The sequence below is a fragment of the Streptomyces sp. L-9-10 genome (assembly GCF_004151105.1).
In the GTDB taxonomy this organism is placed as follows: domain Bacteria; phylum Actinomycetota; class Actinomycetes; order Streptomycetales; family Streptomycetaceae; genus Streptomyces.
In genome coordinates, this window is sequence record NZ_PHRF01000172.1 from 1 (window position 1) to 57,671 (window position 57,671).

General features: G+C 70.1%; 44 protein-coding genes, 1 pseudogene and 1 riboswitch (1 of these 46 running past the window's edge). Of the genes and pseudogenes, 20 read left to right on the forward strand and 25 right to left on the reverse strand.

Annotated elements, in window-relative coordinates; genetic code table 11:
* Window positions 1-189: 189 nt before the first annotated feature.
* From CU044_RS37175 to CU044_RS37195, 5 genes and pseudogenes are all read right to left on the reverse strand, one after another.
* Window positions 190-738, reverse strand: a pseudogene (locus CU044_RS37175) (DUF6099 family protein); the annotation flags it as partial.
* Window positions 739-883: 145 nt separating this feature from the next.
* Window positions 884-1,234: a nucleotide pyrophosphohydrolase gene (locus CU044_RS37180; protein WP_129773399.1), complete on the reverse strand. Its 351-nt coding sequence runs from the start codon at window positions 1,232-1,234 to the stop codon at window positions 884-886.
* Window positions 1,231-2,376, reverse strand: coding sequence for an ATP-binding protein (locus CU044_RS37185; protein ID WP_129773401.1), 1,146 nt, complete (start codon window positions 2,374-2,376; stop codon window positions 1,231-1,233). The genes CU044_RS37180 and CU044_RS37185 overlap by 4 nt, the downstream gene beginning before the upstream one ends.
* Before the next feature lie 55 nt (window positions 2,377-2,431).
* Window positions 2,432-2,836: a cell division protein SepF gene (locus tag CU044_RS37190; RefSeq protein WP_129773403.1), complete on the reverse strand. Its 405-nt coding sequence runs from the start codon at window positions 2,834-2,836 to the stop codon at window positions 2,432-2,434.
* A gap of 326 nt (window positions 2,837-3,162) precedes the next feature.
* Window positions 3,163-5,256, reverse strand: coding sequence for a glycogen debranching N-terminal domain-containing protein (locus tag CU044_RS37195; protein ID WP_129773405.1), 2,094 nt, complete (start codon window positions 5,254-5,256; stop codon window positions 3,163-3,165).
* 155 nt (window positions 5,257-5,411) lie between these two features.
* On the opposite strand from CU044_RS37195, the gene CU044_RS37200 reads away from it, so the two are divergent.
* The 7 genes from CU044_RS37200 (at window position 5,412) to CU044_RS37230 (ending at window position 12,492) form a co-directional block, all read left to right on the forward strand.
* Window positions 5,412-6,458 carry a LacI family DNA-binding transcriptional regulator gene (locus tag CU044_RS37200; protein WP_129773407.1) on the forward strand — a complete coding sequence of 349 codons (1,047 nt, stop codon included), beginning with the start codon at window positions 5,412-5,414 and terminating at the stop codon, window positions 6,456-6,458.
* 106 nt (window positions 6,459-6,564) lie between these two features.
* Window positions 6,565-7,812 carry an extracellular solute-binding protein gene (locus tag CU044_RS37205; protein ID WP_129773409.1) on the forward strand — a complete coding sequence of 416 codons (1,248 nt, stop codon included), beginning with the start codon at window positions 6,565-6,567 and terminating at the stop codon, window positions 7,810-7,812.
* A gap of 80 nt (window positions 7,813-7,892) precedes the next feature.
* Complete coding sequence (locus CU044_RS37210; protein ID WP_240046066.1) at window positions 7,893-8,981, forward strand: sugar ABC transporter permease; 1,089 nt, start codon at window positions 7,893-7,895, stop codon at window positions 8,979-8,981.
* Window positions 8,978-9,919: a carbohydrate ABC transporter permease gene (locus tag CU044_RS37215; protein ID WP_240046067.1), complete on the forward strand. Its 942-nt coding sequence runs from the start codon at window positions 8,978-8,980 to the stop codon at window positions 9,917-9,919. Before CU044_RS37210 ends, CU044_RS37215 begins: the two co-directional genes overlap by 4 nt.
* A 207-nt stretch (window positions 9,920-10,126) precedes the next feature.
* A complete protein-coding gene (locus tag CU044_RS37220; RefSeq protein ID WP_129773413.1) occupies window positions 10,127-10,738 on the forward strand; it encodes a ferritin-like domain-containing protein in 612 nt (203 codons plus the stop codon).
* On the forward strand, window positions 10,735-11,448 hold the full coding sequence (locus CU044_RS37225; protein WP_129773415.1) for a ferritin-like domain-containing protein: 714 nt from the start codon (window positions 10,735-10,737) through the stop codon (window positions 11,446-11,448). Before CU044_RS37220 ends, CU044_RS37225 begins: the two co-directional genes overlap by 4 nt.
* Before the next feature lie 189 nt (window positions 11,449-11,637).
* Window positions 11,638-12,492 carry an endo alpha-1,4 polygalactosaminidase gene (locus tag CU044_RS37230; protein ID WP_129773417.1) on the forward strand — a complete coding sequence of 285 codons (855 nt, stop codon included), beginning with the start codon at window positions 11,638-11,640 and terminating at the stop codon, window positions 12,490-12,492.
* Window positions 12,493-12,538: 46 nt separating this feature from the next.
* Here the strand turns inward: CU044_RS37230 and CU044_RS37235 are convergent, their stop codons facing one another.
* The 4 genes from CU044_RS37235 to CU044_RS37250 form a co-directional block, all read right to left on the reverse strand.
* The gene (locus CU044_RS37235) at window positions 12,539-13,675 is read right to left on the reverse strand and encodes a DUF5954 family protein (protein WP_129773419.1); all 1,137 of its coding nucleotides are present in this window, start codon (window positions 13,673-13,675) and stop codon (window positions 12,539-12,541) included.
* Window positions 13,676-13,810: 135 nt separating this feature from the next.
* Window positions 13,811-14,251: a hypothetical protein gene (locus tag CU044_RS38950; protein ID WP_165372057.1), complete on the reverse strand. Its 441-nt coding sequence runs from the start codon at window positions 14,249-14,251 to the stop codon at window positions 13,811-13,813.
* 161 nt (window positions 14,252-14,412) lie between these two features.
* Window positions 14,413-15,105, reverse strand: coding sequence for an HAD family phosphatase (locus tag CU044_RS37245; protein WP_129773421.1), 693 nt, complete (start codon window positions 15,103-15,105; stop codon window positions 14,413-14,415).
* A 227-nt stretch (window positions 15,106-15,332) separates the two neighbouring features.
* Window positions 15,333-16,253 (reverse strand): ScbA/BarX family gamma-butyrolactone biosynthesis protein, encoded by a 921-nt coding sequence (locus CU044_RS37250; RefSeq protein ID WP_129773423.1) that lies wholly within the window; start codon window positions 16,251-16,253, stop codon window positions 15,333-15,335.
* A 128-nt stretch (window positions 16,254-16,381) separates the two neighbouring features.
* Between CU044_RS37250 and CU044_RS37255 the strand changes: the two genes are divergently transcribed.
* A complete protein-coding gene (locus CU044_RS37255; protein WP_275670258.1) occupies window positions 16,382-17,086 on the forward strand; it encodes a ScbR family autoregulator-binding transcription factor in 705 nt (234 codons plus the stop codon).
* A gap of 82 nt (window positions 17,087-17,168) precedes the next feature.
* Here the strand turns inward: CU044_RS37255 and CU044_RS37260 are convergent, their stop codons facing one another.
* Window positions 17,169-17,816 carry a hypothetical protein gene (locus tag CU044_RS37260; protein ID WP_129773427.1) on the reverse strand — a complete coding sequence of 216 codons (648 nt, stop codon included), beginning with the start codon at window positions 17,814-17,816 and terminating at the stop codon, window positions 17,169-17,171.
* A 229-nt stretch (window positions 17,817-18,045) separates the two neighbouring features.
* Between CU044_RS37260 and CU044_RS37265 the strand changes: the two genes are divergently transcribed.
* Complete coding sequence (locus tag CU044_RS37265) at window positions 18,046-18,846, forward strand: SAM-dependent methyltransferase (RefSeq protein WP_129773428.1); 801 nt, start codon at window positions 18,046-18,048, stop codon at window positions 18,844-18,846.
* A 309-nt stretch (window positions 18,847-19,155) separates the two neighbouring features.
* Complete coding sequence (locus CU044_RS37270; protein ID WP_240046084.1) at window positions 19,156-20,463, forward strand: amino acid permease; 1,308 nt, start codon at window positions 19,156-19,158, stop codon at window positions 20,461-20,463.
* A gap of 79 nt (window positions 20,464-20,542) precedes the next feature.
* Here the strand turns inward: CU044_RS37270 and CU044_RS37275 are convergent, their stop codons facing one another.
* Window positions 20,543-21,373, reverse strand: coding sequence for a transglycosylase SLT domain-containing protein (locus CU044_RS37275; RefSeq protein ID WP_129773432.1), 831 nt, complete (start codon window positions 21,371-21,373; stop codon window positions 20,543-20,545).
* Window positions 21,374-21,377: 4 nt separating this feature from the next.
* A riboswitch (cyclic di-AMP (ydaO/yuaA leader) is annotated at window positions 21,378-21,566 on the reverse strand.
* A gap of 667 nt (window positions 21,567-22,233) precedes the next feature.
* On the reverse strand, window positions 22,234-23,010 hold the full coding sequence (locus CU044_RS37280; RefSeq protein ID WP_129773434.1) for a helix-turn-helix transcriptional regulator: 777 nt from the start codon (window positions 23,008-23,010) through the stop codon (window positions 22,234-22,236).
* 55 nt (window positions 23,011-23,065) lie between these two features.
* Between CU044_RS37280 and CU044_RS37285 the strand changes: the two genes are divergently transcribed.
* On the forward strand, window positions 23,066-24,340 hold the full coding sequence (locus CU044_RS37285; protein ID WP_240046069.1) for an MFS transporter: 1,275 nt from the start codon (window positions 23,066-23,068) through the stop codon (window positions 24,338-24,340).
* Window positions 24,341-24,427: 87 nt separating this feature from the next.
* On the opposite strand, the gene CU044_RS37290 is transcribed toward CU044_RS37285, so the two are convergent.
* A complete protein-coding gene (locus tag CU044_RS37290) occupies window positions 24,428-25,000 on the reverse strand; it encodes a TetR-like C-terminal domain-containing protein (RefSeq protein WP_129773436.1) in 573 nt (190 codons plus the stop codon).
* Between the two features lie 92 nt (window positions 25,001-25,092).
* Between CU044_RS37290 and CU044_RS37295 the strand changes: the two genes are divergently transcribed.
* Both CU044_RS37295 and CU044_RS37300 read left to right on the forward strand, forming a co-directional pair.
* Window positions 25,093-26,352: an MFS transporter gene (locus CU044_RS37295; RefSeq protein WP_240046070.1), complete on the forward strand. Its 1,260-nt coding sequence runs from the start codon at window positions 25,093-25,095 to the stop codon at window positions 26,350-26,352.
* 109 nt (window positions 26,353-26,461) lie between these two features.
* The gene (locus CU044_RS37300; RefSeq protein ID WP_129773438.1) at window positions 26,462-27,262 is read left to right on the forward strand and encodes an alpha/beta hydrolase; all 801 of its coding nucleotides are present in this window, start codon (window positions 26,462-26,464) and stop codon (window positions 27,260-27,262) included.
* A gap of 76 nt (window positions 27,263-27,338) precedes the next feature.
* Here CU044_RS37300 and CU044_RS37305 read toward each other — a convergent pair whose 3' ends face one another.
* From CU044_RS37305 to CU044_RS37320, 4 genes are read right to left on the reverse strand one after another with little or no spacing between them, the layout of a single operon-like run.
* Window positions 27,339-28,262: an NAD(P)-dependent oxidoreductase gene (locus CU044_RS37305; RefSeq protein WP_129773440.1), complete on the reverse strand. Its 924-nt coding sequence runs from the start codon at window positions 28,260-28,262 to the stop codon at window positions 27,339-27,341.
* Window positions 28,259-29,167, reverse strand: coding sequence for a carbohydrate ABC transporter permease (locus CU044_RS37310; protein ID WP_129773442.1), 909 nt, complete (start codon window positions 29,165-29,167; stop codon window positions 28,259-28,261). Before CU044_RS37310 ends, CU044_RS37305 begins: the two co-directional genes overlap by 4 nt.
* Window positions 29,164-30,183 carry a sugar ABC transporter permease gene (locus CU044_RS37315; protein ID WP_129773444.1) on the reverse strand — a complete coding sequence of 340 codons (1,020 nt, stop codon included), beginning with the start codon at window positions 30,181-30,183 and terminating at the stop codon, window positions 29,164-29,166. Before CU044_RS37315 ends, CU044_RS37310 begins: the two co-directional genes overlap by 4 nt.
* Window positions 30,180-31,505, reverse strand: coding sequence for an extracellular solute-binding protein (locus tag CU044_RS37320; protein ID WP_240046071.1), 1,326 nt, complete (start codon window positions 31,503-31,505; stop codon window positions 30,180-30,182). Before CU044_RS37320 ends, CU044_RS37315 begins: the two co-directional genes overlap by 4 nt.
* Window positions 31,506-31,696: 191 nt before the next feature.
* Between CU044_RS37320 and CU044_RS37325 the strand changes: the two genes are divergently transcribed.
* Window positions 31,697-33,076 carry an enolase C-terminal domain-like protein gene (locus tag CU044_RS37325; RefSeq protein ID WP_129773446.1) on the forward strand — a complete coding sequence of 460 codons (1,380 nt, stop codon included), beginning with the start codon at window positions 31,697-31,699 and terminating at the stop codon, window positions 33,074-33,076.
* Window positions 33,077-33,192: 116 nt separating this feature from the next.
* Here the strand turns inward: CU044_RS37325 and CU044_RS37330 are convergent, their stop codons facing one another.
* Together CU044_RS37330 and CU044_RS37335 are read right to left on the reverse strand one after the other, a co-directional pair.
* Window positions 33,193-34,404: an ROK family transcriptional regulator gene (locus tag CU044_RS37330; protein WP_129773448.1), complete on the reverse strand. Its 1,212-nt coding sequence runs from the start codon at window positions 34,402-34,404 to the stop codon at window positions 33,193-33,195.
* A 124-nt stretch (window positions 34,405-34,528) separates the two neighbouring features.
* Complete coding sequence (locus CU044_RS37335; RefSeq protein ID WP_129773450.1) at window positions 34,529-36,118, reverse strand: beta-xylosidase; 1,590 nt, start codon at window positions 36,116-36,118, stop codon at window positions 34,529-34,531.
* Between the two features lie 176 nt (window positions 36,119-36,294).
* Between CU044_RS37335 and CU044_RS37340 the strand changes: the two genes are divergently transcribed.
* Entirely contained in the window at window positions 36,295-36,786 is a 492-nt protein-coding gene (locus CU044_RS37340) for an SRPBCC domain-containing protein (RefSeq protein WP_129773452.1), read from the forward strand.
* 24 nt (window positions 36,787-36,810) lie between these two features.
* On the opposite strand, the gene CU044_RS37345 is transcribed toward CU044_RS37340, so the two are convergent.
* The 4 genes from CU044_RS37345 to CU044_RS37360 are packed head-to-tail and all read right to left on the reverse strand — an operon-like array spanning window position 36,811 to window position 45,881.
* Window positions 36,811-39,582, reverse strand: a complete 2,772-nt coding sequence (locus CU044_RS37345) for a DUF3962 domain-containing protein (protein WP_129773454.1) — start codon at window positions 39,580-39,582, stop codon at window positions 36,811-36,813.
* 10 nt (window positions 39,583-39,592) lie between these two features.
* Window positions 39,593-43,120 (reverse strand): hypothetical protein, encoded by a 3,528-nt coding sequence (locus CU044_RS37350; RefSeq protein ID WP_129773456.1) that lies wholly within the window; start codon window positions 43,118-43,120, stop codon window positions 39,593-39,595.
* Between the two features lie 2 nt (window positions 43,121-43,122).
* Entirely contained in the window at window positions 43,123-44,313 is a 1,191-nt protein-coding gene (locus tag CU044_RS37355; RefSeq protein ID WP_129773458.1) for a hypothetical protein, read from the reverse strand.
* A complete protein-coding gene (locus CU044_RS37360; RefSeq protein WP_129773460.1) occupies window positions 44,310-45,881 on the reverse strand; it encodes a PD-(D/E)XK nuclease family protein in 1,572 nt (523 codons plus the stop codon). The genes CU044_RS37355 and CU044_RS37360 overlap by 4 nt, the downstream gene beginning before the upstream one ends.
* Window positions 45,882-45,976: 95 nt before the next feature.
* Between CU044_RS37360 and CU044_RS37365 the strand changes: the two genes are divergently transcribed.
* Complete coding sequence (locus CU044_RS37365) at window positions 45,977-46,879, forward strand: serine/threonine-protein kinase (RefSeq protein WP_165372058.1); 903 nt, start codon at window positions 45,977-45,979, stop codon at window positions 46,877-46,879.
* A 25-nt stretch (window positions 46,880-46,904) separates the two neighbouring features.
* Here the strand turns inward: CU044_RS37365 and CU044_RS37370 are convergent, their stop codons facing one another.
* The gene (locus tag CU044_RS37370) at window positions 46,905-49,646 is read right to left on the reverse strand and encodes a tetratricopeptide repeat protein (protein ID WP_129773463.1); all 2,742 of its coding nucleotides are present in this window, start codon (window positions 49,644-49,646) and stop codon (window positions 46,905-46,907) included.
* 244 nt (window positions 49,647-49,890) lie between these two features.
* Between CU044_RS37370 and CU044_RS38955 the strand changes: the two genes are divergently transcribed.
* From CU044_RS38955 to CU044_RS37385, 4 genes are all read left to right on the forward strand, one after another.
* Entirely contained in the window at window positions 49,891-50,049 is a 159-nt protein-coding gene (locus CU044_RS38955; protein ID WP_165372059.1) for a hypothetical protein, read from the forward strand.
* Between the two features lie 308 nt (window positions 50,050-50,357).
* Entirely contained in the window at window positions 50,358-51,125 is a 768-nt protein-coding gene (locus CU044_RS37375; RefSeq protein ID WP_129773465.1) for a hypothetical protein, read from the forward strand.
* Window positions 51,126-51,160: 35 nt separating this feature from the next.
* Complete coding sequence (locus tag CU044_RS37380) at window positions 51,161-51,391, forward strand: helix-turn-helix domain-containing protein (RefSeq protein WP_129773672.1); 231 nt, start codon at window positions 51,161-51,163, stop codon at window positions 51,389-51,391.
* Between the two features lie 393 nt (window positions 51,392-51,784).
* A complete protein-coding gene (locus CU044_RS37385; protein WP_129773467.1) occupies window positions 51,785-54,352 on the forward strand; it encodes a DUF262 domain-containing protein in 2,568 nt (855 codons plus the stop codon).
* Between the two features lie 221 nt (window positions 54,353-54,573).
* On the opposite strand, the gene CU044_RS37390 is transcribed toward CU044_RS37385, so the two are convergent.
* Window positions 54,574-57,671: the 3' end of an ATP-binding protein gene (locus tag CU044_RS37390; RefSeq protein WP_129773469.1), read on the reverse strand. It continues 3,238 nt past the right edge of the window; 3,098 of the gene's 6,336 nt are visible here — the last part of the coding sequence; its start codon lies off the right edge, out of view — the gene reads right to left on this strand; its stop codon occupies window positions 54,574-54,576.

Here is a 57,671-nt window from a genome sequence, read left to right on the forward strand (position 1 = left end):
ATTCGAAGATCCATGCCCTCCATCCTGCACCTTCGGGCAGGGCTCCCCTCTGCCGTCCCCGCCGATCCTGCTCTCCCGATCCCGCTCCTTCTCCCTCTCCCGGCCCCGCTCCCGCTCCCTCTGCCGCTGCCACTCCAGCCCGAGCTGCCGCTCCTCGCGCTGGCGCGCCCACTCCCGCTCCCGCGCGCGGTCCCGCGCCACGAGCAGGCGCAGCATCACGCCCACGCGGTCGTTGGACTCGTCGGCCGCGTCGATCGCGTCGATGCACTGCCAGTACAGCCCCTCCTCGTCCGTGGCACACGCCACCGCCACCAGCGCGATCCCGACCTCCCCCAGCAGTGCGCCGAGTCCGGTCAGGGCCGCCCGGATGTCGGCCACCCCGGAGAGCTGTCCGGCCCGTATCCGGCCGATGCGCGGCCCCGGACGGTCCGGGAAGCCGTCCGGCGGCCAGTCGACCGGCCCGTACGGTCCCTCCGATCCGTACGGCCCGAACGATCCCTCCGGCCCGTCCAGCCCGTTCGGTGCGTCCGGTACGTCCGGGAATCCGCAGTCGCGCCCGCCCCCCTCGGCCAGCTCCCGCGCCTCGCTCTTCAGCTCCTTCGGTCCGTTCAGCGCCAACTGGACGCCGATCGCCCGGGCGAGGCTCTGCGCCTGCCACGCCTCGGCGAGGACATCCCATTCGTCCGTGCTCCCGGCCAGGGCATGCCGGCTCACTCCGATGAGCCGTTCCGCATCCATCCGCAGCCCCCGTTCGTACGACAATCCTGCCCACGCAACTCCACTACCCAGAGTGAGGGATTGGCGACGGAAAGGCCAGAGCAATGGGGAAATCTCTGGACAGCAGGCTCGTTGTGCATAACTTGCCCACTCCGTAGAGTGACGATCAGGGCGAATCGCGGGCATCTGTCGGTCGCTTGGGCGGGAAGCGGACCTCATTCCGGTCCATCTTGGCGGCGAGCGCCGCGAGCGGGTCGATCCCCAGCGCCTCGCAGAACTGGAGCAGATAGGCGAGCACATCAGCGACCTCGTCCGTGACCCGGTGGGCCGTCTCCGGATCCTCCATCACCCGCGCCGACTGCTCGGGCGTCAACCACTGGAAGATCTCCAGCAGTTCCGACGCCTCGACGCTCAGCGCCGCCGCCAGATTCTTGGGGGTGTGGTACTGCTCCCAGTCGCGCGCCGCCGCGAACCGCGCCAGTCTGCGCCGCATTTCCGCTACATCGAGTTCCGTCACGGGTCCAGGTCTACCACCGTCACCCCGGCGGCCCCCCGCGCGCAGGAGGCGTCACCGACCGCCCCGACCAGACCGATCCTCCCCTCCGCGCAGACCGAAGAGGCCAGTGAGAGCAGTTCGCCCGCCTGCCGCCGGTCCAGGCTCCGGTCGAATCCGTCCGCGAGGACGGTGAGCGACCGCAGCGCCAGGGGCACCTCGGACGCCTGGTCCACGGCCAGTACGCCAGGACCGGTGAGCAGTACGAGCGCGAGCGCCAGATATCTCAGCTCGCCCTCGCCGAGCCGGCCGACGGGAGTGGCCGCCCTGACACCCGAGGCGTCACGGGCGAGCAGCGCGCGTACCGTGCCGTCGGCGAGCCGCTCGACGGCGAGTTCGGTCACCGGCCCCGCGCATCCGGCCCGCGCCGCCGCGGCCAGCCGGGCCCGCCTGCGGGCGCAGCCGTCACGCGAGCGGTCCAGCGTCCGGTCGAGGACCGCCGCCAGATTCTCGCAGCCACGGCGCAGCCGCCCCATTCCGGCGGCCACCGGAAGCCGCATGAGCTGGGGCTGCGGATCGCAGACGAACACGGACCGCAGGGCCAGCACGGTCTGTTCCGCGGCGGCGAGCACGAGCGACTCACCCGCCGTGCGGCCTCCCACCCGCAGCGGGAGCAGCGCCGTGCCCAGCCGGTCGTCGGGCAGCGGGGCCCGGGTCACCGGTACGGCGCCGGCCGTGTGCCAGGCCGCCTGGACCGTGGGCCGCCCCGGATCGCGCAGCGCCGTGGTGAGCAGGGTCTGCCCGCGGCCGGTCAGCCGTTCGCCGACGATACGGAGTTCGGGCTCGGCCTGGACGGCGAGATCGAGCCGTACGGGACCGACCGGGCCGTCGACGGTGCAGCCGATCCGGAAGCCGCGCCGCCCCTGGGCGTCGGGCGCGGCCCGTTCCGGAACACAGGCGACCGGATCGGGGAAGACCGCGGCGAGGGGTACGCCGGCGCCGAGCCTGGCGAGCGCCTCGTAGGCGCGCAGCGCCGTGGACTTCCCGCTGCCGCTCGCTCCGGTGAACAGGGTCATGGGGCCCAGGGGAAAAGCCGCTCCGCGGTGCGAGGTGAAGGCGGAGAGCCGCAGTTCGGTGATGGTGGGACGCGCGCGGGTTGCTTCCATGGCCGGACCGTATGCGGCCCAAAAGCTGCCGAACCGTTACGCCTCGGCCACCTTCCTACGATCGGGGGACGACGTCCTCCGCGATCCCCTCGACCTCCGTGCCGATGGGGGCCAGCAGGAAGACGTTCTTGTCGACCCGGTGCATCCCGCTGCCGAGCCCGAAGACGACTCCGCTGCTGAAGTCCAGGATGCGTTTGGCCACATCGGGCTCCGCGCCGGTCAGGTCCAGCAGCACCGGAATCCGCGCGATCAGATGGTCGGCGACCTCCCGCGCGTCTCCGAACACCTGCACCCGCAGCACGATGAAGCGCCGGTTCTCCGCCGTGAAGTCCTGGGGGACGGTGCGGTGATCGACCCGTGAGGGCCATTCGTCGCGTCCGCGCAGCGGAACGACCTGGGCCAGGCCCTCCCACTGCTCATCGGTGGCGTCGTAGCCGTCGTACCTGCCGTAGCGGCTCATCGGACCACTCCGCCCGTGCACTGTGTCTGCATTCGGCCATCCTCCCGCGCCTCACCCGTTCGGCCCAACAGCGACACGGCCCGACGGCGACACGGTCCGACGGCGACACGGTCCGGAAGCGGACCGGCTTCGCCGCCCGTGACCGGAAACCGCCACCGAAGTACCGCCGGAAAGCCTCCGACGCACCACCGGAGCACCGCCGAACCGCCGCCGACGCACCACCGGAACGCCGCCGGAGCACGGCCGGAGCCGCCGACGGGACCCCGCCCCCACGACAGCGAGTCCGCCTCGCCGGGGTCCCATCCTCACACCACGCACCCAGGGCATCAACGGGGCGTCACGGACTCCCTCTTCACCTCCAGGCCCGCCGGCGCCTCGATGTGCGCCGTACCGTCGGCCGCCACCGAGATGTCCAGGCGCCCGCCCGCGACGTCGAGACCCTCCACCTTCAGCGGCCGGTACGCCTCGGCGAACGCGGGCGCGACGGTCAGGGTGCCGCCGGGGACATCGGCCGAGAGCCCCAGCGCGGACTGGAGGACCATGACGGACGAGGCCGCCGCCCACGCCTGCGGCCGGCACGACGCCGGATAGGGCGAGGGCACCGGGTCGGTCGCCGAACCATGGCCGGCGAACAGCTCGGGCAGCCGGGCGTCGAAGCCCGCGGAGGCGGTCAGCAGCCCCGCGGCGAGCCCCGCAGCGGCGTCCGGGAACCCGGCCCTGGTCAGCCCGTGCACCGCGATCGCGGTGTCGTGCGGCCAGATGGAACCGATGTGGTAGCCGTACGGGTTGAAGCCCACGGAGTCGCTGCTCAGGGTGCGCAGCCCATGGCCCGAGTCGAGGTCGGGCGCGCTGAGCCGGGCGGCCAGCAGGGCGCTCTCCTCGTGGTTGAGCAGGCCCGTGCCCAGCAGATGGCCGAAGCCCGAGGTGACCGAGTCCACCGGCCGCTTGTCCCGGTCGAGGGCGACGGCCGGGTAGGCACCGCGCTCGTCCTCCACCCAGAAGTGGCTGCGGAACCGGTCGGACAGCCGCTCGGCCCACTCCTCCCACTGGTCGGCGCCGGGCCGGCCGAAGGCGCGCAGCAGCGCGGCGCCGCCGCGGGCCGCCTCGTACGCGTACGCCTGGACCTCGCACAGCGCTATCGGAGAGGTGGCGAGGCGTCCGTCGCGGTGCCGGATGGAGTCGCCGGAGTCCTTCCAGCCCTGGTTGGCCAGACCGCGTCCCGTGTGGTCGATGTACTTCAGGAAGCCGTCTCCGTCGGCGTCGCCGTGGTCACGCATCCACGCGAGGGCGGCCTCGGCGTGCGGCAGCAGCTGTTCGACCTGGTCGGGGGCGAGCCCCCAGCGCCAGGAGTCGTGCAGCAGCGTGATCCACAGCGGGGTGGCGTCGACCGTGCCGTAGTAGGACGGCGGCAGCGAGAAGCCCTCGTTGAAGTCCTGGCTCCCGCGGCGCACCTCGTGCAGGATCTTGCCGGGCTGCTCCTCGGTGTCCTGGTCCGTCCTGACGCCCTGGCGGCGCGCGAGCGTACGCAGCGTACCGGCGGCGAGTCCGGTGCCCAGCGGCAGCAGCATCCGGGCCGCCCACAGGGAGTCGCGGCCGAACAGCGTGAGGAACCAGGGGGCTCCGGCGGCCAGGAACTGGTCGGCGGGCGCCTCGGGGTCGGTGAGGCGCAGCCGGTCGAGGTCGGCGGCCGACTGGCCGAGCCAGTGGTCGAAGCGCCGGTCGGCGCTGCGCAGCACCGGGGTGCGCCAGGGGACGCTGTCCGCCGTGGGGGCGGGGAACTGGTCGCCGTCCTCGTGAGCGGCGTCACAGTGCAGAACGGCGGTCCAGACCGCTCCGGGCGCCAGCTCGATGTCGTACTCCAGCCGTCCGGACGCCGGGTCGACGGCGGCGGGCGCCGGGGTGGAGGTGAGGCGTACGGCGAACGCCTCCTTGGACCAGTCGAGTCCGTCGGCGGTGGCGGTCGCGGGAACCGGGCTCAGCGCGTGCCCGGTCTTGACGCGCTCCATCGCGGCGAGGTCGGTGGCGGCGGTGACGATCAGCCGGAGGCGGACGTTCTGCCCTCCCGCGTTGGAGACTTCGAGGGTCTCCTCCAGCCGTCCGGGGGTGACGCGACGGCGGCGGTGCAGGGTGACCGCCGGGTCGGGGGTCTCCTCGCCGAGGCCGCGCAGCACTCCGCGGAAGGCCGCCCGGTCCGCACCGTCGAAGGCTCCGCGCACCGGCGCGATCGCGATCCCGCCGGCCTCGACGGTCAGCCGGGCCAGCGCTCTGCTGTCGCCGTGGTAGAAGCCTTCGGCGCCACCGCCGATCTGCCCGTCCGCGTGGGAGATCACGAAGCTCGGCGCGTACAGCGTCACACAGGCGTCGTGCAGGAACGGCTGGAGGCCCTCGGCCGAGGGGACCGCCGCTGCGACGGAGTTCATAGTGTCGTGGGTCTTGACAGTGGTGGACAACAGAGCAGAACCTCTCAGTCATTGGAGCGTTCCAAGAACCCTAACGACGACTTCAGCTCGTTGACAATGGCATTTGAACGCTCCAATCAACTCGTCGTTTCGCACAAACCGTTCCGGAGACCGTCATGCCCCGCTCCCCCAACGCGCCTTCGCCCAAGGCCGGTCCAGTGACCCTGGCCATGGTCGCGCGGCGTGCCGGGGTCTCTCCGCAGACGGTGTCAAATGCCCTGAATTCGCCCGAACTGTTGCGCTCCGAGACGTTGGAGCGGGTCCAGCGCACCATCGACGAGATGGGGTACCGCCCGCACCGGGCGGCGCAGACGCTGCGCACCCGCTCCAGCAAGCTCATCGGCTACGGCATACGTCCCGCGCCGGGCAACTCGGCGCCGGTGATGGACCGCTTCCTGCACGCGCTGTCCCAGGCGGCCGACGAGGCGGGCTACCGGATCCTGCTGTTCGCCTCGCCGCCCGGCAACGCCAGTCTGGACGGGCACGAGGAGCTGATCGATCTGCACAGCGTCGACGGCTTCGTGCTCAGCGGCACCGACCGCGGCGACCCCCGTCAGACCTGGCTGGCCAAGCGCGGCATACCGTTCGTGGGCTTCGGACGGATGTGGTCGGGCCGGCAGATAGGCGACTGGGCGGATGTCGACGGCGCCTCGGGCACGGACGCCGCGGTCGAGCACCTGGTGGCCCTGGGGCATCGCAGAATCGCGTTCCTCGGCTGGCCGCGCGGCTCCGGTGTCGGTGACGACCGGGCCGAGGGCTGGCAGCGCGCCATGCGCCGGCACGGTCTGCCGGTACGCGGCCGGCGCGCGCAGAGCCTCGACGACACCTCCTCGGCGCGGGCCGCCGTGGCACCGCTGCTCGACACGGGGGCCACTGCCGTGATCGCCGCCAGTGACATGCTCGCCATGGGCTGCTACCAGGCGCTGCGCGAACGGAACGCCGCGCCGGGCAAGGACGTCGCCGTCATCGGCTTCGACGACTCTCCCACCGCGGCCCTGCTCTCCCCCGGCCTGTCCACCGTCGCCCAGCCGCTGGAAGCCGCGGGCCACGAGTGCGTACGCCTGCTGCTCGCCCGGATCGCGGAGCCCGGTGCCCCGCCCGAGCGTGTCCTGCTCGAGCCGTCCCTTGTCGTCCGCGACAGCACACCCGCCCCGGGAAGCTGACCGCGCCGCCACCGCCCGGGGCGAAGAACGCTCCCGGGCCATTCCCGCACAGCACGCCCTTCCCGGGCTGCTGAGTCGCTCGTTCCCATTACTTCTGGAGGAATTCATGGTCACCCGCACGGCCGCCGCCGCCGCACTCGTCACCTGCGCGGCGCTCCTGGCCGCCACCGGCTGCTCGTCCAACTTCGACAGTGGCAAGGACCAGGCACAGGACAAGGCCGAGAAGCAGAAGCTGACCGTCCTCATCGCCACCTCGGGTGACGCCGAGACCCAGGCGGTGAAGGCCGCGGCCGCCTCGTACGCGAAGAAGTCCGGCAACACGGTGACCGTCGAGGTCGCCAAGGACATGAACCAGCAGCTGGCGCAGGCCTTCGCCGGGCACAAGCCGCCGGACGTCTTCTACGTCAACTCCGACCAGTTCGCGAACTACGCCAAGGGCGGCTCGCTCTACGCGTACGGCGACCAGATATCCGACGCCTCGGACTTCTCCGAGCAGCTGCTCTCGTCGTTCTCGTACGAGGGCAAGCAGGTCTGCGTGCCCAAGGACACCTCCACCCTCGGTCTCGCCATCAACTCCGACCTGTGGAAGAAGGCCGGGCTGACGGAGAAGGACTACCCGAAGACCTGGAAGGAGCTTCAGAGCGTCGCGGACAAGCTCACCACCAATGGCGTCACCGGCCTGGTGACCAGCGACGAGTACCAGCGCCTCGGGGTCTTCATGAAGCAGGCGGGCGGCTGGCTCACCGACGCGGACCAGAAGAAGATGACCGCCGACACCCCGGAGAACGCCGAGGGTCTCGCCTTCGTCCAGTCGATGCTGAAGTCGGGCTCGATGAAGTTCGCCAAGCAGGTGGACACCAGCTGGGGCGGCGAGGCGCTCGGCAAGGGCAAGGCCGCGATGACCATCGAGGGCAACTGGCTCGACGGCGGCATGAAGCTCGACTACCCGGACGTGAAGTACGCCGTCGCCCCGCTGCCCGCGGGTCCGAAGGGCGAGGGCACACTCGCCTTCAGCACCTGCTGGGGCGTCGCCGCCGACAGCACCCACCAGGCCGCGAGCGTCGACCTCGTCAAGCACCTGAGCTCCGCCGACCAGCAGCTCGCCTTCGCCGACGCGTTCGGTGTCATGCCGTCGCGGACGAGCGCGCTCACGACGTACGCCGAGAAGACCCCGCAGGCCAAGGCCTGGGTGGACGGCAGCGCGTACGCGCAGGGCCCGGTCACGATCGCCGGCTTCGACAAGGTGCTGAGCCAGTTCAACACCGACCTCCAGTCGCTGCGCACCGCCGACCCGAAGAAGATCCTCGCCGACCTCCAGCGCAACGGCGAACAGGCGATCGCGAAGGGCAACTGAGCCCCATGCCCCTCCGTACCGTGCGCGCGCCCCGCGCACACCGATCGACCGGCACACCGGGCGAACCTGACACGCCCGGCGTGACCGGTACGACCGCGACGGCCCGTGCCCGCGCCCCGCGCGCGGGCCGTCGCGGGGACCAGCGCCGGGAAGGCACCTGGGGCTGGCTGTTCGTCAGCCCCATGGTGCTGGTCCTCGGACTCTTCCTGGTCCTGCCCATCCTCATGGCGCTGTGGGTGAGCCTGCTGAACTGGGACGGACAGTCCAACCCGTTCAGCGGCGAGGCCGACTTCGTGGGCCTGGACAACTACCGGACGCTGTTCACGCAGGACGGTCTCGACCGCACCCTCTTCGCGACCGCCCTGCGCAACAACGCCTATTACGTCCTGCTGACGGTGCCCCTGCAGACCGGGCTGGCGCTGGGCCTGGCCCTGATCGTCAACCAGAAGCTGCTGCGGGCGCGTGGCGCGCTGCGTACGACCTTCTTCTTCCCGTCGGTCACCAGCTCCATCGCCGTCTCCACGGTCTTCCTCTTCCTCTTCCAGGGCAGCGGGGCCGTCAACTCCCTGCTGTCGTGGATCGGCGTGAAGGGACCGAACTGGTTCGCGGACCCGCGCGGGGTGCTCTCCCTGGTCCTGGGCGGCCTCGGGATCGTCGATCCCGAACGGCCCTCCGGGATGCTGGCGGACCACTCCTTCATGGGGCTCTCGTGGTTCGAGTGGCTGTCCGGCCCCTCGATCGCGATGTGCACGATCATCCTGCTGGCCGTCTGGACGACCTCCGGCACCTTCATGCTGATCTTCCTCGCGGCGCTCCAGGACATCCCCCGGGAGCTGGAGGAGTCGGCCGCGCTGGAAGGGGTCAACCGCCGTCAGCTGCTGCGGTACGTGACGCTTCCCGCGCTGCGTCCCGTGCTGTTCCTGGTGCTCACCCTGGGACTGATCTCCACCTGGCAGGTCTTCGACCAGGTGTATGTGATGGGCCAGGGCGCCCCGGGCAATACGACGCTCACGCCCGCGTTCCTGTCGTACTCCGCGGGCTTCGACAACGCGGACTTCGGGCAGGGCTCGGCGATCGCGTTCGTGCTGCTCGCCCTGATCCTCTGTCTGACCGCGTTCCAGCGCTGGGCCCTGCGGGAGCGCGGCGCACGTAAGGGGAGGAAGCGATGAGCGCCGGTGCTACGGCCGTACGCGACCGGGTCGAGCGGGCCCGGCTCCGGCGCGCCGCCCGCAACCCGGCCCGCCCGCCGGTCCTCGGACGGTTCCCGGTCCCGCTGCGGGTGCTGGGGTACGCGCTGGTGGTGGGGGTGGCGCTGCTCTATCTGCTGCCGTTCCTCCTCCAGTTGGTGACCGGTTTCAAGACGGACCCGGACGCGGCGGCGCATCCGCTCTCCCTGCTGCCGACCACTCCCACGACAGCCGCCTACCAGCGGCTGTTCGGGCTGAGCGAGTCGGCGGACGGTGTGCCGTTCCTGCGCTGGCTCTCCAATTCGGCGCTGGTCGCGGTGATCGTGACCGCGGGCCGGGTGCTGTTCGACTCGATGGCCGGGTACGCGCTGGCGCGGCTGCGCTTCCGTGGCCGCTCGGTGCTGTTCGGCTTCGTGCTCGCCGTGATGGCGGTGCCCGGAGTGGCCCTGCTCATCCCGAAGTTCCTGGTGCTCAACACCTTCGGGATCTTCGACACGTACACCGGCATGATCCTGCCGCTGCTGGTGGACGCGGCGGGCATCTTCATCATGAAGCAGTTCTTCGAGTCGGTGCCGCGCGAGGTCGAGGAGGCCGCGCGGGTCGACGGTGCGGGGGTGTTCCGGATCTTCTGGTCCGTCGTCCTGCCGATGGCCAGGCCCGCGCTGATCACGCTGACGATCCTGTCGTTCCAGGGATCGTGGAACGAGTTCACGCATTTCCTGGTCGCCACCCAGTCCGGTCAGTACGAGACGCTCACCACGGGTCTGGCCCGCTTCGTCTCGGGCGGTCTCGGCGGCGGCACGCAGTATCCGCTGAAGCTGGCGGCCGCGCTGCTCTCCACGCTGCCGGTGGCCGCGCTGTTCTTCTGCTTCCAGCGCTACTTCGTCAACGGCGCCAATTCGGGCGCGGTCAAGGAGTAGCGGTACGCGGAAACACGGCCGGAGCCCGGCTCCGGCACTGCCCCGTCGCCGGGTACGGCGACGGGGCAGTCGCGTATTGCGCCGAAGAGGTGAAACAGCCCGGACTGTCGGGGATGTCCCACAATTCGGCGGCGCCCGCGTCGCGAATGTGTCGGAGACAGAGCGCGTACCCGCGGTGGTGCGGGCGCCGAGGAAAGAGGGGGCGTGATGGGCTCGGAGCACATCGACACCCGGCCGCTGGAACCCACGACGCGGGACGACATCATGGCGCTGCGGACCGCGGCGTCCTTGGAGAACCTCGCGGTGAGCGTCTACCGCACCGCCGCCGCGCTGCCGTTCATCAAGGACGGCAACGCGACGCTCCAGGAGTTCATCGCCACCACCACCCGGCACCACGAGGAACACGCCAAGGCGTTCAACACGGCCGCCGTCCAGGCGGGCGGGCAGCCGCAGACCGGGACCGACCCGAAATACGCGGCCGTCGTCCAGCGGGAGCTGCCGGCCGCCAGGACCCCCGAGGACGTGATCGCGCTCGCCCTCTCGCTGGAGGACGTGGCCGCGCAGACGTACACCAAGAACGTGGGCGGGGCCGGCACCGCGCGACTGCGCCGGCTCTTCGCCTCCGTCGCCCCGGTCGAGGCCCAGCACTGCGCCACGCTGCTGACCGTTCAGTCGCTGCTCGGCTCGGGCGACAGTGATCTGATCGGGATTCCGACGGACGCCGCCGCGCTGCCCGCCGCCGCCGGGACGGCCGGATTCCCGCACACCTTCTACCCGACCGGCAACGCCTCGCCGAACTCCGAAGGGGCCGCGCGGTGAACGCCGCGCCCGAAGGGGGCGGCAGGGAACTGCCCCAAGCCGGTTCCGCCGACGAGACCGGGGCACGCGGCCCCGGCCGCCGAGGGTTCCTGCGGGGTGCGGGAGGCGCGGGGGCCACGCTCCTGCTGGCGGCCTGCTCCGGCGAGAAGGACCTGTCCTCGCGGTCGCCCGTCGACCAGGCCAGCGTGATCGCGCACCGGGTCGCCTACCCCGGCGATCTGCGGACGGTCGCGCTGGCGGTCGCCCTGGAGAACCAGGCCGTGGGCGTCTATACATCGGCGCTGGACGCGGCCAGGGCGGGCAGGCTCGGGACCGTACCGCGCGCGCTGACGAGCTTCCTCACCCGGGCGAAGGCGCAGCACACCGAACACGCCAGGGCGTGGAACACCGTACTGACCCGCGCGGGCAAGCCCGCCCTCACGGATGTGCCGCTCTCCGACCAGAAGGAGATCACCGCCACGCTCGCCAGGGCCACCAGCGCGGCCGACGCCGCCACGCTCGCGTTGCAGCTGGAGGAACAGGCCGCGCAGACCTATCTGATGACCACCTACAGCGTGCACAGCACCTCGGAGATCGAGACCGCGGCCACGATCGCGCCCGTCGAGGCGATGCACGCCTCGGTCCTGCGCTTCATCCTGGGCGAGTACCCGGTGCCGGACGCGTTCCTGCCCGTCGACCGGGCAGCCAGAACGAGTCTGCTGACGGTGTGAGCCGGGGCCAGGGCCTCTCGTTCGGATCATGCCGGGCTCGCGTGCCCCGGCGGCGGGCAGCCCCCGGCTCCGGTGCGAAACTTGCCGAGGGCTGTCCCGCCCACCAGAGACGACGGGGCAGTCCTCAGGCCCGTACCGCTCCGGAATCGAGACACCGCCTTGCCGTCCGCCCCCGCCGCCCGACCGTCCATGGCTCCACTGCTCGCGTCGGCACTGGCACTGGCTCTGGCGCTCTCCGGATGCGCCGCCTCCGACTCGGCGGACGGCTCCGGCGCCGCTCCCCCGAAGACCGGGGACCCCGCCGCCACCACCGGTCACGCGGTACGCCCGCCCCGGGCGAAGGACCCCTTCGACTACCAGCTCGGCGGCGCCTACGACCCGCCCGACGGGGTGCGGACGGTCATCCGGGACCGTACGGCGGCCCCGGATCCGGACCCCGGCATCTACAACATCTGCTACATCAACGCGTACCAGACCCAGCCGGACGCCGTGGCGTGGTGGCGGAAGAACCATCCCGACCTGCTGCTCCGCGACGCGGACGGTGGGACCGTGATCGACGAGGACTGGGCGGAACCGCTGCTGGACATCTCCACCGGGGACCGCCGCGAGCGGCTGGCCGGCATCGTCGGCGGCTGGATCGACGGCTGCGCCGACCGGGGATTCGACGCCGTCGAGGCGGACAACCTGGACTCGTATCTGCGCTCGGACGGCCTGCTCGACCGCGCGGAGGCCGCCGCCTTCGCCCGGCTGCTGGCCGGGCGCGCCCACGGGGCGGGCCTGGCGATCGGCCAGAAGAACGCGGCGGAGATGACCGGGGTACGGGACGAGATCGGCTTCGACTTCGCGGTCGCGGAGGAGTGCGCGCGGTACGAGGAGTGCGACGCGTACGCGGAGGCCTTCGACGACAGGGTGCTGGTGATCGAGTACCGGCGGGCGGACCTCACCGTCGCGTGCCGGGAGTGGGGCGACCGGCTGTCGGTCGTCCTGCGGGACCGGGACGTCGTACCGGCCGGAGAGCCCGGCCATGTCAACGCCCGCTGCTGAAGGGCGACTTGGCCCCGGGACCGCCGGCCGCCGGCACCCCGCCCCGTCAGGCGTCGCGACCCCGCTCCCGCCGCTGGGCCAGCAGCTCCTTGCGGCGCGCCTCCTCCTCGTTGAAGAGCGCCGCCAGCCGCTGCGTGTGCTCGTCGAGTTCGATGGGGGCGTCCTCGTCGTCGTCCTCGGAGATCAGCCCCTCCGCGACGGCCTGCTGGTGCTGCACCATCACGGGAGGCTGCGGGTCGGGGTCGGAGGGGCGCGGGCCCTCGGGGCCGTCCGGCCCGATACGGACCAGGCGTTCGATCCGTACCACCCTGAACCGCCGCCCCTCCACCTCCACTTCATTGCCGCGCTCCGCGTCGAGCCGGTCCGCCGCGGCCGCGTAGGGTGCGCGCCGGTCCGGTTCGAGGCCGAGCTGCCACGGGATCATGACGCGCAGCGCGACGGCGAGGGTGTCCCGCGCGCCCTGCGGTGTGGTGCACGTCCCGGTCGAGTCGGGCCGCCAGCGCCCGGACTCCTTCTCCGCCGTCATGAAGGTCGCCGGCAGGAGGACCCCTCCGGGATGCGTCCGCGCCGCGATCCGGGAATCGTCGCGGATCTCGTCGGGTACGGTGCCCGACTTGCGTACCAGCGAGAGCAGTTCGACCTTGAGGATGCCCTGGGACATACCGGTGGCGATGACGGGGTCGAAGACGAACCCGGCGGTGGGATCCGGGGCCTTGTGCGACTCGCCGGACTCCATGGGGTCGGGGTCGGTCGGGCGCGGGGGCTCCGGTCCGTCGGGTCCCGAGCGTACGTAGCACTCCGCGCGGGCGACCCGGTGGCGGACGCCGAGCACGGTCAGCTCGTCGAGGGTCTCCCACTCCATCCGCTCGGCGGCCCGCATGCACTCCTCGTATCCGGCGCGGTCACCGGCCTTCTCGCACTGCTCGGCCCGTCTGCGGAACTGCGAGCCCATGGTGTCGCGGCCGTCCTGCGGGGCCAGCCCCGAGAACGACGAGACCAGCTCCCAGCCGCCCGCCTCGCGTTCGCGCACCACGCCGAAGAGCGGCCCGCCCGCCGAGAGGATGTCCGGATAGCTCTCCCGCGCCCGCCATGCCTCCACATCGGCCACCGCCTCGACCGGCCCCTCCGGTCCTGACACCCGGATCGTCCGGTACGCGGGCACGTTCTCACCAAGCTCAGCCATGTCCATGAGCATGCCCGTACGGCCGGGGCGCACGGGGCGATTCCAGGGAAAGAACCACCGACCGCGTGACACCGTGCCGTACCCGTACATACGTACGCCCATCCGGGCGGGCAGGGAGCCGAACCCGCGTACGGGCTATCTCGGCCGGCGGAGGCGCCAGGGAAGTCTGAGTCCACGGCGGGCGGCCCATCGCGGCAGCGCGGGGCCGGAGAAACGGCCGCCGTACGGTCGCGGGCGGCCGACGTCCACGCCGGCGCCGCCGTCCGGTGCCGTGCCCGTGTCCACCGGAGGGCGCAGGCCCTCCTTGTCGTAGCGGGTCGCGGCGATCGTCGCCACGAGCTGCTCCTCGGTGAAGGTCTCGGAGCCCCGCACATGCGGGACGAAACCCACGAGGACGCCGTCCTCCACCACCTCGGCCCGCAGCCCGAGCACCCCGTCGATGTCCCAGATCGCCTCGCCGCCCTCGGCGAGCACGATCTGCACCCCGCACTGGTAGACCCCCAGGTGCGCCAGATGGGCCATCACCCCGCGGGCCCGCAGCGACGACACGAGACGGCCGGCACGATCCTCATCCATCCGATGGCCATCTCCCTGTGCGGCAGCTTCTGGACGGATATGTCCTCTGGCACTCATGGTAGGCCGATTTCCGGGGAGGGCGACTTCCCGTTTTCCGGGGAGGGCTGCTTCCTGTTCTCTCCTGCCCCGCCGGACCGCACGGCGACCGACGGGGCCGGCGGTCAGCGCGAGTACTGCGGCGGTACGCGCCCGGAGGCCCAGCCGGAGACTTCCGGCTCGTCCAGCGAGCGGACCCAGAGGTCCACCAGTGCGACGGTCCGCGCGTCGGGCCAGGGGCCCACGCCCATGATGCGCATACCGGCCTGGTCCGCGGCCTGGATACCGCAGTGGGAGTCCTCGATGGCCAGGGTGTCGGCCGGGTCGGCGCCGCAGAGTCTGGCCGCGGTGAGATAGACGTCCGGATGCGGCTTGGGCCGCATCTCGTCCTCGGGCACCACGATGTGCCCGAAGAGGTCGAGCAGACCCGCGGTGTCGAGGCTGGATTCGACGACCTCGCGCGGGCAGTTGCTGGCGACGGCGAGCGGCGCGAACTGCGCTGCCATTTCCACGAGTTGACGTGCGCCGGGCATCGTCATGGGGTTGTCGGCGACCCGCGCGCCGAAGTGCGCGAGCAGCCGGTGGGTCATCTCCTCGCCGAGGTCCGGGCGCCCGGCCTCGTCCGCCATCAGGCGCCCGCATTCGCTGTAGTGGAGCCCTTTGGCCCGCTCCGCGAAGCCGGGAGCGGGGGTGAATCCGTACTCGCGCAACGCCAGAATGCGCGCGTCCTGCCAGTGGCATTCGGTGTCCATGAGAGTGCCGTCGCAGTCGAAGACGATGGCTGAGGGAGTCCAGGAAAGGATGCGTTGAGCTGTCATCCGCGTGCTTCCGTTCAGGAGTGCCCTAAAAGCGGCAGCGCTGGCCGCCGCAACGGTGCGAAACACCGCGGGCGTGTTGGTCACCCGTTGTCGGACGGGTGCGATCCCTGGCGGGCGCGGCCATATGGAGAAGGCCAGTTCCGGCGACCGCCAGGAACATAACGATCGCTACGCTAGAGAGGACTACTCTCGGCAGTCAAGCGATTGCATTTAGTGTCTAAATCTGTTTATTGGTAGCGGAGGACTCCAAAGGCCTTCTGTTCGCCGTCCTGGAGAAAGCGGAAGACGCAGGTCGCGTGGTGCGGCACGCACAGAACGCGGGCGGCCGGGCTGTATTCGATGAAGCGCGCCGTTTTCAGCCGACCGGCGGTAGGCCGCAGCAGCCTTCCGCCGCTTTCGAAGGCCGCCGCCTGCCGGGCCGCCTCCAGCACGACCATGCCCGGGACGTGATCCGAGGCGTGGTCGAAGAAGAAGGGATGCCGCATATCCGCGGGGTCCACCAGCAGGGTGGCACCCTCGGTCCCGATCACGACATCGTGCGCGCCGGTCACCCCCAGCCGCCGGGCATCGGGGCGGGCCAGGGCGTCCGCGCGTGCGACGGACGGAGCGGCGGTCCCCGCGCGGCCCGCCCGTACGGTGCCGTACTGCTCGGGTTCGAGGAACCGCGCACCCCCGCCGGCCAGCGCGAAGAGTGCCCCGTCGGCCAGATAGGAGACCTGGAGCCGCAGCCCGGTCGCGGATCCGTCCGGGGCGTGGCGCACATGGGCGACCCGCACCCGGCAGGTGACGGGGGTGGCGCCGGAGGCCGCCCGCGGCTCGGACGCGGGGTCGAGGTCGAAGAACAGATCGGTGATGATCAGGCTCGCGGCGGGTGAGACCCCGAAATACCGCAGCGGAATGTAGATCCCGAGCTGACGCAGTGTCTCGACGATCATCAACGGGCTGTGCAGATCGGCGCCGTCGCGCGGAAACGTCGGATGAGAGCGGGGCCAGGAGGCGGCGGCTTCGAAATCGCCGTTTTCGGTCTGACGTACGTCGGTGAGCAGCACCTCCGCCACGGAGACGCGATGCACCATCTCGCGGTCGACGGTGCGCGACCAGGACAGCGGCCGGACTTCCCCGGCGATGTCACCAACCGATGTATTCATGCGATAAGAACATCGCAATTCTCCGGTACGCGCACCCCAGCCCGCCCCCGCCGTACGCCGTCACGCCCCGCGTGAAAAGCCGCTACATTGCGTGCTGTCATTTAACGGAACGGGAATCCGGGGTACACGTGCAGGTTCGGGCGGAGCAGGTTCGGGCGAAAGCGACGCGCAGGTTTCTCCTGGAGGCTGCGGCACATTTGTTCGATGAGCGCGGCTATGCCGGTACCAGCATCAGTGATATCAGCGCGCGGTCCGGCCGTACCAGCGGGGCCATCTACTTCCACTACGCCAGCAAGGAGAATCTGGCCCTGGCCATTGTGGAGGAGCATTTCGCGACCTGGCCCGAACTGATCGGCCGTTACAAGGCGGCCGACCGCCCCGCGCTCGAAAGGCTGGTCGCCCTGAGTTTCGACGTGGCCAGAGCTTTTCGCGACGATGTCGTCATCCGCGCCGGTTCCCGGCTGTGGGCGGAACGCGCGGCCATCGACGTCACGTTGCCCCGGCCGTTCGTCGGCTGGCTGGAGACGGTCACCGCGCTGCTCGAAGAGGCCCGCGCCGAGGGAGCGCTCGCCCAGGGCGTGTGTCCCGAAGTGGCCGCGCACGGACTGGTCTGCGCCTTCTTCGGGCTGCACACGGTCTCCGACGCCCTGGAGGGACGGCGGCAGATCGAGGAGGGACTGTCGGATCTCTGGCTGCTGCTCCTGACCGCGCTTCAGACGGACCCCGACCCGGCGCTGCTGCTCGCGCGGGTACGTGAACGGGAGCGCGCCGAGGGAACGACGGACGAGCGCCGGGAGCGGTTCGGGGACCGCGTACTCACCAAGAGCGGCTGAGCGCCCGGCCGCGCGTTTTCAACCTTTGCAACCAGGGCCCCCGCCCGGCGAGTTGGGACGTCGCCCGGTTCTCCTCGGGCGCTCAGTTCTCCTCGAAGTAGGCGTCCAGGACGGCGTCGAGCTCTGCCGTCCACTCCTTGAGCCGGTTCCTGCTGTCGGCCTCGACCTCCGCGTCGAACCAGCGGCGCTCCGACACATGCACCGTGACCGTGAACCGGCGCCCGAACCGCGGGGTCTTGATCTCGACCGCGCCGATCTCGTCCCACCAGAAGTCGGCCTCCTGGTCGTCCAGCCGGAACCGGACGCCCTCGCTGTTCGCGGTGATCGAGCCGCGGCGGTCGACGGCCTCGAAGACGGGGCCGTCCTTGGCCGAGGCGTCCTTGGCGGGGCCGTCGCCGGATTCGTCACCGCCGGAGGGGCCGTCACCGTCGGAGGAGGCGTCCTGTGAGGAGGCGTCCTGTGAGGGGGCGTCCCTCTCCTCGGAGGCCTCCTTCGCCGCTTCGGCCGTGCCGGTGGCGCCGTCCGCGTCGAGGGCGGGCTCATCGGGAACGTCCTTCGCGAGGGCGTCCGAGGGGGCGACGCCCTCAGGCGCGCGCTCCTCGGTCTCCGCCCGCTCCGAGTCCGTCTCCGCTGTCCCGGCGGGGCGGGGGACCATGAGGCCGGGAACGTACGCCGGGTCTTTCCCCACGGCACGCTCGGGCCAGATATTCGAGTCTATGCGCTGCTCCACGTCCGGAAGTATGGACGAGAATCCTGTGCGAGCCCAGCCCGGCTCGCGTCCGGCCGCCCGGACGCGGCATCCGGCCGCTCGTACATACGCACCTTGCTCGAACAGCAACTGCCCGCATCACATACCCTGTTACCGCTCGCGCCCACCTGGATCAGTCGCAACCGATGCCTCGGCGCCGCGGGCTCCTTCACCAGGTTCTTTCCCCGCCTCCACGCCATGGGAGCGTTCTATGACGGCCCAGACCCCCAAGCCCTGGATCGACACGAGCAAGCCGCATCCCGCCCGTGTCTACGACTTCCTCCTCGGTGGCAAGGACAACTACGCCACCGACCAGGCGGTGGGGGCACAACTGCCGGCCGAGGCGAGGGCCGCCGCACGGCAGAACCGTGCCTTCATGCGCCGCGCGACCGCCTGGCTGGCGCTCAGCGGCGTCGACCAGTTCCTCGACATCGGCACCGGCATCCCGACCAAGCCGAACCTGCACCAGATCGTCCAGGAGATCAACCCGAAGGCCCGGGTCGTCTACACCGACAACGACCCCATCGTCCTGCGGCACGCCGAGGCCCTGCTGGTCAGTGCGCCGGAAGGCGCCACCGACTACATCCAGGCGGATGTCCGCGAGCCGCGGGCGATCCTGGAGCACGCCCGCGGTTTCCTGGATTTCAGCCGCCCGATCGCGCTCTCGCTCATCGCCCTCATGCACTTCATCCCGGAGGACGAGAAGCCCTACGACATCGTCGGCACCCTGGTGGAAGCCCTTCCCAGCGGCAGCTATCTGGTGCTCTCGCACGCCGCGTCCGATCTCTACCCCGAGCTGGTGGAACAGGTGGTCGCGCAGTACAAGCGGGGTGGCATCACGCTGGGCTTCCGTACCCGCGCGGGGGTGGCGCGGTTCTTCGAGGGCATGGACCTCGCCGAGCCGGGACTGGTCACGGCCCCGCACTGGTACAAGGACGCGGCGGCGCCGACGGAAGAGGAGAGCGGCGGATACGACAGCGGTATCTACGCCGGAGTCGCCCGCATACGCTGACCCGCCCGTTGTTCCGTCTTTCCTGCGTGCCGTCGTTCGTGCGTGCCGTCGTTTCGTCGTTCCGCGGGGATCGGCTCGTTTTGCCTGGGAGGGCGTGGTCCGGGGACACTGCGTGGTGCCGCAGATCCCCCCACCATCCCGAAGGCAGCCTGACCGCTCATGCACGACCAGACCCCGCCCGACACCTCCTCCCGGACTGACACGGACCGGACGGATACGGACCGCACGGATACGGGCGCAGCCGCGGCTACGGCCGCGGCGGACGCTCGGACACCGCTCGCCGGCGGGCTCAAGCAGCGCCATCTGGCCATGCTCGGCCTCGGCGGGGTCATCGGCGCCGGGCTCTTCGTCGGCTCGGGCGCCGGGATCGCGATGGCCGGGCCCGGGATCGTCGTCTCGTATCTGATCGCGGGCGCGCTCGCGATGTGCGTGATGCGGATGCTGGGCGAGATGTCGGCCGCGATGCCGGCGTCGGGTTCGTTCTCCGTGTACGCCGAGCGGGCGCTCGGCCGGTGGGCGGGGTTCAGCGCGGGCTGGCTGTACTGGTTCCTGCTGGTCGTCGTCCTCGCGGTGGAGGCGACGGGCGCGGCGCAGATCGCGAACGGCTGGCTGCCCTCGGTGCCGCAGTGGGCGTGGGTACTGGTCTTCATGGTGTTCTTCACCGGCACGAACCTCGCCGCCGTGAAGAACTTCGGCGAGTTCGAGTTCTGGTTCGCCGCCCTGAAGGTGTTCGCGATCGTCGCGTTCCTGGTGCTCGGGCTGCTGGCGGTCTTCGGCGTGCTGCCCGACACCGACCCCGTCGGCTTCACCCACCTCGCCGGACAGGACGGCTTCCTGCCCGGCGGCTGGCAGGGCGTCATCTCCGGCGTGCTCGCCGTCGTCTTCGCCTTCGGCGGCCTGGAGGTGGTCACGATCGCGGCGGCGGAGTCCGACGACCCGGTGCGCTCGGTGTCCAGGGCGGTGCGCAGCGCGGTGTTCCGGATCCTGTTCTTCTACGTCGGTTCGATGCTGGTCATCGTGACGGTGCTGCCCTGGACGGCGCAGCGGGCCGGGCTGAGTCCGTATGTCACCGTCCTCGACGCCGTCGGCGTCCCGTCCGCCGCGCAGATCATGAACATCGTGGTGTTCGTGGCCCTGCTGTCGGCGCTCAACGCCAACCTCTACGGATCGTCCCGGATGGTCTTCTCGCTGGCCGAACGGGGCGAGGCGCCGGCGTCCCTGCTGAAGGTGAGCGGCGGCGGTGTGCCCCGACGGGCGGTCCTCGCGTCCGTGGCGTTCGGCTTCGTGTCGGTGCTGCTCAATCTCACATGGCCCGACTCGGTCTTCCTGTACATGCTCAACGCGGTCGGCGCGGTGCTTCTCTTCGTCTGGGCCCTGATCGCGGTGTCGCAGCTGCGGCTGCGGCGCCGTATCGAGCGGGAGGCACCGGAGCGGCTGGTGCTGAGGATGTGGCTCTTCCCGGGGCTGACCTGGGCCACGCTCGCCGCCATGGCGGTCGTCTTCGGCCTGATGCTGACGAATGACGCGGCGCGGCCGCAGTTGCTGTGGTCCCTGGGCGCGACGGCGCTCGTGCTGGCGGCGGCGGGGGTACGGGAGCTGCGCGCGCGGCGCGCCTGACCCGGGAGACGCGCGAACGCCGGCAGGCCGGACAGGCCCTGAGGGCTGTCCGGCCTGCCGCGACGGGTGTGAGGGCCTGTCAGTAGGGGCCGTTCACGTTGTCGATCGAGCCGTACCGGTCGGCCGCGTAGTTGCTCGCGGCGGTGATGTTGGCGACCGGGTCGTAGCTGTCCGTCGACGTACCGGGCACGTGGTAGGCCTGGAACGTGGGGTCGATGACCTGCAGGAGGCCCTTGGACGGGGTGCCGGCGGCGGCGTTGGAGTCCCAGTTGTTGATGGCGGCCGGGTTGCCCGAGGACTCGCGCATGATGTTGCGGTAGATGCCGTCGTAGGAGCCGGGGATGCCGTGCTGCGCCATGACGTCCAGCGACTCGCGGATCCAGCCGTCCAGGTCGTCGGTGTACGTCTGCGCGGTCGTCTGGGTGGCGGCGCCGGTATCGGCCGAGGCGGTCTCGTCGGTGGTGGCGGTCTCGTCGGCCGGGGCCACCTCGTCGGTGGTGGCGCTCTCGTCGGCCGTGGAGTCGGCGGTGGAGTCGGCCGGGGCCTCCGACGCGGACTCCGTTCCGAGCGTCAGTGTGAGACCGGGGTGGATCAGCGACGGGTTGCCGCCGATGGCGTCGCGGTTGTCCTCATAGAGCTTCTGCCAGCCGCCGCTGATCGAGTACGCGTCCGCGATCTTGGACAGCGAGTCCCCCCAGACCACGGAGTAGGTCGCCGGGATGTCCGTCTGAACGGCGGCGGCCGGAGCCATGGGCACCTTGGCGGTGGCGGCGGTGTGCGCCGGGGCCGCTTCCGCGGTGGTCGCGGCCAGCAGGGGGAAGGCGAGTACGGCACCGCCCGTGCCCGCGGTGACGAGGCCTCTGGCGACGGGGTTGTTCTTGGGACGACGGTGCTTAGCCTTTGAGGCCATGACGAATTCCTCTCCTCCGCCTGCGAGGTGAGCTGTCGGGTTCGGGCTGGAGATGCCCGGCCGCGTGCTGAATGCGGCTTCACCCCAAGCCGGTCCGGAGTACGGACCGGCGACTTACCTGGGTCCCCCGCTCCTGCCGTACGTGGGTGGGTGTGGGTTTCCGGATGGCGGCAGGATTAGGCGTTCCATCCGGAGTGACGAGAACGTAAGCGAGGACGCCCGGACGAAACAAGCCCTGAATTCACAACGGAATCCAATTCACGATTCCGACCTCGAAAGATCTCGTTACCCACCCGATACCGGGGCTCTCAACTCGCCTTCCCTGCGGACGAAATGAACGACGGGGCGGTCCCCGCGACCCGGCACTTACGTGACACACATCACGCCCATGACGGAAATGTCCAGCTCAGAACACCCACCAGAGAGTAGAAAGTCGCACTAAAGACATCTAAATGGACTTCAGGAAGAACGGAGATAAATCGCCCATAAAGGAACCGTGCACTGCGCCCGGTCCGACCCCGGCACTTCCGCCCACGACGGGAAATGAGCGCACCCCCGAAGGGCGCCGCATCGCACATGATCGCGTAATTCGGAAGCCGCCCCGGACGGTCCCTTACGGACGCGCCGGCCCTCGGTGCGATCCGCTTCGATAGGCGATTGAACCGCTCAGCGCCATTGAATTGGCGGAGCATTGAGCGTTCCTGACCCTCTATCGCTTCCGAACAATGGCGGGCCACGACCAGTTGCACGAAGATGTTTCACCTGAGGACCGGTCGATTCACCGAATCCCTTTATTCAAAAGGAAGTTCACAGCGGCCGACAGCGCGTACGGCACATCCTCGCCGACCCCCGTCCCCTTCCTAGCCGCCCTCGGTGGGGAGTTGACGGTTGCGGTAGCGGCCGGGGGTCTCGCCGACGAGACCGGCGAAAGCCTCGATGAAGCTCGTCGGATTGGCCCAGCCGCAGGCGAGAGCGGTGTCGGTGACGGACTTCCCCGCGGCGAGCCGGGTGAGCGCGTGGTGGACGCGTAGCTGAGTGCGCCACTGATGAAAACTCATCCGGAGCTCCTGCCCGAAGAGCCGGCTGAGCGTACGCTCACTCGCCCCGACGCGCGCGCCGAGCTCGGCGAGAGTCTGCTGATTGGCAGGGTCGGCGTAGAGGATGCCGGTCAGCGCCCGGAGCCGGTCGTCGGCCGGCTCGGGCAGATGCAGCGGCTGCTCGGGCGCCGCGGTGAGCTCGTCGACGACGACCGCGTGCAGCCGGTCGACCGCCTCCGGCGCCCGCCCGCCGGCGCCCGCTTCCTCGGCCGTGAGGGCGAGCAGAGCCTCGCGGGCCAGCCCGGAGACGGTGAGCACGGCGGGATGCGCGGGCAGCCGGGCGGCGAGTGCGTCGAACAGGAACAGAATCCGCATGTCCGCGCTGCCGTGCGCGGTGTGGTGGTGCTCGAAGGCCGCGGGAGTCCACGCCACCCGGGTCGGCGGAGCGATCCACGTCCCCCTGGCGGTGGTCACGGACAGCACGCCGGTGGCCGAATAGACCAGGTGACCGCGGTCGTGGGCATGGATGGGCAGCCGCTGCCCGTGCGCCAGGACGATGCGGCCGCGTTCCGCGGGATCAAGATGGCGGGTTTCCCTCATAGATTGGCATCCTATCGGTGGCCCGCCGTCCCGGCTCCGTCCGAGAGTGAACGGCATGAACAGCCCAGTGACCTATCAGGCTCCAGCGGCCCGCCCGTCAGCGTCCCGTCCCGGACCGGCCGGGGCGCGCACCGTACAAGCCGCTTTCGCGTTCGGCCTGGCCGCGCTCAACCTGCGCATCGCCGTCGCGTCCCTGTCCCCCGTACTCACGGAGGTCGAGCACGACGAACACCTCTCCTCGTTCGGCGGCGGCGCCCTCTCGACGGTGCCGGTCGTCTGCTTCGGGGCGTTCGCGTTCCTCGCGCCCCGGCTCACCCGCCGCTTCGGGCCCCACCACCTGCTGTGGTACGCGCTGCTCGCGCTGACCGGCGGCATTGTGCTGCGCTCGGTCCCGGGAGTGCTCGCCCTGTTCGGCGGCACCCTGATCGCCGGTGCGGCGATCGCGGTCGGCAACGTCCTCATGCCGCAGCTCATCAAGCACGACTTCGCCGGCCGCGCCGGGCTGATGCTCGGCTGCTACTCCCTGGCCCTGTCCGGCGGAGCCGCGCTCGCCGCGGGCGTGGTCGTCCCGCTGGAGTCGGCCACCGGCTGGGGCTGGCGGCAAGTGCTCGCGCTGTGGGCGATCCCGTCCCTCATCGCCGCCCTCGCCTGGCTTCCCGAACTGCTCGTGCCGGACCGGCGTTCCCCGAACCGCCGACGACGGGAGCTGGTGAAGCATGGAGGAGCCGATACCGCCGCACCCGCACTCAGGGCGCTGTGGCGCGACCGAACCGCCTGGGCGGTGACCCTGTACATGGGTCTGCAGTCCCTCGGCTACTACGCGATCCTCTCCTGGCTGCCGACGCTTCTGCAGGACCACGGCATGAGCGACAGCCAGGCCGGATGGATGCTCTCCTTCTCCAGCTTCCCCGGCATGGCCGCATCCTTCGCGGCACCCTGGCTGCAGCAGCGTCTGCGCCCGGCCTTCGTCGCGCCCCTGGCGGCCGCCCTGCTGTGCGCGACCGGCTTCGTCGGCCTGCTCACGTCCCCCGTGTCGGGCGCCTACCTCTGGATGACCGCCCTCGGACTGGGCCAGGGCCTCGCCATCGGTCTCGCCCTCGGCTACATCGTCGCCCGCTCGCCCGACGCGCACCACACCGGCCGGCTCTCGACGATGGCCCAGGGGATCGGCTACCTCATCGCCTGCCTCGGTCCGCTCGGTCTCGGCCTGCTGCACTCCACGAGCGGGGGATGGTCGCTGCCGGTCGCCGTGCTGCTCGCCGTGCTCGTCGCGCAGACCGTCGCGGCCTTCGGCGCGAGCCGCGACCGCCATGTCCTGGCGTCCTCCTGAAGGGCCAGGGCCCGCGAACTCGGCAGGATCCACAGGACACGCCCCAGGTCGCGGGCCGGGCGGGACGTTACACAGACGGCCCGGCGATCAGTCCGGCAGCAGGTGTGAGACGAGGCCGCGCGCCCAGTCGAGAGTGAGAGGGGCGTCGGTGAAGACGGCCCGGTAGTAGAGGGGCGCGAGCACGGCGTCCGTGGTGCGTTCCAGGGTCGGGGGCTGATGCCCCCGGCCCTGTTCGCGTTCCAGGATGGCTTCGAGCTGCCGCTCGCGGTCGCCGCGGCAGGCGGCGGCGCCCTGTTCGCCGCCGATGCCGATGGTGGCGCGTACCAGGGCGAGGGTGTCCGGGTCGCAGAGGTCCTTGGCGAGGTCGCACGCGTAGCGTTCCAGGTCGCCGCGGAGGCTTCCGGTGTCCGGCACCACGATGTCGCCGGAGAAACGGCTGGTCATGACGTCGGCGAGCAGATCACCGACGGCGCCCCAGCGGCGGTAGAGCGTGGTGGCGTGCACGCCGGCGCGGGCGGCCACGACCGGGATCGTCAGGGGTTCGTTGGGCTCGTCGGCGACCAGTTCCTCGACGGCCCGGTGGACGGCCGCGCGGACTCGGGCGGAGCGGCCCCCCGGCCGGCTCCCGGTGGATGAGGCGGAGGACGCGGTAGTGGACACGCACCCAGTATCGCATTGATCACTGCGACAAAAAAGCAGTGACCGATGCGTTTGTGCTAGCGTAAAGCCACTAACGCACAGATCACTGCGAGATGACTATGTCTACTGACTCCGCCATATCCGCCGTGCGGCCCGACGAGGGCAGGCGCCGTGTGCTGCGCGGTACCGCCTTCCCCGGCGTCGCCGCGGTCTTCGTCGTCTTTCTGGCCGCTTCCAGCGTTCCGTCCCCGCTCTACCCCGTCTACCAGCAGCAATGGCACTTCTCCGCATGGGTGCTGACTGTCGTCTTCGCCCTGTACGTGGTCGGCCTGCTGGGCTCGCTGCTCGTCGTCGGAGCGCTGTCGGACCACGTCGGCCGCCGGCCGGTGCTCGCCGCGGCGATCGCACTGGAGATCGTCGCGCTCGTGCTCTTCCTCGCCGCCGGGAACGTGGTCGTCCTGGCCGCCGCCCGGGTGCTTCAGGGCATCGCCACCGGGGCGGCGACGACCACACTCAGCGCCACGCTCGTCGACCTCGAACCGCCGCACGCCCGGGGGCGCGCGGGGGTCGTCACCTCGGTGGCGCCCCTGACCGGACTCGCCCTCGGCGCTCTCGGTTCCGGTGCGCTGGTGGAGTTCGGCCCCGCCCCGACCCGGCTGGTCTACGGCCTGCTGCTCGGCGCCATGGTGCTGGCACTGGCCATGACCGCTCTTCTGCCGGAGACCTCCCCGCGCCTGCCGGGAGCCGTCGCCTCCCTGCGCCCACGGGCGGCGCTGCCCGCTCACCTGCGTGCGGACATCGTGCCGGTGGTGCCGGCGATGGTGGCCGGCTGGGCGCTGGCCGGGCTGTTCCTCTCCCTCGGCCCGTCCGTCGCGGGCGAGCTGTTCGGGCTGCGGAGCCGACTGGTCGGCGGCGTCGTCGTGACGCTCCTGGCGGGCACCGGGGCGCTGACGGTGGCCGTGCTGCGCACCCGTTCCGCGGCCTCGCTGCTGGCTCCCTCGTCCGCGCTGCTCGGGCTCGGCGTGCTGACCGCCCTCGCGGGAACGGTGGCGGACCTCGTCTGGCTCGCCGCCGCCGGGACCGTCGTCGCGGGCGTCGGCCTCGGCGCCTCGGTACTGGCGACGTTCGGCACGTTCGCCCGGCTCGCCGGGCCGCACGAGCGCGGCGCGGTCTTCGCCTCCGCGAACATCATCAACTACCTCGGCAACAGCGTGCCCGCCGTGCTCGGCGGCATCGCCGTCACCGCCGTCGGCCTGCGGACCGCCACCGAGATCTACGCACTGGCGATCGTGGCGATCGTCTCCGCCGCCTTCCTCCTGCGGCTGGGCCAGCTGCGGGCCCGGCGCCGGGCGGTCGCGGCCCCGGGCGAATGACGCTCCGGGCGAATGACGCTCCGGGCCACCGGCTCCACCGCTCCGTAGAGACCGCCGCATCCCTCCAGAAGCCCCATCCGGCACCATACGTACGAAAGAAGGAAGCACCATGACGACCTCAAGCGGCACCACCGGCGAGAACCTCCTCGTCCGGCGATCGGACCACACGACCATCCGGTACACCGCCACCGGACCCGCCGACGGGCCGGTCCTGGTCCTCATCCACGGCTGGGCGTGCGACCGCGGCGACTACGACGCCGTGACCGGCCACCTGCCCGACAGCTACCGGGTCCTCGCCGTCGACCTCGCCGAGCATGGCGAGTCCCGCTCGACGCGAGATGTATGGACCATCGAGGAGTTCGCCCGCGACGTGGCGGCGGTGCTGGAGGCCCAGTCCGTGACCACGGCCGTCGTGGCCGGGCACTCCCACGGCGCGGCGGTCGCCGTCGAGGTCGGCCGGCTGCTCCCCGGCACCGTCTCGCACGTGGTCGCACTCGACGGGCTGCACTACCTGTCCCTGTTCCCGGCGCAGAGCGAGGAGCAGGCCGACGCCCTGCTGGGCGTGTTCCGCGACGACTTCCCCACGGCGGTGCGCGGCCTGGTCGAAGGGGGCTCCCCGGCCGGGACCGACCCGGCGCGCAAGGACGCCTACTTCCAGAAGATGGTCAGGGTGCGCCAGCCCGGGGGGCTGCGTGCCATCGAGGGCCTGGTGCACTGGGACATGGACGCGGCGCTGCGCGAGACGAAGCAGCCGATCACCGTGTTCGCCATTCGTGATCTGGTGACGCGGGAGGCGCTCGACCGCTACGCGGACCGCCTCGACATCGTGCTGATCGACCTGGGCAGCCACCACTTCCCGGTGGAGGCCCCCGAGGCCACGGCGAGGCTGCTGGCCGGCGTCGTGGGCTGACGGAACGACTCCGCGCGGACAAGCCTCACGGGCTTGTCCGCGCGGAGTCGTACGGAGCTGGTACGGATCCTGGATGTCAGGCGTGCGGCATGACAGCCGTCGGCCAGTCCTCCCGCCCCGCCGCGGTGAAGCCGAGGAGTTCACGGCTGCGGGTGGTGTCGAACAGCGACGCGTGTCCGTCGAGCGCGCCCCGGATCTCGCTGGTGGGGTGGTACGTCTCCAGCAGCTCGCGGGTGGGCTCCAGGGCCGCGCTGTCGGGCGCGGCCACATTGACGACATGGTGGCCCGTGAGGTCGGCCGTCAGGGCGGCCCGTACGGCTCGGGCGGCGTCCGGCGTGTGCAGCCAGCCCCACAGTTCGCGGCGGTTGGGCGCCGGGTCGCCGTGCACCTCGGCCAGCCGCTCCCGCAGCCGGTCGCCCGCCCCGACGAACGGGAACCGCAGCATGACCGTGGCCGTGCCGTAGCGCCGGGTCGTGAACTCCGCCGCCTTCTCCGACATGACCTTGGACAGCCCGTAGGAGTCGACGGTGAGGTCCGGGTGGTCCTCGTCGACAGGCACGTACACCGGGTGCAGATCCCGGTCCGCCCACGCGATACCGACGGCCGCCGCGCTGGAGGCGCCGACCACGCGCGGTACCCCGAGCCGGCCCGCCTCCTGGAACACCAGGTAGGCGGCGAGCACGTTGGCGCGCAGTGTCTCCTCCTCCGACACGATGCCGGGCGCCGGGTACGCCGCGAGATGGACGACCCCGGCGAACACACCGTCCTCCCCCGCCGCCTCACGCGCGGCGGCGAAGCTCTCCGTCACGGTCTTCGCCTCGCCGAGGTCGCCGGTGACGAACCGGACGCAGCCGTCCTCGCCGTCGCCCCGCTCCAGGTCGGCTCCCACGACGCGGAAACCCGCGCCGATGAGGTCGGCCACGACGGCCCGGCCGATCCCGCCGGCCGCCCCGGTCACCAGTACCGTCCGGCCGCTCTCCCGTACCGTCCTCCCGCTCATCCCTTGACCGCTCCCATCAGTCCGTTGACGAAGTAACGCTGGGCGCACAGGAACAGGACGATCACCGGGACCACCATGATCAGAGCCGCCGCCATCAGCGAGTTGTACTGCACGACGCTCTGCGACTGCATCGCCTGGAGCGCGATGGGCAGGGTGTACGTGTGCGGGTCGTTCAGCGAGATCCGGGTGAGCTGATACTCGTTCCAGGTCGGGATCGCCGTGAGCAGCGCGATGGTGATGACGGCGGGCCTGGCCAGCGGCAGATAGATCCGGCTGAAGATCCGCAGCTCTCCCGCGCCGTCCATGCGCGCCGCCTCGCGCAGCTCCCCCGGTACCGATCTGAACGCGTTGGTCAGCATCAGGATCGCCAGCGGGGCGCTGCCGTTGACGAACGGCAGGATCAGACCCCAGTGGGTGCCGAGGATGTCGAGCTTGCTCTCCAGCAGCACGATCGGCAGCAGTGTCACCACTCCCGGTACGAACAGCAGCACCAGGAACAGCCGGTACAGCCACTTCCTGCCGGGGAACGCCAGCACGGAGAAGGCGTACGAGGCGGCCGAGTAGACCACCACGACCAGCACGGTCGTCAGGACGGTGACCTTGACGCTGTTGAGGAAGTAGTCGAAGAAGTCGAGCTTGTTCCAGGTGTCGGCGAAGGTACGGAGGGTCGGGTCGTGCGGTATGAGATGACCGCCCTCCTGCACCTCCTTGTTGGTCTTGAAGGCCGCCGAGACCATCCACAGGAAGGGATAGACACTGACCGCCGCGTAGGCGGCGAGCACGATCCCGACGAGGGCACGGACGGCGGTCCTGCCGACGGGCCTTCGCCCGCCGGTCCGCGGCACGGTCCGGTCCTGGACACGGATGCCCGCCCGCCGCGGTGGGGAAAGCGTTTCGCCGCTCATCCCATCCTCCTCATCACCCGCTGGTTGATGAAGGCGACGACGAGGGCCGCCAGGAACAGGAGCCAGCCCAGGGCGCTGGCGAGACCCAGCGTCGGGGACAGCTCGGAGAGGAAGGCGAGCCGGTAGGTCTCAAGACCCAGGACGCTCGTGGAGTCGCCCGGACCGCCGTTCGTCATGATCAGGAAGGACTGGAAGCCCTGGAGGGAGTCGCGCACGTTGAGCAGGAGCACGACGACGGTGATGGGCTTCATCAGCGGCCACACGACGGTCGTGGTGGAGCGCAGCCAGCCGGCGCCGTCGATCTGCGCGGCCTCCAGCAGGGAGCTGTCCAGCGACTGGAGTCCGGTCAGATACAGCAGCATCGCGACCGGCACGGCCGACCAGACCATGACGACGATCATCGTGGCCAGCGCGGTGTCCGGGTTGCCGAGCCAGCCCTGCGGCTGCTGGAGCGAGCCGAGGCCGACGGTCTTGAGAAGCAGGTTGACGGCGCCGTTCGGCTCCAGGATGTAGTTCCAGGCGAAGTAGACGGCGATTCCGGTCGTCACGTAGGGCACGAAGTAGACGGAGCGCAGGACGCCCTGGAAGCGCTTGACCTGGTTCAGGACGAGGGCCAGCGGGAAGGCGACGAGCACGGTGAGCAGGGGGACCGCGATGACGACCCACAGGGTGTTGACCGCGGCCTTCTTCACGATCGGCCAGTACGTCGGGCTGCCGCCGAGCAGATCCGTGTAGTTCCGGAAGCCGCGCCAGTTCCACTCGGGCCAGAAGCCGTTCCACTGGGCGAAGCTCAGCGAGAAGCCGTAGACGATGGTGTAGACGCCCATGACGGCGAACAGGACGATCGCGGGGGCGACGAAGAGGTAGCCCCAGGCGGCCTGCCTGCGCTTCTCGCGCAGTGCGCCGAAGAGTCCGCGGCGGGGTGCGCCGCCGTCCCGCTGCCCGGCGGACGAGGGGCCCTCGCCTTTCCCGGTGCCGGTGCCGACGGCCGTCGCCGTACCGGTTCCGGCCGTCATTTGTTCTGCTCCGCCCAGTAGGACTTCAGCATGGAACTCATCTGGGCACCCGTACTTTCCGCGCTGCGTGACTTCAGCGGGGTGAACTGGGCCAGTACGGCTCCGACCTTTCCGGGGTCGTACAGGCTGGGACGGTAGGCGGTATAGCCGGCGTTGTAGGAATTCTTGCCGGAGCCGAAGGCGGCTTCCATGGAATTCAGGACCGGACCGAGCGCCTCGCTCTGGCTCTTGTCGAGATCATTGGGCGGCACGTCGAGTGCCTGTTTTCCGAAGTCCGCGGCGACCTCGTCCCTGGAGAGGAACTTCAGCCATTGCAGGGCCTCGTCCTTCTTGTCCGATTTCCGGGTGATCGAGAGGCCCGTGAGCGAGAACGGCGAGAGCTGGAGGCCGCGGATGGCGGCGTCCTCCGGCGGCGGCACGGGAAACGTCATGAGGTTGTCCGCGTCGTAGCCGTTCTCGGCGAGAAACGCCAGCGTGTAGGTGCCGCCGATGTCGAAGGACGCCTTGCCCTGGGCGAAGGCGAGATCCGCCTCGTCGATCCCCTTGGACTGGGTGCCCGGCATCCAGTACGGGGTCACCTCGTTGTAGGTGTTCAGAACTTTCTGGCCGTTGGGCGACGACCAGCCCTGGGAGGCGTCCGGGCCGAAGAGCGCCTCGAACTTCTCCTTCCCGAGCAGGCCGAACGCCATCGGCTGCATCAGCCATTCGAGAGCCGTGGAGGGCTGCTTCACACCGACGGTCACCCCGCCGTTGTCCGGGTATGCCTTCTTCACCTTGTCGAGGGCGTCGATGAATTCCTCCCACGTGGCCGGCGCCCGGGTGACCCCGGCCTTCGCCGCGCGGTTCTTGTTCATGTAGACGACGCCCTGGGTGCCGACGGTGAGCGGCACACTGAATCGCTGCCCCAGTCGCACGCCCTGGGTCTTGGACCCCTCGGTGAGCGACGCCTTGTAGACGTCGGGGGTGACCGTGCCGTCCTTGAGGACCTGGGGGAGGTACTGGTCCAGCCATTTCTGGTCGACGTCCTTGGAGAGGTCTTCCAGCAGGCCCGCCCCGCCGAACGCGAGGTCATCGCCGTTGGCGTGCACTTCGAGGACATCGGGCAGGTCATTGGTGCGGGCCGCGGCCTGGACCTTGGTCAGAAAGGCGTCATCCGGCGTCACCGCCTGAATATTCACCTTTGTTCCGGTCTCGGCGGTGAACTTTTCCGCGGCCGCCTGCAAAGCGGCCACATGGGACTGCTTGAAGGTCCACATGGAGAGTTCATCGCGTCCGGCACCGTTCCCGCCGTTCGAACCGCAACCCGCGATCAGCACACCCATAGCGGCGACCGAAGCGAGTATCGAGGTACGACGCGCGGCTGGGAGAAGTCGTATCACGTTCCCAGCGCCTTTCTTCGGGGCTGTCCGTCCAGCTCCTCTATGACGCAGCGAATCTAAATCGACTTGATGTACGGTGTCAACAGTTGTAACACCGGGAAAACACGGACGTGCCATCACCTCGGAGGGGACCCATGACGGCAGCGAAGACACGGGGTACGACAGAGAGCACGGAGGGGGCGGAGACGGCGGAGGTGCTGGCCCCGGCCCCCTGGACGCGATCCGGCTCCTCGCACGGTGAGGACTCCTCGCGGGGCACCTCGGAGGGCTCCGACTCCTCGCGGGGCTCCGACTCCCTGCGGGTGACGGCGGTCCGCACGTTCCTGTGCGCCCCGCAGGGCTGCCCCTACGTGATCGTGCGCGTGGAGACGAATCAGCCCGGCCTGTACGGACTCGGCTGCGCCAGCGACCCGCAGCGCACCCTCGCGATCCGTTCGGTCGTCGACGACTACTTCGGTCCGATGCTGCTGGGCCGCGACCCCCACGACATCGAGGACCTGCACCGGCTGCTCCTCAACAGCGGCTACTGGCGGGGCGGTTCGATCGCCCAGAACGCCCTGGCGGGCGTCGATGTGGCGCTCTGGGACATCAAGGGCAAGGCGGCGGGGCTGCCACTGCACCAGCTGCTGGGCGGCCGGGCCCGGGAGGCCGCCGAGGCGTACACACACGTGGACGGCGAGGAGGCGGGCGAGATCGCCGAGCGGGTGCTCGCCGCCGCCGAGCGCGGCTACCGCCATGTCCGCGTCCAGGTCGCGGTCCCCGGCACGGACACGTACGGCACGGCCCCGCGCGACGAGGCCGAAGCCCGCCGGCGCCGGCTGCGCGCGGGGAGCTGGGACTCACTGGGCTATCTGCGCCATGTCCCGCCGGTGCTGCGCGACATCCGGGAGCGGGTCGGCACGGGAGTGGAGCTGCTGCACGACGCACACGAGCGGCTGACGCCCTCGCAGGCCCGTGAGCTGGTGCACGAGGTCGAGGACGCCCGGCTGTTCTTCCTGGAGGACGCCCTCGCCCCCGAGGACGCGGCCCACTTCGGTCAGCTCCGCCGGGCCGGCTCGGTCCCGCTCGCGGTGGGAGAGCTGTACCACGACGTCACGATGTACCTGCCGCTGCTGGAACAGCGGGTCATCGACTTCGCGCGGATCCGTATCCCCACCCTGGGCGGTCTGACGCCGACCCGCAAACTCGTCGCGGCCTGCGAGCTGTTCGGGGTGCGGACGGCGCCGCACGGTCCCGGCGACGTCAGCCCCGTCGGCATGGCCGCCAACCTGGCCCTGGACATCAGCTCCCCCGCGTTCGGCGTCCAGGAGGCGGCCTCCTTCAAGGAAGCCACCCTGGAGGTCTTCCCCGGTGCGCCCGTGCCGCGGGAGGGGCGTCTGTACCCCTCCGAACAGCCGGGCCTGGGGGTGGACTTCGACGAGTCGGCCGTACGCAGGTACCCGGTGACCGAGCCCCTGGAGCACGACCGCTGGGCGCTGCTGCGCAACACGGACGGGAGCGTGCAGCGGCCCTGACCGTGCGGTGAGCGCCCCCGGCCGTCGCCGTACGCGCGTGAGGCCCCGCCGGCCGGCGGGGCCTCACCCGTATCCGCGGCTCGCTCCCTGCCCGCGGCTCGCTCCCTGTCCGCGGCTCACCCCAGCAGCAGGGATTTCGGCTGCGCGGAGAGCGTCCGGTCCAGGACGAGCGACGCCGCTCCCACGGCCGCGACGTTCTCGCCGACGGCGGTGGTGATGACCAGCGTGGGATGGATCGGCTTGACGAACGGGGACTGCGCGACCATCGGCTCGATGAGGGCGAGGAGCCGGTCGGCGAGGAGGTGCCATATCGGGCCGCCGAAGACGATGGTGTCCACGTCCAGGAGCGTGGCGGCCGCGCAGACCCCCCGGCCGATCCGCACCCCCCAGCGGTCGATGATGCTGCCGGCCCGCTCGTCTCCCCGCTCGGCGAGGACCGCCAGCTGTTCGAGGCCGCGCTGGGCGTCCCCGGGATCCATGGGGGTGAACTCCCCGCCGAGCACACCGAGCGCGATGGCCTCGTCGACCAGGACCCGGGTCGAGCAGGCCGCGCCGAGACCGCCGACCTCGCCGACGTTGCCGGAGACGCCGCGCAGCACGGTGTCGTCGACGACCAGCCCCATGCCGGAGCCTGTGCCGAGATAGAAGAAGAGGAAGTTACGGCTCTCGGTGGCCGCCCCGGACCAGCGCTCGGCGACGACGGCCGCGATCACGTCCTTGTCCAGCAGGGCGGGATAGCCGGTCGCCTCGCTGAGCTGGTCGCGCAGCGGGACGCTTCCCCAGCCGGGCAGTTCGGGCGGGTCCACGACCAGCCCGGCCGCCGCGTCGATCGGTCCCGGCGCGGCGATCCCCAGGCCCAGTACGCGTTCCCTGTCCACGCCCGACTCGGCCACCAGCGCGGTCACCGAGGCGGCGATGCCCGCCACGACCTGGTCGGTGTCGCCGCCGCGCGGAGTCCGTTCGCTGCGCTGGGCGACGACCGTACCGAGCAGGTCGAGCAGTACGTACGTGATGACGGCCGGGTCGAGATGCACGCCCACGGCGTACCGGGCCCCGGGGGCGATCCGGAGGAGCGTACGGGGTTTGCCGCTGCCGGTGCTCTGCTTCCCGGACTCGCGGGCCACGCCCTGGTCGAGCAGCCTGCGGGTGATGTTGGAGACGGTCTGCGCCGACAGCCCGGTGGCCTGGGCGAGTTCGACCCGGCTCAGGCCCGCGGAGTGGCGCCGGATCGCGTCCAGGACGACGGATTCGTTGAAGTCGCCCATGCGTGGCAGGTTGGTGCCGCGTCTGATCGACGCCTTCCCGGCGCTCGCCTTCTTGCTCGTCAAAATCCGTCTCCCGGCCCCGGAAAGGGACGACGGCCAGATGCCGCCGTTCCCTGGGTGCGTCAAATCGATGGAATCGTACCGGCTGGGGCGTGAAGCGTGTCCGCAAAGCCCGCTTGTGCCGGTATCAGCCCAACTGCTCGACAAGGATGAGCGACCAGGGGCTGACGGCCGTGTCCAGCCGCAGCACCCCGTCCTCACCGGCGGCGACGGTCCGTACCTCGGTGGCACGGGCCAGCCGGTCGAGATGGGCGAGCTGCTCGCGGGTGGGCGCGGCCGGCGAACCGAGTTCCCGCCAGGCCCCGATGGCGTCTCCGTGCGCGGAGTCCAGCACCTCGACCCGGAAGGGGGCGCCGGCCGCGAGCGCGCCGATCTCCAGCGTCAGCCGCCGGGGCCGCCCCTTGGCCTGGGTGACCTCGGCCACGGCCCGGCCGTCGAAGGAGGCGGGCACGGACTTGGGCTCCTCCTCCGGATAGTGGTGGACGAGCGCGGTGATCCGGCCGGTGGCGGCCGAGCGGGTCACGACATGGTCCTCGCCGCGCTCGATCAGCTCGTCGCCGAGTGCGTGCAGCATGCGGTACGCGTGGAAGGTCGGCTTGGGGACACCGGGCAGCGTGATCATGCCGAAGCCGCCGTGGAACAGCTCGTCGCCCGCCCCGCCCTCCTCGAAGACGTCCGTGAACGTCCAGTACGCGAGCGAGTCGACCGTACCGAGCGAGTGCAGGACCGAGCGCGTGACGTAGGTGGCGGCGGGCAGCGTGTCATGGGTGTGGTCGCGCGGCGAGGAGGACGAGGACCACTCGGTGAGATGGATCTCGGCGTCCGGATACGGGCTCTTGGCGATCAGTTCGCGCAGCAGGGCCAGGTCGACCGGGGTGGCGTCCTTGCCCCGGGTGAGCTTCTCGCCCTGGCCGTGCTCGTCCAGCGCCCAGTCCGTGGGGTACGGGTGGGTGGAGACGAAGTCGACGGGCAGCCCTTCCGCGACGCAGTAGTCCAGGAAGGCCGCCATCCACACCGGACGCCATTCCAGGTCGTCGATGTCGTCGCGGCCCGCGACGATACGGCGGGAGACATCCTCGGACTCGCCGCCGAAGCGCTCGTCGGGTACGAAGTTGGAGGTGGCGGGGCCGCCGACGCGCAGCCGCTCGTCCACGTTCTTCACCGCGCGCGCGGTGACCTTGTACAGCTCGAAGTACTCGGAGCGGGTGCCGCGGAAGAAGCCCCGGAGGTTGGCCTCGTTCCACACCTCGAAGTACCAGTGGCGCACCTCCTCGATCCCGTACCGGGTGATCCAGTGGCGGGTGATGCCATCGATCAGCGCGGCCCATTTGTCGAGGTCCACGGGCGGGGCGCCGTGCGCTCCCCACCAGAAGACGGTGTTGGTCTCCCGGGCGAGGGCACGCGGGCTGAAGCCGAACTCCACGAACGGCCTGACGCCGAGGTCCAGGAGGAAGTCGAAGAGCGCGTCGACGTACTGGAAGTTGTGGACCGCGGTGCCGTCCTCACGCTCCGTGTACACGAACATGTCGTCGTGGAAGAGCCCGTGGAAGCGGATGTACTCGAAGCCGCACGCCTCGTGGGCCTCGCGGAGCTGGCGCTGCCAGTCGGCGCGCAGCCCCTCGTTGGCGCGTCCGGCGCCGACGACGCGGCTCCAGAAGTGCGGCAGCGGGGTCGCGGGGGCGTTCGCGAGGGCACTGACCGTGATGTCGCCCGACATGGTGGTTCCTTCCGTCCCGGTACGGCAGGCAGTGGTGCTGGTACTGACGCTGGTGGTGGTGCTCTGCGACAGACGATAAATCAAAATGATTGATATATCTAATCCCCGGGACGGGACCCATCCGGACCGTTATCGCCCCTGCCGTCGCGAAGGCCGCCGGCGCTACGTTGGATTCCATGTATGCGACGCGAGTCAGCCACCGCGTGAACGCCCCCCGCGCTGCCGTCTACCGAGCACTTCTCGACCCGGAGGCGGTCGCGAGCTGGCGAGTGCCCGACGGCATGACCAGCCACGTACACACGTTCGATCCCCGCGAGGGCGGAACGTTCCGCGTCTCCCTCACCTACGACGACCCGGCCGCCACCGGCAAGTCGGCCGCGCACACCGACACGTACCACGGCCACTTCGCACGGCTCGTGCCGGACGAGCAGGTGACCGAAGTGTTCGCGTTCGAGACGACGGGCCCCGGCATGAGCGGCACGATGACGATGACGACCACACTCACCGACGCGGACGGCGCGACGGATGTCGTGATCGTGCACGAGGGAATGCCCGACGCCGTGCCCGCCGCCGACAACGAGCTGGGCACCCGCATGGCCTTGGCGAACCTCGCGCGGCTGGTCGAGTCGGACGGGCGACCGGACGGCGGACCTGCGGAACCCCGATAACCGAACAGGCACCCCGCGGCACCGTCAGCGCTCGTCAGAGCCGGATTCCGCGCTCCGCTCCCCCTTCGTTCCAGCCACCGGAAGCACATACTGGCCGGCGAGACGCGCCAGGTGCAGCGGGAGCGGACGGGCCAGTGGGGGGTAATCGTCGTGATAGCGCAACTGATGCGCCAGCGTCGCCCACTCCGCCGGCCGGTCGGGCATCTCACCTTCGCGCCCGGAGTCCGCCAGTGCCTTCTCCGACAGGCACCCGAGTACGGTGATCTCGAGTTGCCCGGGGTTCCACGCGGTCTTTCCCGGCGCTGTCCGGCCTGTCTCCGTGGGCGCCAGCTTCATGAGCCCCTTCGGCAGTTTCGCCGCCGTGTGCGGGGTGGCGGCCGTACTGGCGAAGACGCGGCTCTCCGCCCCTCCCGTCCCCCAGACGCCCTCGGCAAAGCCGATCTTGTCCTTGGCGTCGTGGGCGTACCACTCGGCCACCTCCTCCCTCGCGTTCGCGTCCCGAACGAGCACCATGCGCAGGTCGTGCCCGTACACCGTGAGGCGCTGGCCGGGTTCGGTACCGAAGCCGAGCATGTCGCGGGCCAGCGAACCGTTGCGCAGCCGTGGCCAGCACTGACGCAGATTGCCCGCGTCCGCCAGCAAGAGCGTCGGGCGGTCGCGGAGCTGGAAGAGCAGGGCGCGGATCTGTCCCTCGGTCTCCCGCTGCCGGCGCTGCTCCGCGCCGGCGCGGTCGGCGGGCCGCCCACCTGCCGGGGTGGTCGCGTCGTCACCGCCGTCGCCCGTGCCCCCGCTTGCCACGTCCGAGCCGGGAGTCTCGGAGAGGAGCAGCAACAGTTTCGGGTACGGCACCCACTCCGTACGCTCGGCGTCCCACCCTTCGATGACGCCGGAGCCGTCTCCGGGACGGACTCGCACCGCGACGAGACGGCGGGCGGGGCAACGCGTGGGTCCCTTCCTCGTGTGGCGGACGAGCCAGAGCGCCGCGTACTGGATGTCGCCGGGGATTCCGGCTCCGACCCTGTGAGCGGGCGGGCTGATCGCGCCGAGCTGCCGGAGCGCGTCCAGCCAGGTCCACCGGGCGCGGTGCTCCAGGTCACCGGCGGTGTCGTCGGGCGGGTTGACGAACTGGCTGAGCCACCCCCGCCTCGCCCAGGCGACGCGCAGCGCGTGTTTGGGATCGGAGTCCGGGACGGCGGCGAAACGGTCCTTACCGGCGATTTCCGCGATCACGACACCGGCGTCGTCGCCGCGCGGCGCAGCCATCCGGTCCGCAACGATTTCGCAGCGCCCTTCGACAGCGTCCGCGAGCCGGACGGCCCTCGATCGCCTGCGGTCCCGGGAGACCGGCAGTGCGTGGGCCAGGGGCCCGGCCGGCCGGGCCCGTACGCGGATATCGATGCCTTCGCCCCGCCACTGCCAGGTGTCCTCGGCCTCCGGGCCCACCCTCTCTCCGGGACCGAAGCCGATGAGCTTCGGCAGCTCCGCGAGCAGCGCGGCACGTGTTTCCGGGCACTGCCAGAAGATCTCGACGTCTAGGGGACGGCCGTTCAGCGCTCGTGCCAGTGCCGCGCGGCGTTGCAGGGCCATCTGCGCCTCTCGTACGCCCGGCCCACCGCTGCCGGCCGAACGGGGAAGCAGCGACGGGGTGTTGCGCCGGGTGACCCGGGTCAGGTCGGTGACCCGGCGCAGCACCGGGCGCAGTCCCTCTTCGACCCAGGCGTCCAAGTCCGCCCGTTCCCGGGGCATCAACCCGGGGCCGACCGCGTGTGGACCGACCGAAGGGTGGTAGACGATGCCGGCGGCCACGTCGGCGCATCCATTGATCCAGCGTTCCGGATGGGCGAAGAGTTCCGCGGGCTCCGGGTAGCGGCGCACGATGTCCAGTTCGGGCAGCAGCGCGGCGGGGCTGTGGCGGCGCCAGGCGAGTTCCTTTCGGCGCCGGTCGTAGCCGAGGGTGTTCACCATCAGCCGGTGGCCCCGGTCCGGCCCCTCCGGCCATGGAAGCGGGGCGTCGAGCAGCACCGTCGCCCCGCCGAGCAGATGGGGGCGCACGTCCAACCGCGTCGCCCACCGGCGCACTTGCGTGGACACGTGGACGCGGAACCGTGAGGCGAACGGCACTGTGTGGACCGTGATGTTCAGGCATGCCGAGTAGTACCAGGTCTGCTTGCGGTGTTCGTACCGCTGGGGCGGCCAGGAGACGAGTCTCGCTCCGTTCCCCGAGCTCTCGACGCGGAAATGAAGTGCGGTGCCGTGCGTGCGGAACGCTCGCGCGGCCAACCGGAAGGCGACCCACTCCGGCAACAGGCTGTACAGCCGTGCGGCGGGTTCGGCGGTACCGCCTGCCGATGTCACCGTCTCGGTGAGGTCCACCTGCTCGGACTCCCATTGCGGGAGCCGCACCGCCACGGTCGGATCCTCGGACAGCAGCTTCTCTTCCAGATCGGCGCCTTCGCCCTCGTCGTCCTCCCGGAACAGGCCCGCCGACCAGGTGCCGATCAACGGAGCGAGCACGTCCGGCGGCACGGCTTCCCGCGCGTAGAGCCATGGCAACCGACCGTCCGTTCCCACGTTGCGGCCGGTCGCGATGACGCCGGGCGCCAACGCCTGGAGCAGGGAGTTGAGCCGACGCACGGGAAGCCGGTCGGGACGACCGGCTTCGCCATTGGCCTCGGCGCGGATCCGGGTGAGTTCCGTACGCAGGTCTTCGCCGAGCCGGAGCACGTGCGGCTCCTCCAGCCACGGCCCGTGGTGCGGGTCGGGTTCATAGGCCGTGGTGCGAATGGTGTGGTACATGGGATACCTCCTAGCGGGTGGGCTCCAGCTCTCGCGGATGGGACGAGGCGGGAGCGGGCGTGAGCAGACGGGCGAGCATGCATCGCAACGGCTCGTACAGGGCACGGGCGATGACGCGCTCTTCGGCGGTCTTCGTGTCGCTGTCGAAGTACGGGTCCAGCACATCGAGCATGCTGTGCAGCAGACTGGACATGGGGGTGTCGGGGTGCGGTGACGCCGACGCGCGGTTCGGTGCGAATGCGGCATCGACGAAGACCACTCGCGCCGGTACACCACCGCGCAGCAGTCGCCCGATCACCTGCCACATCAGGACCAACATGTCCCACGTGACCCTCTCCCGCTCGTCGCCGAGGCGGCTCCACGCCATCGAGCGTTCGAGCACCTGGTACCAGCGCGAGCGGGCACGGCGGCGGACATCGTCCGCACCCTCCTCAACGGTGGGCCACGCCTTCACCCAGGAGTCGAACTCGCCATAGGTGGTGGCGCGGACGATCCAGTCATTGACCGCGTGGACGGCCAGTGACAGGTCGTGGGGGTGGGGATTGGGCCGGGCCAGGAAGTAGACCGTACCGATGGCGGCCTCGTCGTCATCGTTGAGAATGTTGTGGCCCCGCTCCACGGCCAGCAGAGGTGCCACAAGGATGTTCGCGTTGAGATCCTTCAGATGTTCGACGTCGCCTCGGCGCAGCGAGCGAGCACGATAGGCGGAGGGTGCTTCGTCCTCCGGGGCGATCTCCTCGTCGTCCGAGACGAGACAGAGCACACTGTCGCGCCAGCGGGAGTTGAGGTTGTGCAGGGTGTCGGCGACCACACGGGCTTCGGCGTAGCTGCCGACCAGCAGCAGGATCTGCTCCCGCCCCGGTGGCAGGGACAGCAGCTCTCGCTCCAGCGGGCCCCCGTCGAGGACGTCATACTCCCCCGCGCCCAGATACGTGGCGATGCGGCGCAGTTTCTCGGGGCGGTCCTCCGGGTTGGTTCCGGACAGGCGCAGTTTCTCGTCACCATCGTCGATGAATTCGAACCGCATCTCACTCTCGGCCGCGATGCGCTCGGTCACCTCGGGCAGCGGCTCGATGATCACACCGACCGGAACACACACGTGGTAGCGGCTGGACGCGCCCGCCCAACTGCTCCCGGACATGAGCAGGAGATGTGCGCCGGGGCGGCCGTCCACGGAGGCGAGATGGGGCATGGCACGCAGCAGTTCGCGACCGACGCCGCTACAGCGGAAGAAGGTGAGTTCCCCGCTGCGGACGCCGCCCTCGTCCTCGCCGGAGACCCGGAACTGGAACCCCAGCACATTGCCCATGGGCGCCTCGGGCACCATGGGGCCGTAGTCGAGCGGCCGACGGTACATGTCGTTGTAGCCCAGGCTGAGAGCGGCCTCGACCCGCGGCCACATGGCGTTGATCATGGCGAGACGGGGTTCCAGAGCGCACAGCAGCAGTGTGAACTCGAAGCGCTTGGCCAGCTCTTCCCGCCACTGCTCGGGAGTCTGCGGCGGCGGCAGTGGCTTGAGCTTCCGGGCCCCGCGCCCGCGCTTCTTCTGCCGCTCCTCCTCGCGGCGCGCCCACTCCGCGAAATCTTCCTTGTATGCCCGTCGTCGGGACGCCAGGTGCTCCGCGTCGATACGGAAGACGGTCTCCATGACCGCCATGAGGCGACGCCGGGTGTTCTCCGGATTCCCCGTGTGGAGTGTTTCGTTGAGCAGTGCGGTCAGATGGCTGAAATCCTCTTCCGTCCGTCGGGCGCGGTCACCGAAGGGGTTGTCGCGGAACGCGTCGAGGAATGTGCCCAGCGCCTCCCTCGGCGCGTGGTTCTCGTGCTCCGGACCACTGTCCTCCGGAAGCGGATAGCGTTCGTCGAGCAGACCGAGTTGGAGCGTCCAGGCGCTGAAGTACCCCGTACGGACCCAGCTGCGCAGGTCATAGTCCGCGACGAGCATCGCGTACAGCCGGTCCGTCGCGGAGGCCGCGGTGTTGAGCGCGGCGGAGAAGGTCTCCACGTCTCGCTCGGAGAGCTGGGTACGCCCGCTCGCCGCGAGTTCCCGGATCTTGTGCCGGGTGAGCTCGTCGATGAAGCCCTTGTCCTCGTCGCTGGCGAGAACCGCTGCCGGCGCGAAGATCTGGTCCAACTGCATCTGTACGCGGTCGGCCTCGTCGACAATCACGAGGTCGCTGCGTCGACACGCGAGTTCGAGGTAACGGATACGCTCGCCGTTCTGCGGACGAGGTGGCGAGGCGTCGATCAGACCGGCTGGTGTGGCAACCCAGATGAACGCGTCGACCAGGCTGCGAGCCCCGTGATGCCGAGGGCAGACGGACCAGTAAGGACAACTCGTCAGGTGCTTCTGCCAGGGAGATGTCCGCGCGCCGGATCTGCCGCGCCCCGGGTCCGAGCGCGGCCTCAGCCGGGCGCAGGGGGCCTCGGTGAAGGCGAGCGGTTCAGCGGACGGCGCGGCGCCCTGTCTCCGGGCGTTGAGGGCGCAGGATGTGCCGAGGTAGGCGAAGGCCGGGTCGCCGTGGGCGAGTAGTCGGTGCTCGCCCCGCCCTGCGAGCCGACGGTGCAGCCGCTGGGCGTGCCGCTCCCGGCCGGAGGAACCCAGGACGGGGGCGGCCGCGCCATCCGTGTAGAGGTTGTAGAGCTCAACCAGCTTCAGCACCTCCGCGACGTCGGAGACCACGATGGTGGTGCGCTTGCCGAGCTTCGCGAGGTGCACGGCGATGATGTCGCGCAGCGTGCTCTTGCCCGCACCCACGATGCCGAGCAGGTGCTGGATCTTGTCGATCGTGAACTCGAAGTCGTGACGCTTGTGGAAGGCGTCTTCCTCCTTCGAGGAGAGCTCGAACGCCCCGAGCCGCTCCACCCATCGCGGCGCCCGTTCCTTTCCGGTACGGGCATACGCGGCGTCCATCTCCGCCGCGGTGCGCTCCAGATCCTCGCGGGTGAAGACCAGGGGCTCACCGTCACCGACGGGGGTCATGTCCAGGTCGTGGGCGATGACGGGGGTGTGAGGAACGCTCGGCAGATCGACCACCGCGAGGGAGCGGCTGACGGGAAAGGCGTGCGGTCCCGTGCCCGCGACCGGCAGTCGTTTGCCCGCCAGCGGCGGGGCCGCCCGCAGCAACTGGTCGTAGACCTTGAAGCGGTCGCCGGCGACGGAGACCTCGCGGCGTGCGGCCGACGCCTCGGTTTCCGGTACGTCGTAGCCGCGCACCCTCGCGTCGAATCGCTGGTAGCGCTCAAGGGCCTCACGCCAGGTCCTGCCTCTGCGCAAGGTCCACAGCGAGTACCGGGCGACCCGCAGCGTCCTCGCCGCGTCCGGCGGCAGTGGCGCTCCGTACGCCTCCGCGAACCCGTATCCGCTGAACAGCACCCAGGCGCCACCCGCGGGGGTGCCGGGCATCAGCTTCTGCTGGAGGTACAGGCCGAGTTCGACCTGGCAGAACGCTTCCAGTTCGGGCTTGCGGACGGACTGCCCCAGGAACGCCGCGAGGGCGCGGACCACGTCGTTCAAGGGTGGTGTGATGCTACGCATCGTCATTCCTCATCTCTGAGTCGGTTCGCGGTTGCCGGGTGCGCTCGTCCGTCATCGCCACCGTCGGCGAGCGGCGTCCCGATGCGGTGCACGACGCTCATCGGGGTGGTCAGCACCATCCGTTCCCGCAGAACGGCAGGCAGCGCGGCGTTGAAGTCCGCGCGGTAGCCGTCGCGGTCGGCGAGCCGTTGGGGCACCACGATGAGAGTGCGATCCGCGAACGGCGCGCTGTTGGTGAGGTGGACGGCGAGCAGGCTCGGCTGCAGCCGGTCGTGCACCTCCACGTCCAGGGTTTCTGATCCGGTGCCCCGCAGACGGTAGGCACACAGCCGTTCCGGCAGGGCCTCGTACTCGATTCCGGCCCTGTCGAGTGTGTCGAGGGTCGCTGCCTCGGCCCTCTGTGGCAGCACGAGAAACGCGCGCAACGCGCGCCGTAGCAGCAGGGCGTGGTCCGGATCACGGATCAGCCCGAGACCGGTGGGGCGCGCGCATTCCTCCCCCTCGCACCAGATCTCCTCGTCATCGACAGGCCGCCCCGGAACAGGCCCGGGACGACCGTGCGGCAGAGCGGGGAGCCCGCACGCCGGACAGTGCCGGAAGGCACCATCAGCGATCAGGAATTCGGGGATGGGGCGGTAGAGCTCCTTGACCCTGCTCCACACGGCCTTGCTCCAACCGAGCGTCCGGCGGTCCTCCTGGTGCACGACGGGGTGGCGCGCCAGGAACTGTCGGCTTCGTCGGTACCTCTCGGTCGATCCGCACCGTGCCTCCAGGTCGTCCAGGAGCGTGCGGGCCTCCGTCACCACGCCTCCAGCCGATCCGTGGGAGGCCACTTCGAGACAGGTCCGCGTGGGCATCAGGCCGACCGGGTGCACCAGCGTCACGTCCGGGGTGACGAAGGAGGCCGGGACCCCGAAGAGCCGATCGTGCGCCGTTCTGGTCCGGCACCACTCCCATAGCTCGGGCAGACTTCTCGGCGGGGCCTCACCGATGTCGAGACAGCGCGTCACCGTACGGTCCAGCGCTCGCTGGGCGAAGCCGGGGTAGGGCAAGGTGAACGAGCGAAGGCCCTGGACCTCGGCCAGAGCCGCCACCATGCGGGCCAGCTCACAGAACAGCTCGGTACCCGCGTCTTCCCGTACCTCGCCGGATTCCGGCCGAGTGCCCCGGCGCCCGGTCGCCCCCGCCCTCACGCGGGCACCTCGGCGGCGAGAGACGCCGAACACCAGCGGGCTACTTCGCACCGGTCGCAGCAGCGTCCGGGGACGGGCGTGTAGTGATCGTCCCCGTGCCACTCGGCCACCATCGTCCGCAGGACCTGCTCTGCCGCGGTCCGGTTGGCGGGAGCGAAGGGGTCGATGATCTCCAGGTCCGCGCCGCCGGGGCGCAGTACCTCCAGTTCGACCCGGGCCCGGTCCGGCGTTCCGCCGAGATCACCGCGTGCGACGAGCAGGACGGCCAGGGCCAACTGCGGGTACAGCTCCAGCAGCGGACGGCTCGACCGCCAATCGGCGGCAGAGGTCTTGGTCTCGCGCCACACCCACGAATCCACGTCCCGGTAGAGCAGATCGGGTTCCGCTATCACCACGACGTCAGCAGCGGTGTCGTGCCGGACCACCCGCGGTTCGGTCCGTAGGTCCGTGCCGTCCTTGGCGCACCGCAGCGGACAGACCGCGGCGTGGCGGCGCAACAGGCGTACGCCGAGCGCGCGTTCGTGGTCGGGCAGGACGAATCCGTCCGGCACCCACTGTTCGGGAACCTCGGCTGTGCACGGCCGGGGAGAGCCGTGGCCGTGCCGGTCGGCGAGGTAGGCGTGCAGTGCCCGTCCCCGCTCGGCAGTCACCTCGCGTTCGACGGAGTCCGCCGCCGGCAGACGCAACCGGCGCATATGGTCGCGGGCCGGGCACGCACGATAGTTGCGACCGTTGGTTACCGACCAGGTACGTCGCGGCCGACCCGTCGCCTCGATTCCCAGCACCCCTGGCGCGGTACGCAAAGCCGGGCAGACGCGCACGAAGGGGCACGCGGCGCACGAGGCACCGGGACGGTACTCCTGCCCGTTCAGAATGCCGGCCAACGCATCGGGTCCGTGTTCGCGGTAGAGGGCGAGCGCCTCCGCCCGGCTTCCGTCGAACAACTCACGCGTACGGCCGTCGAGCAGGGCGAATTCCACGATCCGTACGTGCTCCGGCAACGGCCCAGGAGCGCCTTCGGCCAGCACCAGGGCGGCGGCGGCGATGAACCCGTCGGGCGGGAGGCGCCGGTTCAGACGATGCACGGGCAGGCGGAGTTCGCGATACGTCCCGTCGGCGGACGCCAGGCAGCGGCCCCACACGGTGAACCGGTACTCCTCGGCGGTCCGCGCGTCCGGTCCCGACGGCCGGTAACGATAGGTCCACCGTTCGGCCACCTCACTCAGCGGACATGACGGATCCGTGGGGAAGGCGGCCTCGTACATGGTGATCCCGTGCTCCGCCCAGGTCCGGAGCCCGTCGTGGAGGGGGGTGGTACGCGGCCTCCGGGTGCCGGGCGACACGGAGCACCCGTTGCGCGCATCGCAGGCCGCCATGAAGGGGCCGAGGGTGAAGTGCTCCAACCGCTCGCGGCGGCTCGGGACCGATTCCAGCGGAAGGTAGCCACGCGCCTTGAGGGCGTCCGCCGCCGGGCAGCGGAACTCTCCACTCTTGAACATGCCGGCGGATACCGTGATGACCTCGGATGTGCGGCACACCCCGTCCGGGGGCAGCCATGACTGTGACATTCCTTGCTCCTGTTCCGCGTGGGGTACATACCTGTTGTCAGGTCGGTCGGATCGATGCCCGACTCGGGGGACTTCGACCAGAAGGGAAAGAGTCAGTGAAGAAGATCGAGCGGCTCGGCGATGTCGAAAAGCACTATGAAGTGCTGGACATGGTCGGCTGCGGCGGCCAGGGCGAACTATTCATCGGCCAGCACCGCAAGAGTGGGGAAAGGGTGGCGCTGAAGGTCCAGAAGCCCTGGGGTCTCGGGGCGAGGAAATATTTCGACGAAGCCGGGGAAGAACTGCTCGAAGAGGGTGGCCGCATGCTGGCGCTGACCGGAATCAAGGCGATCCCTGAAATCCTGGCCACCGGCACGCACAAGGGCCGCAGATGCCTTGTCATGGAATTCGTCAAGGGACGCCAGCTCCAGGACGTCCTGCTGGCGGCGCGGCCGGTCAGACACCCCAACACCGTGGCTTCCGTCATCGGCCAGCTGTGCGAGATCCTGCGGGAAGTGCACGAGAAAAGACTGGTGCACTGCGATCTGAAGCCCGAGAACGTGATCGTGGAACCGGACGGCCGTCTTCGCCTCATCGACATGGGGTGGGCGGTGAGTTCAGGTGCGGAGACGGCCGACGCGCACGGCACGCTCGGATGGGCCTCCCCCGAGCAGTCCGAGGCCAGCCCTTACGGTCTGACGCCGCAGGCGGACATCTTCGGGCTGGGCTGCATCCTGCTGGAGATGACCGTCATGCGGCTGCCATACGGCGGACTGGAGGAACGTGCTGTTCTGGGCTGCCCGGTACTGCCGCCCGACCGGCTCGCTCTGCTGCCCCCGCAGTTCGCGTCCCTCGCGTTGCAGATGGTCCGGTGGGAAGCCGAGGAGCGCCCGGCAGACGTCCAGGAGGTGTTCGACCGACTCCGCCCGTATCTGCCCCCGCTCGGCTCACGACGGCCGCCGAGGCCCCTGGATCCGGACCCGACGGAGTACTACCGCACCCATCCGCCGCGGATGTGACACCTGTGCCGCGCACCGGATGGCGTCACCTCAGCCCTTCAAGCAACTCCCGGATCTCCTGCACGTCGGTGCCCCCCATCTGTTCACGCAGCACGAGGACCCTCTCCAACTCCTCCACCGCCTCCTGACTGCTTCCGGCCGACACCAGGACATCCGCGAAAAGCCGTCGCGCCTTGTCCTCGTCGGGCCAGTACTCCTGCTCCTGGTAGATGTCGCATGCCTGGCGGTACAGAGCGATGGCCTCGTCCCGCTCGTAGCGGGCGACATGTACCTTCGCCAAGGTGAACAACACGTCGGCCCGGCCACGGCGGTCCACCGTTCGCTCGACCACGCTGAGCGCGTCGGCGCACCAGTGAAGTGCCTCGCCATACTCACCGCGGTCGTAGTGGAGGGCGCCGATGCCGTTCAATGCCGCCGCTTCTCCCACCGGGTCGAGCACCTCCCGGTACAACGCGAGGGATTGGCGGAGGTTCTCCTCCGCCGGCGTCCCCCTGTCCTGCTTGCGCAGGGTGATCCCGAGCGCGTACAGCGAGCGGGCAAGGCTGAGCCGGCCACGCTCACTCTCGTCCTGCCGGCTGAGGCGGACGGCGCGCCGCAGATTGCCGGCGGCCAGCTCGAACTCCTCCAGGCGCCACCGCGTCCCCGCCAGCATCCGGTAGACCATGGCGCAATCGACCGGGGAGGCGGCCGTCTCCGCGACCTCGGCGGCACGGCCGAGGTCATTCAGCGCGTCGGTAAGGCGACCGCGACGCCATTGATAGGTGACCAGGGCCATCGGCAGCAGCCATATGTACCGCTCGGCCCCCTGGCTGACGGCCAGTTCGATGCCGCGTCTGATGGTGTCGTATTCCTTGTCCAGCAACTCCAGCGCGTGCTGGGTGTCGGCGAGGTCGGTCACCTTGACGCCGTCCGGTTCACCAATGGGCAAGGTGCGCTGGCGGTCGAGTAACCGGTCGCAGGCCCGGACGTTCTGCAATTGGTGCTCGAGCACCTGCCGTACAGTCGCCTTTTCGAAGGCTTCCTCGTCTCCGAGTGGTGCCGGTATGTGGTGTCGGGCGAATGCGCGCACCAAGTCGTGCAGGCGATAGCGGTCTGTATGAAGTTCCACCAGGTTCGCCGCCACAAGCTCTCCCAGAACGCGATCCGCGTGCATTGCCTCGCTCTCCGCGCCGAGATCCATCACAGCCTCCCAAGCGACACTCGGGCCAGGATGAAGGGCCAGCTGCCACAGCAGCATCCTGGCTTCCTCGCTGAGCGCGCGTACGGAGGAATTCAGTGCCACGCGCACCGACATATCATGTTCCGGAAGGTGCAGGGCATCCAGTCTGGCTCGCTCTTTCTTCATTTCCCGCACCAAACCGTGGATGATCTGCAGTGGGCGGTCCCGCAGGCGACGCTCCACAACGGTGAGTGCCAGCGGCAGGTTTCCGCAGAGCCGCACCAGCTCGGCGAATGCCACCGCGTATTTTGATCGATCCTTCTCGGACACCCTCTCCTGGAGTACTTCCAGGGCAGCTTCGTCCCGCAACAGCTTCATTCTGTGGGAGTGCACCCTTTTCTGGGCGCACAGCCCGCCCAACTCGTCACGACTGGTGATGATCACGGCGCAGGTGCCGACACCCGGAAGCAAAGGCAGTACCTGTTTGGTGTTGAAGGCATCGTCGAGAACGAACAGAGCCGACCGGTTGGCCAGAGCGGAACGCAGCGCGGCGCTCTTGCCCTGCACCCCTGTCACCGTGGAGTAGGGCGGCAGGGCGGCCAGGAATCCGTCCAGAACCTGTTCCGGTTCAGTCGGCCGCACCTCGCCGTCGATGAATCCGTTCAGCTCGGTATACAGAACACCGTCCGGAAACCGCTCCCTCAACTGCCGCGCGACATGGAGGGCCACCGTGCTCTTCCCCACGCCCGGCATACCGCTGAGCAGGACCAGCGCCGTTCTGCCCACGTCCTGCTCCTCGCATACGACGTCGACGAGCGCGCTGACCAGGTCCTCCTGCCCGACGGGGCGACGCTCCTCGGCGGGCAACTGGTCCGGGATCGGGAGGAGAACCGTCCCTCCCGATCGAGGTGCCTCCCCACGCAGCCTGTCGATGACGCTCTGAAGTTCGGCGTCCGGTGCCCCGGAGTGCCTTCTCCACTGGTTGATGAGTCGATCGAATTCCCGTTCGGGCATGTCCCAGCCATGCGCGATCAGGTAGTACTGGAAAATCCGGGGATGCCTCGGTGACCGCGCGTACCACTTCTCCGACTCCTCGCGGAACCACTTCTGCTTCCCGGATCTCCACGCCGCTTCCAGCAGATCGCACACGGCGGCGATCCGCTCCGCCCGCATCCGCTCCCTGCGCACCCGGAAGCCGCTCTCGATCAGCCCCCGCAGGGGTTCGTCCTCCTCCCATTCCTCCAAGGCGGCACGGAGCTGCTCGAACCGCTCCGGCAGGGGCAGCAGGGCAGCTCGCCGCCATCCCTCAAGAAAGCGGAGATAGTCGACGCTCCCCGCCGGCACACGAAGCGTGCAGAAGCCCGACTTGCCTCCGTGAGGGACGAAATCCTTGCCCAGCCGCTTCCGAAGCTCCCTGACGACCCAGTCCACCCGGTCGCCGACCCCCTCCTCTCCCTCCCAGAGGACTTCGGCGATCTCCTGCCGGCTGCACCGGCATCCCGGCGATGTGACCAACAGACCGAACAGGGCCGCCACCTTCGTCGTCCCGACGGCTCCTTTCCTGCCTGTCACTTCGACACTGACGGGGCCCAGTACGTGCCCGTCCATCACTCTCCATTTCCCCGCACGACAGCAGCGGGCCGGCCCTCGGCGACCCGGAGGTTGACACCCCTTGATCTGTGCGCAGCCGCAGCCCGCTTCACACGCGCGCGCTCCTTCACGCCCCCCGGGACTCAGTTATCGCTCAGTTTTCGCTCTGCGGGGCTCCTGGCCGCCCGGGCACGATGGCACCAGCCGCTCGCCGAAGGGCGGGACATCGGCGCAGTTCCCGATCAGGAAGGACCTTCAGCCCATGAACAACCGTCAGCGCAACCGTCGGGTGAGCCGCCTCCGGCAGTCGCCCGGCTTCCCCCCGAGCCGTCGTCGGCGGACGTCGGACACCGCCGAGGGCACGACCCCGGCGAACCAGCGGACCGAGACCCCGGACACCCCGTCCTCCGAGACGGCCTGACTTACCCAAGGGGAGGGTGCCCGACCTTGGACGGGCACCCTCCCCCTCCGAACACGCCACGTCAGCCCAGGGCAACACCGTTGCTCGTCGGGCGAGTTCGCGCCCCCTCTGCCCCTACCCCCCGCTCAGGGGCAGCGATATCGGTTTTCGATCTACACGTTCGAGACCGCATGCGTAGGTAGAAAAGTGGGGCGCCTGGGGCTGCTTCCCCCTTTGTCCTGATCGCGGAAACGGGGTGCCGTTCCCGCACCGCGTCCGCATTCACCCCATCACCCAAGGGTGCTCTCACATCCAGGAGTGGATATTTCATGATTCATTCACCGCCCGCGAGTCTGTTCGCCTCGGTGAGGCAGCACTTCGACAATCCTCGGATCAAGGAGACGACACTGGTGACCGTCGATACGGACGCGAACGGAGCGGAACCGGTTCGGCTGACCGCTGCCGAGGCCTACGAGGCCTTGTACGGGCCGGACGCCGCCCCGCAGCTCTCCGCCGAGATCTGGAAAGCAGTCCTCGGCACCGCACTGGACCAGCCCGACCCGCACGGGACCGGGAAGCTCCTCGTGATCTGGTTGGCCCTGCCGAGGCTGACCAGGACGGTCCGCCGCATCTGTGATCGTCTGCGTGCCGACCAGTCGGACGTCGAGGCCGAGATGGTCGTGGCCCTCCTCGAAGAGCTGACGCCTCCGGATGCCACGAGCCGGTCCTCCGTCGAACCACTGATCAAGGCGGCGCGGACCCGGGCGTGGGCCTTCGCTCGCGCCGGCCTGCGCGAGAGGCCGTCCACGCTGGTGGAGGACATCGCACAGGACCGCGCTCTCATCATGGCGGGCGAGACGGCTGACGTCCCCGCGACGAGGGAAGGCTGGGAGGTGCAGGTCGATCGTCCGGACGGACCGGACGGACTGCGGGCCCCTCTTCGCTTCCGGGTGCATCCCGAGCATCTGCGCGGATACGCCGTCACCGACATCGTGCACGGGACGGGAGCCCGGAAGACGGGGCACGGCTCCCGAAAGGCGCGGTCCAGGCGCCGCGTCGGCACCGTGCCGATGCGCCGTGCTGCGAGGCGACCGTGAAGCGCCCCGGAGACGGTCAGCTGAGTTTCACCGAGATGTTCGACCTGCCGGTCGCAGTCGACCTGCGCACGGCGGCACGCGCGCTCGGAATCTGCTCCGCGACCGCGTACCGGCTGATCCACAGGAGCGAGTTCCCCTGTCCGTACCTCCGCGTCGGCGGCAGGTACCGGGTACCGACACGCGAGCTGATGCGCATTCTGGGAATCGAAGAAGGCCCCATGTACTCCGTGGAGCCGGACACGGATGACGAGGGACCGCCCTTCTAGGCCCCGACCACCGGCCCGAGTCCGACCATGCTGCGGCCCCGGGGCTCAAGCCCCGGGGCCGCAGCCGTTGCTGTCCCATCCGGCACCCTCGCGGACGAGCGGATCCGACGGCGCGCCGTAGGCATACAAAACGTCGACCGTCTCGGCGGCGCGGAGCACACAGGTCCGGTCAGTGCGTCGATCTCAGAGACTCGACAGCCGATCAGCACCTTGCGCCCACTGGATAATCGCACCGCGATCACAACCCGGCACGCACGGAGACAGATGGATCACGCCTCCGGCTGTGGTGTGCCTGCGCGGACGAGCGTTGAGGAAGTCCCGCCACCGCTCAGCGGAAGGCCCTAGGGTCGTTCCCGTATGTCACGACCGCGTTGATCGCCAAGGGGGGCCACGATGCAGGCGAAAGAGACGGTGTTCGCCGATCTCGTGCAGGGGAGGGCCCAGCAGTTTCAGGTGCCGCTCTATCAAAGGACGTACTCCTGGACGGAGAAGCAGCTCAGGCAGTTGTGGAGCGACATCCTGGAGCAGGCTGAGCTGATTGAGCGCGGGGAGAAGGCGAGTACGCACTTCCTGGGGTCCGTGGTGCTCGCGCCGTCCCCGCAGAACGAGGCGACGTTCCCCCGCTGGCTCGTCGTCGACGGTCAGCAGCGGCTGACCACACTCTCCCTCGCCCTGGCCGCGATCCGTGATCACATCAAGGACGCCGAGCCCGACGAGGCTGAACGCATCGGCGAGGAATACCTGGTCAACAAGCGCAAGAGCGGCAACGATCACTTCCGGCTGCTGCCGACCCAGGCGGACCGGCGGCAGTTCGCCGCACACGTTCGCGGCCCGCTCGCGGAGCAGCCCGCCGACGGAAGTGTCGCCGCGGCGTACAGCTTCTTCCGCCGCAAGCTGGTCGAGACGGTCGGTCCCACTGGCCCGCGGGACGCGTTCCGCATCGAGCAGGCCATCACCTCCAGGCTGACGCTGGTGGCGGTGACCGCCGAGCGCGGCGACAACGTGCACCGCATCTTCGAGTCCCTCAACAACACGGGGCTCAAACTCAGCCAGGCGGACCTGCTGCGCAACTACCTGTTCATGCGGCTGTCCACCCACGGTGAACGCGTCTACGAGACCTACTGGCTTCCGCTGCAGGACAGCCTGAGCAATGAAGAGCTGGAACAGCTCATGTGGCTGCAGCAGGTACTCGACGGTGATGACCGGGTGCGCCGCCAGGACATGTACGCGGCCCAGCAGCAGCGATTCGAACGGGGCGAGGCAGGCGAACCGGAGATTGAGGCGTACATCAGGGAGTTGCACCGGCGGGCCGCTCTCTTCCGTCGGCTGCTCCACCCCGAGGAGGAGCCGGACGTGTCGGTCCGTGCCCATCTGCAACGCCTGGACGCCTGGCAGGCCCAGGTCACCTACCCCGCGCTGATGCTGCTGCTCGACCGGCGCGAGCGCGGAGAGGTCGATCCCTCGGACACGGCCCGTGCGATGTCGTACGTCGAGAGCTTCCTGGTGCGCCGGATGATCTGCCGGGTGCCGACCAACAACCTCAACAGGGTCTTCCAGGCCATGCCGGGGCAGCTGCCGCTCGACGTGCCCGTCGCCGACGGTCTGCGCCAACTGCTTTCCGCCGAAAACCGGTTCTGGCCCACCGACGGCGAGCTGCGGGAGAAGATCCGGACCGCGCCCTTCTATCAGTTCGGACGCTGGCACCAGCGCAAGATGGTGCTTCAGCGGCTGGAGGAGAGCTACGGACATCCCGAACCAGTGGACTTCGCCGCCGCACAGCTCACCATCGAGCACGTCATGCCGCAGTCACCCGGCGACGAGTGGCTCCGCATGCTGGCTGAGGACACGGCCGACGGGGAAAACGCGGAGGACCTGCACTCCCGGTTGCAGCACACACTGGGGAATCTGACGCTCACCGCGGTCAACTCGGAGCTGTCGAACCATCCCTTCGAGCGTAAGCAGGACCTGCTCCAGGGCAGTCACCTGGAGATGAACCAACGCATCGCCGCGACCGAACGCTGGGGCACGGAGGAGATCCTGGCTCGTGCCGACGAGCTGGCCGACCGCGCCATCGCGCTGTGGCCGGCCCCGTTGCGCGGAGTCGGCCGCGCGGAGCGCAGCCGGGATTGGCAGCTGGCACACCAGGTGCTCGCGGCGCTCCCCCACGGCACGTGGACGTCCTACGGCGACCTCGCCGCGTTCCTCGGCTCCGGTGCCCAGGCCGTGGGAAACCACCTGGCGAACACGCCGGGGTTGGTCAACGCGTACCGGGTGCTCACCTCCGAGGGCAAGGTCTCCGACGGCTTCCGCTGGACGCCGGAGAACGAAGGCGGCGACGTCCGTACCCGCCTGATCGCCGACGGCGTCCGTTTCACCGTGAACGGAGCAGCCGATCCGGCACGGCGTCTCACCTCCGACGAGCTCGCCCTGCTGGTCGCCGAGGACGACGACCGGGCCGACGGCGAGGAGGCCGCGCAGCGCACGCCGGCCGGACAGGGTGAGGAGACGCGCGCCGACCGGTTCTTCCGCCAGCTCGCGACGGACGACTCTCCCGCGACAGTGGACGCGGTGCGCGCGATCTTCGCCCGCTGGGAGGAGCTGGGCGGCTGGATCGGGTACGGAGCCGGCCACGTCACGACAAGCGCCTTCCTCATGCTCGGGGAGGCGGGCGCGCCGGGCCGTGGGATCTGGCCGTTGACGCTCTACCCGGGTGGCGGGCGCGGCGGCACGGCGGAGGTGGTGTTCCAGTACCTGGCGGCACGTGAACCGTTCACCGACCCCGCACCGCGTGCCGAACTCCTCAGCCGGCTCAACGGTCTGGAGGGCGTCGACATCCCGGAGGGCAAGCTGGCGCTCCGCCCCAACTTCCGTCTCTCAGTGCTGGAGAAGGATCACAACAGCGAACTGCTCACCGAGACCCTGTCCTGGTTCCGGGACCGCTGGGAGGAGCGGAACTCGTGAGCGGTGCCGGCCCCGTGTGACTGTCCCCCCGGTGGATCAGCCGCGTTCGGCCTCTCGGCGACTGCTTTCACCGTTCACCCGGAACCCGCACGGCCACGGTGCGAGGGTCGACCGGGGCGCTACCGACCAGGACCAGGAGTGCCCACACTGACCGCCGTCCGCGCCGGCGCGCGGCGGCTCCGCCGTCGACCGCCACTTTCATGGGCGGTCGCCGGTCCGACTCACCCGGACCTCAGGCGCACGACGAAATCCCGGATCACGACGGGTGCGGCCGCCCTTTCGGACAGGAGTCGCAGCAGATCGGGGCGGATCACGACGGCACAGCCGGTCGTCCGCGGCAAGGCGAGGTGGTAGGAGCTCCTCTCGTACTCAGTGCGCCAGCAGATGAGTCGGAGGGCCGGCCCGTGGGCGTCGTTCAGGGTCAAGGGGGCTCCCGGCCACAGGCGCAGTGCCGCACGGAGCCACCGGCCCGGTGTCAGCGTGAGGTCGGGCAGCCCCAGACCATGAGCGGCGTCCCCTGCGGCGGCCATGTCGCGGTCGACACCCAGCAGCGGGAGCGCCTGCGGAAATCCCCGAGGCAACTGCTCCGGCCCCTCGGCCCATTCCTTGAGGTCGCCTTCGGAGAATGGAGGGACGTCCCTGTTCGTCTGGCCCGTGCCGTCCGTTACCTCCGGGCCCGAGAACCTCAGGCTGACCGAGTCGGTCGTCCGGCTTCGCAGCGACAAAAACCTGCGCTTCTCCACAGAACCGAGGATGTACCAGCCGGTGAGCGGCTGGCCGCGCAGGACGTCCGCTTCCGCCAACGGCCGTACGGAGACGGTCTCCGCTGCCGCTCCGGCCACCGAGTCGACCGGCTCGTCGGGGTCGGTCGGCTCGTCCGGACCGGGTGGCATCCGAAGGCCGGGGCGTGGCCAGCGGGCCGCCTCGAAGGCCAAGGGGACGAACGGGCTGTCCGCCAGCGCGGTGGCCAGTTGGTCCTCCCAGGCGTGTGGATCGGACACGCCCTGACCAGTCGTGAGCCGGTGAGCGCGACTGCCCGCCGCCGTTCGCTGGACCGCTTCCTCGACTGCCTCCTCGGTGGCGAGGTACGCATCCGGGGACAGTTGATCATCGGCGCTCCGGTAGGCACGGAGCTGCGTCCTGCACCTGTCCTTCGTGCGCTCGCTGTCAAGCCTGCGGCGGGCGTCGGCGAGAACCGCCCGGACCAGCCCCGGCTGTAGCTGCTCGGCTTCGTACAGCCGTGCGCCGGCCAGTTCTCCGACGAGCCCTTCCAGCATCTGGTCGTCCCGGCTGTGTTCCGGCCCGGAGGACGTCCACAGGCGATCCTGGGGCTTCAACGCACGCGGATCCGAAGGCCCCATGGGGACGTTCCCCGCGTCGGTGAGCAGCCGGCGGGCAAGGGCCCGGACAGTGAGCAGAGGGCCTTGGGCCAGCGCCTCGAGCGCGTCCTGGCAGTGGTCCACGACGGGACGGCCGGCTGGCCCCTGCTCCTCAAGAAGACACAGCAGCCAGGTCAGAGTCGCCGGATCAGACGCCTGCTTCAGCGCCAGAGCCACGGCGGGTGCCGCTGCCTCCGGGCGCAGGGAGACGAGAGCCCGCGTGGCAAGCATCGAGCGCCGTTTGGCCTCGCGTCCCCCATGGGCCACTCCCGCCAGTGTCGCCGTCGCGAGGGCGCGATGAAGATCGCCCGGTACGGCCGCGCCGGTGTCCCGGTCGGGGGCGCGATAGAAGTGATCGGGGTCGTCGCTGTCATGGACCCGGGGCGCCCTGTCCTCGATGACCGCCGCCGCTTCGTCCCACAGCGCGAACCCGAGATCGAGCGAGCTGCGCTCGGGCAGGCTGATGGTCTGACGGACGAAGGCGAGAATCAGCGCCTGAGTGACGCCATGGGTTCCGTATCGGCCGGTGCTCACGATGGCTTCCACCTCTTCGGCGACAACGCGGAAGGTGACGGCCGGATCAATCTGCGCGGCTCTGCTCAGGGCGTCGAGGGACGTCTCCCCGCCGAAGTTCAGCCACCCGCCCTGCCCGCGCGTCCGCACCCAGGTCAGTGCGTACGCTTCGGCGGCCAGGCTGTCCTGACCATGCCGTTCGAGTCCGTCCGCGAGGCGGCGCAGAAGGAGGGGTCCGTCCTGGAAGTCGAACGGCCCGGTGATTGCCCGCAGCACTTGCGCGGCCTCATCGGCACGTCCTTCGTCAGCGAGGCCGAGCAGCCGGTAACCAATGATGTTCGTTGTGCGGTCGAGGACCTGCCGTGGTGTGCCGGCTCCGTAAGGCCGCAGGCGCCATTCCCTCAGCGCGCGGATCAGGCCGGCGGGACCTGGCGGTACGAGTGGCAGGACCGTACCGGCCGGCACGTCCCTGATCGCGGTCGCTCGCGCCGGCCTCGGCGAGCCGCTCCTTTGCCCGGCTTCCCTTGCGGCCGAAGAGTCGGGGAGGGGGTCGACGCTCGGAGTACCGGCGCGTTCGGCCACGGTGTTGAGCGCCGCGACCCGTCGCTCGTCAGCAGCCTTGATCTCGTCACCGTTGGAGGAGTCATAGCGCACCTGCCGCTCATCCGCGCGGCTCAGTGCACAGCGGAGCAACTGCGACACACCGTCCGGCATCGACGGACCCGATGCCCGGACCAGGCGGTCCAGCACCACCGCGTCCCCTTCCAGGAGCGGGCTGTCCAGCGTGAGGCGGAGCGCCGTTGCCACGACCGGGTCCGCGTCGTCCTTCCAGCTGTGCCAGAGGTTCTCCCGCGCGCCGTGGAGGAGGTCGGCCGGACCGTTGCAGTCGTTGAGGAGCCCGGTGGCGGCGAGCCGGGCGAGGGCAGTGGGGTCCGCCCCGGCCAGTACGCTCCACCATTGCCGTCGTGTGGCGTGCGTCTCCTTGCCGTCGGTGTGGAGGGCCAGGCGCTCGCACAGCGGCTGGAGCTGCGCCACCCGTGCCCTGCCACGGGCCGGGTCGGCGGCGACGAGAGCGGGCAGCGGGTCCAGCACCTCGTAGGCGGTGATGTCCTTGTGCCAGCCGTAGGCCACCAGGAAGCGACATGCCTCCAGCCAGCGCGCCTCCACCTCGGCGGGATCGTCCGATGCGAGGGCGAGGCGCGCGTGGGTGAGGAGGTAGCCGGCCAGGTCGCTGTAGTAGCGTCCGCCGGCCTGCTGCTCGAACTCGTTCTGGATGGCTGCGTCCACGCCGGCCCGCCGTGTGGGCGTGGTGTGTTCGACGGCGATCGAGAGCAGAACGTCGGCGGGCAGCGGACCGCCCAGTTCACCGCGCAGGGTTGTGCTGATGCCCCGGCTGACGCAGATGAGCGTCTCCCACGCCTGAGGCC

Excerpts from the sequence above, each read along its gene's own strand:
- CU044_RS37185 (WP_129773401.1), bottom strand. The coding sequence starts at position 2,376 with ATGGAAGCAACCCGCGCGCGTCCCACCATCACCGAACTGCGGCTCTCC.
- CU044_RS37190 (WP_129773403.1), bottom strand. The coding sequence starts at position 2,836 with ATGAGCCGCTACGGCAGGTACGACGGCTACGACGCCACCGATGAGCAG.
- CU044_RS37195 (WP_129773405.1), bottom strand. The coding sequence starts at position 5,256 with ATGAACTCCGTCGCAGCGGCGGTCCCCTCGGCCGAGGGCCTCCAGCCG.
- CU044_RS37200 (WP_129773407.1), top strand. The coding sequence starts at position 5,412 with ATGCCCCGCTCCCCCAACGCGCCTTCGCCCAAGGCCGGTCCAGTGACC.
- CU044_RS37205 (WP_129773409.1), top strand. The coding sequence starts at position 6,565 with ATGGTCACCCGCACGGCCGCCGCCGCCGCACTCGTCACCTGCGCGGCG.
- CU044_RS37215 (WP_240046067.1), top strand. The coding sequence starts at position 8,978 with ATGAGCGCCGGTGCTACGGCCGTACGCGACCGGGTCGAGCGGGCCCGG.
- CU044_RS37220 (WP_129773413.1), top strand. The coding sequence starts at position 10,127 with ATGGGCTCGGAGCACATCGACACCCGGCCGCTGGAACCCACGACGCGG.
- CU044_RS37230 (WP_129773417.1), top strand. The coding sequence starts at position 11,638 with ATGGCTCCACTGCTCGCGTCGGCACTGGCACTGGCTCTGGCGCTCTCC.
- CU044_RS37235 (WP_129773419.1), bottom strand. The coding sequence starts at position 13,675 with ATGGCTGAGCTTGGTGAGAACGTGCCCGCGTACCGGACGATCCGGGTG.
- CU044_RS38950 (WP_165372057.1), bottom strand. The coding sequence starts at position 14,251 with ATGGATGAGGATCGTGCCGGCCGTCTCGTGTCGTCGCTGCGGGCCCGC.
- CU044_RS37245 (WP_129773421.1), bottom strand. The coding sequence starts at position 15,105 with ATGACAGCTCAACGCATCCTTTCCTGGACTCCCTCAGCCATCGTCTTC.
- CU044_RS37250 (WP_129773423.1), bottom strand. The coding sequence starts at position 16,253 with ATGAATACATCGGTTGGTGACATCGCCGGGGAAGTCCGGCCGCTGTCC.
- CU044_RS37265 (WP_129773428.1), top strand. The coding sequence starts at position 18,046 with ATGACGGCCCAGACCCCCAAGCCCTGGATCGACACGAGCAAGCCGCAT.
- CU044_RS37270 (WP_240046084.1), top strand. The coding sequence starts at position 19,156 with ATGCTCGGCCTCGGCGGGGTCATCGGCGCCGGGCTCTTCGTCGGCTCG.
- CU044_RS37275 (WP_129773432.1), bottom strand. The coding sequence starts at position 21,373 with ATGGCCTCAAAGGCTAAGCACCGTCGTCCCAAGAACAACCCCGTCGCC.
- CU044_RS37280 (WP_129773434.1), bottom strand. The coding sequence starts at position 23,010 with ATGAGGGAAACCCGCCATCTTGATCCCGCGGAACGCGGCCGCATCGTC.
- CU044_RS37285 (WP_240046069.1), top strand. The coding sequence starts at position 23,066 with ATGAACAGCCCAGTGACCTATCAGGCTCCAGCGGCCCGCCCGTCAGCG.
- CU044_RS37295 (WP_240046070.1), top strand. The coding sequence starts at position 25,093 with ATGACTATGTCTACTGACTCCGCCATATCCGCCGTGCGGCCCGACGAG.
- CU044_RS37300 (WP_129773438.1), top strand. The coding sequence starts at position 26,462 with ATGACGACCTCAAGCGGCACCACCGGCGAGAACCTCCTCGTCCGGCGA.
- CU044_RS37305 (WP_129773440.1), bottom strand. The coding sequence starts at position 28,262 with ATGAGCGGGAGGACGGTACGGGAGAGCGGCCGGACGGTACTGGTGACC.
- CU044_RS37310 (WP_129773442.1), bottom strand. The coding sequence starts at position 29,167 with ATGAGCGGCGAAACGCTTTCCCCACCGCGGCGGGCGGGCATCCGTGTC.
- CU044_RS37315 (WP_129773444.1), bottom strand. The coding sequence starts at position 30,183 with ATGACGGCCGGAACCGGTACGGCGACGGCCGTCGGCACCGGCACCGGG.
- CU044_RS37320 (WP_240046071.1), bottom strand. The coding sequence starts at position 31,505 with ATGGGTGTGCTGATCGCGGGTTGCGGTTCGAACGGCGGGAACGGTGCC.
- CU044_RS37325 (WP_129773446.1), top strand. The coding sequence starts at position 31,697 with ATGACGGCAGCGAAGACACGGGGTACGACAGAGAGCACGGAGGGGGCG.
- CU044_RS37335 (WP_129773450.1), bottom strand. The coding sequence starts at position 36,118 with ATGTCGGGCGACATCACGGTCAGTGCCCTCGCGAACGCCCCCGCGACC.
- CU044_RS37340 (WP_129773452.1), top strand. The coding sequence starts at position 36,295 with ATGTATGCGACGCGAGTCAGCCACCGCGTGAACGCCCCCCGCGCTGCC.
- CU044_RS37345 (WP_129773454.1), bottom strand. The coding sequence starts at position 39,582 with ATGTACCACACCATTCGCACCACGGCCTATGAACCCGACCCGCACCAC.
- CU044_RS37350 (WP_129773456.1), bottom strand. The coding sequence starts at position 43,120 with ATGCGTAGCATCACACCACCCTTGAACGACGTGGTCCGCGCCCTCGCG.
- CU044_RS37360 (WP_129773460.1), bottom strand. The coding sequence starts at position 45,881 with ATGTCACAGTCATGGCTGCCCCCGGACGGGGTGTGCCGCACATCCGAG.
- CU044_RS37370 (WP_129773463.1), bottom strand. The coding sequence starts at position 49,646 with ATGGACGGGCACGTACTGGGCCCCGTCAGTGTCGAAGTGACAGGCAGG.
- CU044_RS38955 (WP_165372059.1), top strand. The coding sequence starts at position 49,891 with ATGAACAACCGTCAGCGCAACCGTCGGGTGAGCCGCCTCCGGCAGTCG.
- CU044_RS37375 (WP_129773465.1), top strand. The coding sequence starts at position 50,358 with ATGATTCATTCACCGCCCGCGAGTCTGTTCGCCTCGGTGAGGCAGCAC.
- CU044_RS37380 (WP_129773672.1), top strand. The coding sequence starts at position 51,161 with ATGTTCGACCTGCCGGTCGCAGTCGACCTGCGCACGGCGGCACGCGCG.
- CU044_RS37385 (WP_129773467.1), top strand. The coding sequence starts at position 51,785 with ATGCAGGCGAAAGAGACGGTGTTCGCCGATCTCGTGCAGGGGAGGGCC.